Source organism: Nocardia sp. NPDC003726 (assembly GCF_053586955.1).
This window is the reverse complement of record NZ_JBSFNF010000015.1, coordinates 1-57,671: the sequence shown is the minus strand read 5'-3', so window position 1 is coordinate 57,671 and position 57,671 is coordinate 1. Positions and strand designations below refer to the sequence as shown.

General features: G+C 69.0%; 42 protein-coding genes (1 of these 42 running past the window's edge). 14 read left to right on the top strand and 28 right to left on the bottom strand.

Annotated features, from left to right (window positions below; genetic code table 11):
• The 3 genes from ACWDMM_RS20355 to ACWDMM_RS20345 all read right to left on the bottom strand — a co-directional run.
• Positions 1-10,005, bottom strand: the beginning of a protein-coding gene (locus ACWDMM_RS20355; RefSeq protein ID WP_449938858.1) for a sigma-70 family RNA polymerase sigma factor. The gene continues 15,597 nt to the left of window position 1, outside the view; 10,005 of the gene's 25,602 nt are visible here — the first part of the coding sequence; it begins with the start codon at positions 10,003-10,005; the stop codon falls past the left edge of the window.
• The gene (locus ACWDMM_RS20350) at positions 10,005-11,729 is read right to left on the bottom strand and encodes a WXG100 family type VII secretion target (protein ID WP_357106916.1); all 1,725 of its coding nucleotides are present in this window, start codon (positions 11,727-11,729) and stop codon (positions 10,005-10,007) included. Before ACWDMM_RS20350 ends, ACWDMM_RS20355 begins: the two co-directional genes overlap by 1 nt.
• A gap of 262 nt (positions 11,730-11,991) precedes the next feature.
• A complete protein-coding gene (locus tag ACWDMM_RS20345; protein WP_195079605.1) occupies positions 11,992-12,315 on the bottom strand; it encodes a hypothetical protein in 324 nt (107 codons plus the stop codon).
• Between the two features lie 653 nt (positions 12,316-12,968).
• Between ACWDMM_RS20345 and ACWDMM_RS20340 the strand changes: the two genes are divergently transcribed.
• Genes ACWDMM_RS20340 through ACWDMM_RS20325 form a run of 4 tightly spaced genes read left to right on the top strand, consistent with a single transcriptional unit; the run spans position 12,969 to position 17,220 of the window.
• Positions 12,969-14,018, top strand: coding sequence for a helix-turn-helix transcriptional regulator (locus ACWDMM_RS20340; protein WP_195079606.1), 1,050 nt, complete (start codon positions 12,969-12,971; stop codon positions 14,016-14,018).
• Positions 14,015-15,451: a pyridoxal phosphate-dependent aminotransferase gene (locus tag ACWDMM_RS20335; protein WP_357106920.1), complete on the top strand. Its 1,437-nt coding sequence runs from the start codon at positions 14,015-14,017 to the stop codon at positions 15,449-15,451. Before ACWDMM_RS20340 ends, ACWDMM_RS20335 begins: the two co-directional genes overlap by 4 nt.
• The gene (locus tag ACWDMM_RS20330) at positions 15,448-16,431 is read left to right on the top strand and encodes a Rossmann-fold NAD(P)-binding domain-containing protein (RefSeq protein ID WP_195079608.1); all 984 of its coding nucleotides are present in this window, start codon (positions 15,448-15,450) and stop codon (positions 16,429-16,431) included. The genes ACWDMM_RS20335 and ACWDMM_RS20330 overlap by 4 nt, the downstream gene beginning before the upstream one ends.
• Before the next feature lie 21 nt (positions 16,432-16,452).
• A complete protein-coding gene (locus ACWDMM_RS20325; protein WP_195079609.1) occupies positions 16,453-17,220 on the top strand; it encodes an SDR family NAD(P)-dependent oxidoreductase in 768 nt (255 codons plus the stop codon).
• Position 17,221: 1 nt separating this feature from the next.
• On the opposite strand, the gene ACWDMM_RS20320 is transcribed toward ACWDMM_RS20325, so the two are convergent.
• Entirely contained in the window at positions 17,222-17,860 is a 639-nt protein-coding gene (locus tag ACWDMM_RS20320) for a class I SAM-dependent methyltransferase (RefSeq protein ID WP_357106924.1), read from the bottom strand.
• Positions 17,861-17,969: 109 nt separating this feature from the next.
• On the opposite strand from ACWDMM_RS20320, the gene ACWDMM_RS20315 reads away from it, so the two are divergent.
• On the top strand, positions 17,970-19,385 hold the full coding sequence (locus tag ACWDMM_RS20315) for a hypothetical protein (protein WP_449938854.1): 1,416 nt from the start codon (positions 17,970-17,972) through the stop codon (positions 19,383-19,385).
• A 799-nt stretch (positions 19,386-20,184) separates the two neighbouring features.
• Here ACWDMM_RS20315 and ACWDMM_RS20310 read toward each other — a convergent pair.
• Positions 20,185-21,201, bottom strand: a complete 1,017-nt coding sequence (locus tag ACWDMM_RS20310; RefSeq protein ID WP_449938852.1) for a stage II sporulation protein M — start codon at positions 21,199-21,201, stop codon at positions 20,185-20,187.
• A gap of 43 nt (positions 21,202-21,244) precedes the next feature.
• Here ACWDMM_RS20310 and ACWDMM_RS20305 point away from each other — a divergent pair, with 43 nt between their 5' ends.
• A complete protein-coding gene (locus ACWDMM_RS20305) occupies positions 21,245-22,045 on the top strand; it encodes an RDD family protein (RefSeq protein WP_195079613.1) in 801 nt (266 codons plus the stop codon).
• On the opposite strand, the gene add is transcribed toward ACWDMM_RS20305, so the two are convergent.
• From add to ACWDMM_RS20275, 6 genes are all read right to left on the bottom strand, one after another.
• Entirely contained in the window at positions 22,024-23,043 is a 1,020-nt protein-coding gene (gene add / locus ACWDMM_RS20300; RefSeq protein WP_357106931.1) for an adenosine deaminase, read from the bottom strand. The genes ACWDMM_RS20305 and add overlap by 22 nt on opposite strands.
• 69 nt (positions 23,044-23,112) lie before the next feature.
• Positions 23,113-24,408 carry a DUF58 domain-containing protein gene (locus ACWDMM_RS20295; protein ID WP_195079615.1) on the bottom strand — a complete coding sequence of 432 codons (1,296 nt, stop codon included), beginning with the start codon at positions 24,406-24,408 and terminating at the stop codon, positions 23,113-23,115.
• A gap of 3 nt (positions 24,409-24,411) precedes the next feature.
• Positions 24,412-25,389, bottom strand: a complete 978-nt coding sequence (locus tag ACWDMM_RS20290; protein WP_195079616.1) for an AAA family ATPase — start codon at positions 25,387-25,389, stop codon at positions 24,412-24,414.
• Positions 25,390-25,456: 67 nt separating this feature from the next.
• Positions 25,457-26,542, bottom strand: a complete 1,086-nt coding sequence (locus ACWDMM_RS20285) for a DUF4129 domain-containing protein (RefSeq protein WP_449938848.1) — start codon at positions 26,540-26,542, stop codon at positions 25,457-25,459.
• Entirely contained in the window at positions 26,539-27,336 is a 798-nt protein-coding gene (locus ACWDMM_RS20280; RefSeq protein WP_357207617.1) for a hypothetical protein, read from the bottom strand. The genes ACWDMM_RS20285 and ACWDMM_RS20280 overlap by 4 nt, the downstream gene beginning before the upstream one ends.
• Before the next feature lie 91 nt (positions 27,337-27,427).
• Positions 27,428-27,967, bottom strand: coding sequence for a TetR/AcrR family transcriptional regulator (locus ACWDMM_RS20275; RefSeq protein WP_195079618.1), 540 nt, complete (start codon positions 27,965-27,967; stop codon positions 27,428-27,430).
• A gap of 85 nt (positions 27,968-28,052) precedes the next feature.
• Between ACWDMM_RS20275 and ACWDMM_RS20270 the strand changes: the two genes are divergently transcribed.
• Positions 28,053-29,591, top strand: a complete 1,539-nt coding sequence (locus ACWDMM_RS20270; protein ID WP_357106941.1) for an MFS transporter — start codon at positions 28,053-28,055, stop codon at positions 29,589-29,591.
• Between the two features lie 6 nt (positions 29,592-29,597).
• Here the strand turns inward: ACWDMM_RS20270 and ACWDMM_RS20265 are convergent, their stop codons facing one another.
• Positions 29,598-30,542 carry a LysR family transcriptional regulator gene (locus ACWDMM_RS20265; protein WP_449938845.1) on the bottom strand — a complete coding sequence of 315 codons (945 nt, stop codon included), beginning with the start codon at positions 30,540-30,542 and terminating at the stop codon, positions 29,598-29,600.
• A gap of 128 nt (positions 30,543-30,670) precedes the next feature.
• Between ACWDMM_RS20265 and ACWDMM_RS20260 the strand changes: the two genes are divergently transcribed.
• Positions 30,671-31,948: an MFS transporter gene (locus ACWDMM_RS20260; RefSeq protein WP_357106944.1), complete on the top strand. Its 1,278-nt coding sequence runs from the start codon at positions 30,671-30,673 to the stop codon at positions 31,946-31,948.
• Positions 31,949-31,994: 46 nt separating this feature from the next.
• Here the strand turns inward: ACWDMM_RS20260 and ACWDMM_RS20255 are convergent, their stop codons facing one another.
• Together ACWDMM_RS20255 and ACWDMM_RS20250 are read right to left on the bottom strand one after the other, a co-directional pair.
• On the bottom strand, positions 31,995-33,545 hold the full coding sequence (locus ACWDMM_RS20255; RefSeq protein WP_357207620.1) for an adenylate/guanylate cyclase domain-containing protein: 1,551 nt from the start codon (positions 33,543-33,545) through the stop codon (positions 31,995-31,997).
• Between the two features lie 415 nt (positions 33,546-33,960).
• Positions 33,961-35,643: a DUF4407 domain-containing protein gene (locus ACWDMM_RS20250; RefSeq protein WP_195079622.1), complete on the bottom strand. Its 1,683-nt coding sequence runs from the start codon at positions 35,641-35,643 to the stop codon at positions 33,961-33,963.
• A 223-nt stretch (positions 35,644-35,866) separates the two neighbouring features.
• Here ACWDMM_RS20250 and ACWDMM_RS20245 point away from each other — a divergent pair, with 223 nt between their 5' ends.
• The 4 genes from ACWDMM_RS20245 to ACWDMM_RS20230 all read left to right on the top strand — a co-directional run bounded on the left by ACWDMM_RS20245 (position 35,867) and on the right by ACWDMM_RS20230 (position 44,536).
• Positions 35,867-36,442, top strand: coding sequence for a chorismate mutase (locus tag ACWDMM_RS20245; RefSeq protein ID WP_195079623.1), 576 nt, complete (start codon positions 35,867-35,869; stop codon positions 36,440-36,442).
• 738 nt (positions 36,443-37,180) lie between these two features.
• Positions 37,181-41,833: a glutamate synthase large subunit gene (gene gltB, locus ACWDMM_RS20240; RefSeq protein WP_195079624.1), complete on the top strand. Its 4,653-nt coding sequence runs from the start codon at positions 37,181-37,183 to the stop codon at positions 41,831-41,833.
• The gene (locus ACWDMM_RS20235) at positions 41,826-43,295 is read left to right on the top strand and encodes a glutamate synthase subunit beta (RefSeq protein ID WP_195079625.1); all 1,470 of its coding nucleotides are present in this window, start codon (positions 41,826-41,828) and stop codon (positions 43,293-43,295) included. The genes gltB and ACWDMM_RS20235 overlap by 8 nt, the downstream gene beginning before the upstream one ends.
• Positions 43,296-43,636: 341 nt before the next feature.
• Entirely contained in the window at positions 43,637-44,536 is a 900-nt protein-coding gene (locus tag ACWDMM_RS20230) for a cutinase family protein (protein ID WP_195079879.1), read from the top strand.
• A gap of 65 nt (positions 44,537-44,601) precedes the next feature.
• Here ACWDMM_RS20230 and ACWDMM_RS20225 read toward each other — a convergent pair whose 3' ends face one another.
• The 3 genes from ACWDMM_RS20225 to ACWDMM_RS20215 all read right to left on the bottom strand — a co-directional run bounded on the left by ACWDMM_RS20225 (position 44,602) and on the right by ACWDMM_RS20215 (position 46,296).
• The gene (locus tag ACWDMM_RS20225; protein WP_449938841.1) at positions 44,602-44,907 is read right to left on the bottom strand and encodes a hypothetical protein; all 306 of its coding nucleotides are present in this window, start codon (positions 44,905-44,907) and stop codon (positions 44,602-44,604) included.
• A 301-nt stretch (positions 44,908-45,208) separates the two neighbouring features.
• Positions 45,209-45,568, bottom strand: coding sequence for a hypothetical protein (locus tag ACWDMM_RS20220; RefSeq protein WP_357106961.1), 360 nt, complete (start codon positions 45,566-45,568; stop codon positions 45,209-45,211).
• Positions 45,569-45,681: 113 nt separating this feature from the next.
• Positions 45,682-46,296: a histidine phosphatase family protein gene (locus tag ACWDMM_RS20215; RefSeq protein ID WP_195079628.1), complete on the bottom strand. Its 615-nt coding sequence runs from the start codon at positions 46,294-46,296 to the stop codon at positions 45,682-45,684.
• Between the two features lie 89 nt (positions 46,297-46,385).
• Here ACWDMM_RS20215 and ACWDMM_RS20210 point away from each other — a divergent pair, with 89 nt between their 5' ends.
• Entirely contained in the window at positions 46,386-46,964 is a 579-nt protein-coding gene (locus ACWDMM_RS20210) for a Uma2 family endonuclease (RefSeq protein WP_449938838.1), read from the top strand.
• Positions 46,965-47,148: 184 nt separating this feature from the next.
• Here ACWDMM_RS20210 and ACWDMM_RS20205 read toward each other — a convergent pair whose 3' ends face one another.
• Together ACWDMM_RS20205 and lysX are read right to left on the bottom strand one after the other, a co-directional pair.
• Positions 47,149-47,361 (bottom strand): hypothetical protein, encoded by a 213-nt coding sequence (locus ACWDMM_RS20205; RefSeq protein WP_039794184.1) that lies wholly within the window; start codon positions 47,359-47,361, stop codon positions 47,149-47,151.
• Positions 47,362-47,461: 100 nt separating this feature from the next.
• A complete protein-coding gene (gene lysX, locus ACWDMM_RS20200; protein ID WP_195079629.1) occupies positions 47,462-50,785 on the bottom strand; it encodes a bifunctional lysylphosphatidylglycerol synthetase/lysine--tRNA ligase LysX in 3,324 nt (1,107 codons plus the stop codon).
• Between the two features lie 303 nt (positions 50,786-51,088).
• Between lysX and ACWDMM_RS20195 the strand changes: the two genes are divergently transcribed.
• On the top strand, positions 51,089-51,307 hold the full coding sequence (locus ACWDMM_RS20195; RefSeq protein ID WP_039794186.1) for an RNA-binding S4 domain-containing protein: 219 nt from the start codon (positions 51,089-51,091) through the stop codon (positions 51,305-51,307).
• 35 nt (positions 51,308-51,342) lie between these two features.
• Here the strand turns inward: ACWDMM_RS20195 and rraA are convergent, their stop codons facing one another.
• From rraA to ACWDMM_RS20150, 9 genes are all read right to left on the bottom strand, one after another.
• On the bottom strand, positions 51,343-51,831 hold the full coding sequence (gene rraA / locus ACWDMM_RS20190) for a ribonuclease E activity regulator RraA (protein WP_195079630.1): 489 nt from the start codon (positions 51,829-51,831) through the stop codon (positions 51,343-51,345).
• 378 nt (positions 51,832-52,209) lie between these two features.
• Positions 52,210-52,575 carry a DUF5313 family protein gene (locus ACWDMM_RS20185; RefSeq protein ID WP_195043842.1) on the bottom strand — a complete coding sequence of 122 codons (366 nt, stop codon included), beginning with the start codon at positions 52,573-52,575 and terminating at the stop codon, positions 52,210-52,212.
• 50 nt (positions 52,576-52,625) lie between these two features.
• Positions 52,626-53,000 (bottom strand): DUF5313 family protein, encoded by a 375-nt coding sequence (locus ACWDMM_RS20180; RefSeq protein WP_195079631.1) that lies wholly within the window; start codon positions 52,998-53,000, stop codon positions 52,626-52,628.
• Between the two features lie 78 nt (positions 53,001-53,078).
• The gene (locus tag ACWDMM_RS20175) at positions 53,079-53,525 is read right to left on the bottom strand and encodes an SRPBCC family protein (protein WP_357207627.1); all 447 of its coding nucleotides are present in this window, start codon (positions 53,523-53,525) and stop codon (positions 53,079-53,081) included.
• An 80-nt stretch (positions 53,526-53,605) separates the two neighbouring features.
• Positions 53,606-54,514 (bottom strand): CopD family protein, encoded by a 909-nt coding sequence (locus ACWDMM_RS20170; protein ID WP_195079880.1) that lies wholly within the window; start codon positions 54,512-54,514, stop codon positions 53,606-53,608.
• 50 nt (positions 54,515-54,564) lie between these two features.
• The gene (locus tag ACWDMM_RS20165) at positions 54,565-55,104 is read right to left on the bottom strand and encodes a copper resistance CopC family protein (RefSeq protein WP_195079633.1); all 540 of its coding nucleotides are present in this window, start codon (positions 55,102-55,104) and stop codon (positions 54,565-54,567) included.
• The gene (locus ACWDMM_RS20160; RefSeq protein WP_195079634.1) at positions 55,101-55,757 is read right to left on the bottom strand and encodes a YcnI family copper-binding membrane protein; all 657 of its coding nucleotides are present in this window, start codon (positions 55,755-55,757) and stop codon (positions 55,101-55,103) included. The genes ACWDMM_RS20165 and ACWDMM_RS20160 overlap by 4 nt, the downstream gene beginning before the upstream one ends.
• A gap of 40 nt (positions 55,758-55,797) precedes the next feature.
• Complete coding sequence (locus ACWDMM_RS20155; RefSeq protein ID WP_357106974.1) at positions 55,798-56,334, bottom strand: hypothetical protein; 537 nt, start codon at positions 56,332-56,334, stop codon at positions 55,798-55,800.
• Positions 56,335-56,348: 14 nt separating this feature from the next.
• Positions 56,349-56,993 carry a DUF6474 family protein gene (locus ACWDMM_RS20150; protein ID WP_195079636.1) on the bottom strand — a complete coding sequence of 215 codons (645 nt, stop codon included), beginning with the start codon at positions 56,991-56,993 and terminating at the stop codon, positions 56,349-56,351.
• Positions 56,994-57,671 lie beyond the last annotated feature (678 nt).

The following is a 57,671-nucleotide window of genomic DNA, read 5'->3' as shown; positions in this document are numbered from 1 at the left end:
TTCGGCCGGGTCCGCCTCCTGGACGGTCCGCCATTGCTGCTGGCGCTCGGCACTCCGTCCACCCGCGACCACACCGAGTTCTCCGGCGACCACCTCGACCACGCGCTGCGCGGCCCTGCGCTCCAATTTCCGAACCGTTCGTGAGCCCCAAGAGGACGGCATCGATTCGGCGATCTGCGTCGCCGACTTGCCCTGCTCGAACCGCCAGACGAGGACCTTCCGATGGTCGGGCGGCAATTGGCGCACAGCACGCAGTACCGTCGCGCGATCGGCTTTCGCCAGCAGTCCGCCGCGCGGACCCGATGCGGTGTTTCGCGAGCCCACGTACGAGGCCCATATCCCGTCCCGCAGCCGTTCGTATCTTTGCTGCTCGACCAGAACATTCCGCGCGATGACTCCGAGCCACTGCTTGATGTCCTGTCCTTCACGCAGCTGCCCGATCCTCGCGGCAGCACGAGCGAATACCTCGTCGGTCAATCCCTCGGCCGCCGCTCGATCGCCATCCACTCTGGCCGCCATCCACTGGACGATCGGCTCCGCCAAGTCTGCCCGTAGCCGGTCGAACGCGACGCTGTCGCCATTCCGAGCCGCGCGTACCAGCGCAGGCGAGTCGGGCACTCGCCGGCCGGAGTCGTTCGGGGCCGTCGGCGATCCGGTGGTCCGAACGACTGTCCCGTCCGGCGTTCGATCCGGTTCGCCGCCCCGTCCCGGCTTCTTGAACGCCCACGCCTTCGGGTCCACCTTGTCACCGAAGGCGTTCATCATGCCGGGATCGGTCCGCCGCGCGCCGTTGCGATCCGGACGGTGGACATCGAGTGCGTCATCCGGCCGGACCGGACCGTTTGCGGGCGCAGCGGTGGGCGGCTGGGGAATACGGGCGCCGGGTGCCCTGGTCTGTTGCCAAGGTGTCGGGCCCGGTTTGCTCGTCGCACCGGATTCAGCGGCGCTCGGCGGGCGATCCGAGTTGTCCGATGGGCGCTGGCTCGACGGCCCGCGCGGGTTGCCGGAGTAATCGGAGGCCATCGACCAGGGGATGCCTGCCTCGGCCAGGGCTGTCTCCAGTCGGTCGTCCGGCGGCTCCCGATGGAAAACCACATGGTCGATGTCGGCGATCGTGACACCACCGTGGATCTGGGCTTCGATGTAACTGTTGCGAAGGAACCTTTCGCCCGCATAGTCGCGGTCGATGCCTTCGAGTCCGAAATAGGCGAGTTCGCCATGGTGGCTCGGCGTAGCAGCGAATGATTCGGGCTGGGGATCGGTGACGCTGCTCGGAATGGCCTTCACGCCCCATGGACTGCCGACGCTCGCCGTAGTCCTCGACGCGACAGCGGATTTCAGTACGACGTCCACGCCGCCGTACTCGTCTGCCACTTCGCCCTCGTGCTCCCACGAGCCACGGGTCGTACGGACGCGTGCGTACACCGGCCGCGATTCCGCCGCGAGATCGAGCGCGTATCCGAACAGTTCCCGTTCGAGCTCTGCCCTGCGCTCCAACTGCACTCGGCCGATCACGCTTCGGGCCGCGGTCTCGAAGACGGTCTTGAATCTCCGGCTGTCGATGACCTTGTGCAGCGTCATGGCTCTGACCCGAATGACGATGTCGCCACTGAACGCACGCCGCAGCTCCGCTGTCATCAGCGCGCGCAGCTCATCGGCCGTGATTCCCAACTCCTGGGCCAACGCCGCGGCCCTGCGCTCGTTGCCGACGTAACGCTCGGCGTAAGCACGCTCTCCGTCGTCGGGAATGAGTCGTTGCGCCTCGGCTCGCAGTTCCCGCGCCCGCGGATCGCCGGCTTGCTCGGCATCGAGAATCCGCTGCCACAGCTCCATCGCTTCGTCGCTCGGCCTGCGGAACTCCGGCACTCGACTGTCGACAGTCGGCCGGCCGTCCACATCGTGCGTGATTTCGGGCTGCTCGGTCGTCCCAGTCCCAACCCCTCGTGCCGTGACCGGGATAGGGGTGCCGTGGACCGCCCTGAGACCGGCCATGCTGAAATCCGGCCCCGATTCGTCGAACTCGAACCAGGTAGCGGTTTCACCGTCGGATTGCCCGTACCGGTGCGTCATCAGATGGAGTTTGCTCAGGGTGTATATCTTCGCGAAATCCGGGATTTGCACCGATGGTTCACCGTCCGAGCCGGTTATTTCTACGCGCATGATCCGGCGGCCCGGAGTCCCGGTCTTCGCGGCCGTGATTTCCGCACCGTCGGTCAACCCGGTATACATCGCTGCCAGGTCCAAGGTCAGCTTGATGAACGAACGAGCATGGTCGTCGTTGGCCCAGTCGTCCACGAAGGCTCGTACGTCACCCTCCAAGATCTGGCCGGACAACGCATTCCGCTGACTTCTGTGCGGTACGGTCAGGTGAATTTCGGTGGTCTCTTCGGCGTGTCCTTGCGGTGGCTCATGTGGTCTGTACTGCCAGTCGAACTCCGGCTCCGGGGCCGGGGTGAATTGTGCGATGTACGCATCTTGTTGTGACGCGGTCAGTCGTACCGCGGGGCCCCACCCGACGATCTCCCGATCGGCATCGGGCAGCCAGAAACTATCGGTGTTGCCGAGGTGAAGCAAGAAATCGGATCCCCACCGTGGGAACTTCCCGCCGGCACGCCGGAATTCCTGTAGATCAGCGATAAACGTTTGATCTTGGAGATCCAAACGCTCCACGATGCCGTTGATGGGACCGTCTTGGCCGGTGTCCCCACCCCAGATCGAGATGGATTTCGTCGTGAAACCGGCTTCCCTCAGGCGGGCATGTAACGGCATCCCGGATGTTCCGGTAGTTCGCTGCCATATTTCCTGGTCCTCGGTGATGTGATCCATCCCGATCTGGACCGCGATAATCGCATCGGGGTCTTCCGCCACGATCTGGGAAATTGTCTTGGTGATGTGCGACTCGCGAATATCCCGCAACGGCGATCCGTGTTCCGAACCGGGAATCCTGACGTCGAACGGTACGATTTTTATTCCTTGGGCCGACATCGCCCACACGAGACCGAGGTATCCGTCCCGGGCCGGACCGAGTTCGACGCCGGAAAGGTCCATCGGTATACCGGCGTTCACCGCATCGATGGCCGGATGTGGCGGCGCCTCGATGCCGAAGTGCGTGACACCGGCACGGCGCAGCGCTGCAGCCTGCCGCTCGAGGAACACTCGTCCGGATATGTTGCTGTGATCTTCACCGAGCAGGAGGATCTGCGTATCTCGCGTCAGCGCCTGCCAGTCCACCGGTTGCCTCTGCTGCACCGCATGCCCGAGAAGCCTCGACGCCTCGGGAAGATCCGCCAAGAGATCATCGATCGCTACGGGACCCGGTACATCGTCTCCGATCTCATCTCCCTGGTCCGCGAAGGGCAGCGATTCGGCGGATTGCGCGACCGACTCGGCGTCGCCGACCGGGCTATCAGGTTGCGTCCACCCGGGTTGAGCAGGTGGATCGGACGCATGCTCGTCCTCGGCCGCGCCCGGCGTCGGCGGTACGGCATGGCCGTAGGGACGGGCCAGCGGGTCGTTCTCGTCGTGGTGGAAGACGCGGGGGTCGGGGCCGGCTACGCGCCCGAACCGTCGGTTCCGGGCGGGCAGGCCGAACGGATCGACGTCCTGGAAGGAGACTGTCGGGCCTGGGGTCTGTTCGCTGCCACCAGACCGCTTGGGCTGGTCGGGAGCGTCGGCGCGGGAGGTGTTCTCGTCGTTGTTCGCGTCCTGCTCGGCCGCGGCCCGATCGGCGGCCACGGGAAGTGCCGTCCGCAGCCTTTCCATGGCCGCCGCCATGAGCTGCTGAGCCTTGGTCAGTGGGATGCCCAGACGTTCACTCACCTGAGCGAGCGACAATTCCGCGTCATCGAGAAACTGTAGTCGCAGTATTTCCTGTGCGAGATCTCCTTCGGGAAGTTCGGAGAGAGAATCCCATGCCTCCGTCAGTCTCTCGGTAGTGAAGGATAATTCAGCCGGTTCGGAGTCGGTGTCCTGTGCCGGTTCCTGCGCGGGGATCGCGACATCGTATTGATCGCTCTTCGAATCCGCTCGGGTCGGTGCGTCCAGTCGTGTCGGTCGCCCCGCCAGCGCTCGTGCGCTGGTGACTTCGGCCGTTGCTATCCCCAATACTTCCGCTACCTCGGAATCAGCAGGGTATCGCGCGGTTTCGCGGTACTGTTCGTCCCGGTATCTGTCTATCTTGCCGAGCAGGTTGCGGGTATCTCTGTCGGTGATGCCGGGATAGCGGTAGTCATAGAGCGTGTCCAGCATCGCGTGGCGCGCATGGGATGCGGCGAACGAAGCAAAATTCCCGGTGAGTGGAACGAAGTTCGTAACAGCTTGCAGAATGGCGATGTTGGCGATTTGAATGAGATCTTCGCGTTGCTGGTCCGGAATGCGCCAGTAACGTGTCGCTATCGGCGCGACCCAGGCGTAGCGTTCGATGATCCGATTTCGGACCGACTCCTCTTCTGCCGAGCCGACCGGGGTGGCTATCAGCTCCCAAAAAAGGGCCTCGTCGGTTTCGTCGATTGGCTCGACGCCCGGTCGAGCGTAATAGAGCCGCAGGGCCGAGACCAGCGTATCGTTCGGCATCTCCAACGTGTCCCTGAGCTCTCGAAGGAACCGCAGACCCGGTCTGCTCCTGCTCTCCGCGTAGACCAGACCTCGCTTACTCCTGCCGACCCGCTCCGCGAACTGCTCCTGGGTCATTCGCTGATGCAGTCGCAGCGCCTTCATCCACTCGTGCACCGTTCGGTAGTCGGCCGGATCGGGAAAGGTTTCGCCCGCGGGATTCATGCGGTAGCTGTATCCCCACGCTTCGGCCAAATCGTTCCACGGGCCCGCACGATGCAGCACACGGTCATAGGCGGCGAGCATTTCGAGTTCTTCGGAGCGTGCCGTCTCGCCGGCCTCGTGTGAGCGTATCGTTTCCGCCGTGTATCCGAGGATGCGCGCCGCGTCCGCAGGCTGAAGATTATTCAGGCTTCGGAAGATCTTCAGATACTCGCCGAATGACCTGGCGACCCCCGGATTCGGAAAGACCGGTGCTTCTCTGGGCAGGTACGAGAAGGTCTCGGTGATCTCGTCCACGGTAACGCCGTAGGTATATCGCAGCTTCTCCAGCATGGCGGTGATCATTTTCTTCGCGGGTGAGCGTGTGCCCCGCTCCCAGACTTCGACAGTGCTCTTGGACTTTCCGAGCAGCTGAGCCATCTGTGCTTGCGTCAAACCGTTCGACTCGCGAAGGAACCGAATATATTCGCCGATCCGCGCATAACCTTCCGGAAATATCTTCTTCCCCCAGCGCGACAGCAGACCCGGATAGTGCGCGGCCACGTCCGTGTAGATGGTGTGTCCCTCGGGAAGTATTCGGCGCAGCAACGCCCGGACGTGTGCTGTTTCCAGGTCCGTTTCGCCCAGCTCTGCCGCCTGCCACGTGCCCGGCGTCGCGCCGACGAGCTCATCGAGTTCTCCCGGCGACAAACCCGAATATCGGCGAACCGCGGACAGCCATGCCGTGGTGTCGGCACCTTCCGGCCGGGGGATCGGTACTGCCTGTGCCGACGCATCGTTGCTCGCCGGACGTTCGGCAGAGTCGGTAGTGCTCCGTACCTCGGGTGCGGGCACGTTCTCGCTCGCCTCGGCCGAGTGCACCGAGTTCTGCGGTTCGAACGCCTGCCGACGTTGCTCGAGTTCGGTGATGATCGCGTCGACGAATTCACCGAGTGGCAGCATCCGGTCGTTGCGCCCGGTCAGGTCCAGCTGACTCAGTCCACTGCGGAAATCCTGGTCCCAGAAAGGGTAGATATCGAGCTCGACCACAGAGTCGCCGGAACGGTACACAGTAGGCTCGGCCATGACGTTGCGAAGCGACGCGTGCAGCCGCCCGCGGTTGATTCGCGCCCGATGGCGCAATCCGCGGTCGATACCATCTTGTGCGACGTCCGCCGGGATACCGAGATGGTTGAGCGGAGCGAGGGCTCTGGCGATCTTGGGGATATCGCGATACCGCACCGCGATGGCCAGCTGGCCGGGAACGTTCAAGCGCAGGTGGCGGACCGGTTCTATGGCATCGGCCAGCCATTGCGGCAGCTCGTGAGCTTCCCGCACTTCGAAGCTGGAATCCCCGACCGTGACGCGTAGCAGGCGTTCACCGGGATCACCACTTTCCTCCAGCGCTACCCGGACAGAACCGTCGTCGCTGTTCTCCAGTGTGATCATCACATGCTCAGCGAGTTCCAGTCCCGCGTCATCGATCTTGTCGGCAGGCCAGTCGAACAGCTGGTCACTCAACTGATCCCAGGCTTGTGAGCCCGCGCGCATCCGCGCCGCCTCGGCCCTCGGGTCAGGCCCTTGCGCACGCACCACGAACTCGATCGCGGTGGGCTGGTCTCGGGTAGGCGTCGTGTCGACGGCTGACGCGGGAGTCTCCGCAATGCCCGCGGTCTCGGCATTGTCGGGTGATGGTGACGCCGGGTCGTCACCGCGCGGCCCATGCAGCTCGAACCAGGTCGATTTGCCGTTCTCGTGCACCGTGGCCCCGTGGGCGTCCGACAGCATGGCGACGAACTCGCCGCCGCGCCCGCGCTCGGCGTCCCAGTCCGGCATGCCGGTCCGCTCCGGGACGACTTCGCTGTCGTCGGTGACCGTGAATCGGGTTTTGCGGGTGTCGTCGGTATCGGTCGCCGTGGCTATGACCGCGACCTTGCCTTGGGTCCACCGCAGCGAATTCGCCACCACCTCGGAGAGCAGCAGTTCCGCGGTGTCGATCTGGTCTTCGCTGAGCCAGGGCAGCTTCTGTGGCAGCGACCGCACCCATCGCCGGGTTCCGGCGGCACCGCGGACCCGCTCACCTTCCTCGCCGATCGCGCCGATCGCTTCGCTGTCCTCGCGGACGACGAACTCCTCGCGCACCAGGGGTGCTGATGGCTGGGGCCGCTTGCGTGGCTTCGGCCGCGGGACCGGTTTCGGTGTCGGCGTCGGCACCGGGGGCTCCGGCGTCGGCTGTGGGGGCGGAGGCGGGGGCGGTTGTTGTTTGCGGGGGCGCTTGCGCTGTTCCGGTTCCTCTGGATCGGCACCCATTCGGGTGACCAGGCGCTTGGGCTCCGTCTTCTTCGGTGGTGGGGCGGGTAGCAGGGGTGGGACGCCGCCTATGGCCGGAAGGCGGCTGGGGTCCTCGCTGTATTCGAGGGAGTGTGGATTCAGTTGAGGGGCCGCGGGTTTTTGGGGAGCGCCGGGGGCATCGGGGCTCGGTTCGGTCGCGTACCGGCTCGGCATCGTGAGTGAGTCGGGCGTCTTTCCCAGTCCGGCGTCCAAGCCGGTTTCCGGTGCGGCGAGATGGCGATCCGACAGGGGATTGGTGATGTCCGGAGCGCGCGAAGAGGTGGGGCCAGAGGTGTTCTCCGGGTCGTCGGGGTTCTGGAAGGCGCGGCCCAAGTCGACGGAATCGTTGGGCAGGGGTGTCAGGGCGGGTGTGCGCGGTATGACAGGGATGGCGTCGGCGGGTGGTTCGTCCTCCAACGGGTAGGAGACGCCGGGGATGGTTATGTAATCTCCGGACGGCTTCTTCTGGACGTTGTGGTCCCGGGGGTCTTGTTGGACGCTGTACTCCCTGGGGTCTTTCTGGACGTTGTGTTCGCGGGGGTCGTCCACGACGGTTCCCGGTGGTGTGGGGAACTCCTCCGGATCGGCGGCGGGTTCGTCGTCGGCGTCCGGCTGCGCGGTCGCGGCGGTGGGGGTCGTCGGGGTCGCGGACGAAGTCGGTGTGCTCGCGTGGGCGGCGGGGCTGTGGGCGTCGGGTGCGGCGCCGGCCAGCGGTGCCGTGTGTGGGCCGGTGCTCCGCGAGCCGCTCGGCGGTGTGTGGCCAAGCGGTGGCCTCGGTTCGCCGGTGGGCGAGGCGCCGCTCGTAGTCGTCGGTGCGGCCGATTGCGGCGGGTTCGATGGGGCGACGGGGTTTCGCGGCCCCGGCGTCGCGTGTCCTGTCGCTGCGGGGTCGGTCCGTGGGCTCGGAGAACCCGCGTGTGCGACGGGGTTTGGCGGCTCCGGTGTGGCGGAGAAGGGCCCCGACGGTGCGGGGTCGGCCGTCGGGCTCGGCGCACCAGCCTGTGGGACGGCATCGTGCCCGTCGGTCCCGCTAGTTATGGGTGGCGCATCGGCAACCGATTGCGCGTGCCCGGCGACGTCGTCCGTTCCAGCGGGCGACGGTGTGGTGTCCGCCCCTTGAAGCGGCGCTTCCACCGATGACGCGGTGGCATCCGCACTCGACGGCGGGGTGTTCTGCGCCAGTTCCGCTTCCAGTCTGGCGATCTCCGCGTCGAAATCGATGTGGTGCAGCGGTTGTCCGTCTTGGGTGGTCGCCCCCTCCTCGAGCGTTCCACCGACCGGTCGGGGTCCCGCCGCGTCCTGGGCGGGATTGCCTGCCATCTGCTCCGGCGCGAGCAAGTACATCTCTCCGGCAGGTCCGTGTTCGATCATGAACGGACTCGTGTACGAACTGCTGCCGTCGTCGAAAAGGACTTCGGGGCCGAGCGCGGGAGTGTCCGGTTGGGTGAGGGTCCCATCGGCGATCAGATCGACCCGCTGGTCCGGACGTACCTGAGGATCGCTGATCTGGAACTGACGGCTCGGCATGGGCGTGACCGAACCGCCTTCGGGGTGGGCTGCCACGGCGACCGGAGTGCGCGCGATCGCGGTATCGCGCCACGCGGGCGGTGCGCCGCCGTGCCCGGACGACGACGGCGAAGAGGGCGACGACCCGCCAGAGGGGTGGTCGGGCGCGCTCCCGAATGTCGTTCCGCCGGTGCCGTCCGACAGGGGTCCGGGATCCTCGCCCGCCATGATCCGGGCGATGGCGTCATCGACCATATTGCGGACGATTTCGTCGCCCGCGGCCATCATCTCCGGCGACAGATCGTCGGGCGGGTCCATCGACCCGTCTCCGGACTCGGCGCGCCGCGCCGGCGGCGCGTCCACCTCGCTGGTGGTGGACGTTGGCTCGGGCGCCGCCGTACGAAGCTGCGGCGGCCGGCCATCCCCTGGCGCGGAAATCCTGGCCGGCGGCGCGGCGTCGGGCGGCAGGCTCGAATCGAGGGCGGGCACCGGTTCGCTCAGGTTCGTGTTCGCACCGGCCCGTCCGGCTCGCACGGACGCCCCGACCGACCCGACCAGGCCCGAACCGAACCCGGTCCACACCATGGTCGCCAAGTCCTTGCCGCGCAGTTCACCCCCCGTGAGACCCCAGGCGGTGAGCCCGCCCGCCAGGCCGCCGGCCATACCGCCGACGCCGCCTGCCGCCACGGTGCCGAGCACACGCCCGCCCGCTTTGATCGCGAAGGGCGCGACGCGACGACCGACCTCGACACCGACCAGACCGCCCGCGGCGCCTGCCGCCGCTCCGATCCCGACCTTCTGCCAATCGATCTTCTCTCGGTGGCCTTGGGCCATCTGGACACGTTGCGCCACATAGGGAACGCCGCCGCCGATCGCGGTTCCGAAGAACACGCCCTTGGTGGCCAGCATCAAACGCGGATGTTCGGCGACGAACCGCGCTGCCTTCCCCAGTATCGCCACCACCAGGTCGCGGCGGGCGAGTTCCATCCCCACCCTGGCCTCGGCGCGATCGGAGATCGCCTTGACGATGCTGCCGGGCGGCGGCATCGCCATATCGATGATCACCTGGGCCAGCAGCGCCGCGGCGATGCCGACGATGACGTACTGCTCGTACTCGATGGCCGTGGCGTTGTCGTACAACTGCCGGGCCATGGCGTTGTTGAACTCGATCTGCGCCTGGATCTGGTCGAGGACTTTGCGGTACTGCTTCTGCATCTCCGCGCCGGCCTCGCCCTCGACCGCCTTGTCCAACCGCTCCAACGCCGCCTGCAGCCGATGCCGCACCGGTGCCAGCGCGTTCGCCGCGTCCGACCACGCGTCGCCGTCGCGGCGCATCCCCTCCGGATCTCCCTCCGGAAAGTGCCCCAGCACCATGTCGGTCAGCCAGCCGGGGAAAGAGTCCGGAATCTGCACCATCAGGCGCTCGATTGTCCGCGGGCGTGCTCGATCGCCAATCGGTGCAGCACTTTCGCGGGCCCGCAGGCGCTCTCGCCGCGCAGTTCGACTTCGGTGAAGGCTTCGACCACGGCCGCGCGGGGATCGAAGCGGTCACCGGGGAAGCAGGCGCGGACCAGTTGGGCGCGCCACTCCCGATAACCGCGCACGATCGCAGCCAAAGTTTCGCCGCGGTCCCACGGGCCGCTGATGCGCCGGTACTCCATCAGCAACGATCGTTGCGCCGACTGCCGCACGTGGGCACCGGCCGCCACTTCCAGTATCCGGCCGAGGTCGCGCACGATCGTGGCATACATCGGCTGCTCCGCGGGCCCGGCCACACGTTCGCCCGACCGAACCGCGGCCTCGACCTTTTCCGCGAGCAGTGCCGGATTCCCCACCGCGACCCGGTCGAGCAGGATCCACCCACCGGTGACCGCATCAGCTGTGTCGTCGGACGCGCGACCCGGCGCCACGCGCGAGACCGTGCCGTCCCGCAGGTCGGTGATCTCGATACCGCCCAGCTTTATGAACGGATATTTGCCGAGGATTCCGTCGACGGCCGCGGCGATCTCATCGACCGTACGTCTCGACACGCCGGAGTCTTCGAATCCGGCGATCCGGAGGCCATGGCGTGCGGCCAGCGCGCGTGCGGCGGCCACGGCGTCGGGATCGGTCCGCACGTGGGAGCGTTTCGCCTCCGCCGGCGCGGGTTTCGGCTTGCCCGCCTTGTGGCTCTTGCCCGGCCCGACCGGTTTCCCCGCGTCGGGCCGAGGCTCCTTGCGGCGCGGCGGAAAGACTTGACCCGGTGCTCGACCGCCGTCGTTTCGCGACCAGGGCGTGCCGGGCGCGTTTCGCATCCACGGCGATTCGGTGGGTGGCCTCGTCCATCGGGTCTCCGGCGACCGCTGGACGGCCGCCGGTCCGGACGCGCCGGGTTTGGGTGCCGCCGCGGGCGACGGTTCGGTGGCGGTAGGCGTGGCGGTGGCCGGTGACGACGGGGTACGCCCGGTCGGCGCGGCGTCCCGGGCGGTCGGCGTGGCACGGTCCTGGACAGCAGGAGTCGAGCCGGGGTCGGCGGCCGGCTGTCCGGACGCGCCGGCCGGGCCGTAGTCACCCGGGTTCATCGAGCCGGGCCCGTACGGGTCGCCGGTCGGTTGATAGCCGGGTTGCGCGGTTCCCCGCGCGGTGGTGGGGTCACTCGCCGCAGCGCTGGGGTCGGCGGCCTGAGCGGTGGGCCTGGAGGGGACCGTCGGTTCGTCTGCGGAAGTTGGCGCGGTGGCGGCGGGAGCGGGATTCGGTCTGCCGGCTTCGGGTGTGGAGGGGGCTGGCGACGGCGCCGGATCTCGCGGCTGGTCGTACGGCGCGTTGCCGACCGGGGTGGAGTGGAACGGATCCTGTTTGCGGAGCTGGGAGCCGATGTTCCGGTCTTGGTCCAGCATGACCTCGCCGGTGTCGGCGACGCTGCTGCTCATCCCGTGCAGATTGTGGACCAGGTTCTCGAAGCCGGTGATGCCCTTGTCGGCGGCGGGCTCGTAGCTGTCGCCGAAGGCCCGGCCCGGCTCGTCGTCGCCCCAGCAGTTGCCCTCGGCGGCGAGTCTTTCCTTCAGGCGGGCGAGTTCCTCCTGCGCGGTGTCGGCGATGGCGGCGAGTTCCGGGGTCAGCGCTCGCAGCAGGTCGGTGTCCACCCGCAACGCTTGACCCATGTCCCGGCAAACCCTTCACCTGCGTCGACCACACCGAGAGAAGACATTGTCCCCTCGGAGCGCACCTACCCGGTGTTCTCTGTTCTCAGCATTGGGAACGGTCTTCGGCTGCACCGTGACGCACCGGGTGCCGCGCACCGCACGGCTGCGGGCCCGGCGACCGCCGCATGCCGATCGTTGGCCGCCCGTATGCCGGTCGCCTTGGACCGGCGATCGGGATCGTGTGGTGTCGCTGCGCCAACCGGCGACGCCCGTGTCGCGATCAGGCGACCAATGGCGGGCGAGCGCCGCAGGATGCCTCGTTGTCGCGTGCGGTGATGCGGGCATACAGTCGCAGCAGCACCTCACGCAAGGTGACGCCCAGGTCGGTGGCCCGAATGGCGGCGAGTTCGAGTGCGAGGTCGTTGGTGAGCGTGCCGGGATCGCTGAGCATTTCGTCGAGCACCATCCCGCTGACAGCCTGTTCGCGGGTCAGGGGGACCGTGGGCAGCCAGCTGAGTTCCCAGGCGGCGCCGAAGGAAAGCAGCCGTGCGGTTTCCGGGGTGACGTCGCTGGTGATGATCGAATCGGTGATGTCGAGTGCCATGATCCGCTCTCATTCACTCTCGTGCGGGTTGACGCGGAACGGCCGCCGGCGCGGAGGGCGGTGGCCGTGCTCGGCCACGGCCCGTACGCGGTGGCTTCGTCCGTGCCTTGATTACTCGGTGCCCGAATGTTTCGGGAGACCGGCGCGAGCGCGGTGGGCGGGGTGGTCACGCCTGGCGTATCCGAATCGGCTCGCGCGGTGACGAGGTATCCGTATCCGGCACCTCCTAGAGTTGTCGAGCCACCCGGCTCCGCAGGTGGGAAAAACCCTGCGGCGAGCTGGAATTGCGGTGGCTTCGAGAACAAGGCTAGGGAGTGACACCTCATGCTGTCAACGAAGCTTTAGCGCTTCGTGATGATATTTGATGAGCATTCGCGCTTCGCAAAAGTCCTTCGGCTCAAAACTTGTCGACGATGGGCTTTGATAACGGCCCTGGACCGCCAGAGGAACCGGTCGAAGCGTGTTGGAAAGCGAATGTGGCAACCTTCGATCGCGCGGCGTCCGGCGAATTGATCCTCCGGCCGCATTGCTTGTTGGCAACGAAATTCGCCGGACGCGATTCATCCGACACCGCTTGCCATTTGATGACTAAAATGTCGCATCGTGATACGCCATGAGCATGCGTACGCAAGGTGCAGGATGGGAGGCGCGGGATGGTTGACTCGGGCTCGGACGAGCAGGTCGGCAACCTGGTCCGCAGGCTACGACTGGAGCGCGGCTACACCCAGGCGTCGCTCGCCACCAGAGCGGGCTGCTCCCGCAGCCTCATTCAGCAGATCGAGAACGGTAGCCGGATTCCGCCACTCGCGCTGCGCGAACGCCTGAGTCTCGCGCTCGGCTCGGAGCTGCCGACCGACGGCAGCGCCGATCCGGCGACCGATCCGACCAGCAGCGCCTACTACGACCTGCGGATGCGGTTCAACGTCCTGCTCGGCAAGGACCCCGAATTGGTCTCCCGCGCACTGAGCATCGCGCAGAGCCTGATCGACGCCTCCGGAGCGCGGGCGGAGATCGAGCCGCTGCGCCTGATCGCCGACCGGCAGTTGGAACGCGCCGAGGAGATCCTCGCGCAGATTCCCTCGCGCAGCGCCACGGTGTGGGAATGGAACACCGTCACCGACTGGCTGACCATTCTGGAACAGGCCACCACGTCGGTGCGGGCGATCCACACCGCGGATCTGGGCACGATCGGCGGCGACGTCGGCGACGACTATCACGCGGCGATCCTGCGCCTGGCCGACAAGGCCCATCCACCGAAGATCGATGTGCGGCGGATGTATGTGCTGGACGACATCTCGGATGTCTGGCCCTATGACGACAAACTCTGGAAGCAGGCCCGATCGGGCGTGGAAAGCGTGCTGGTCAAGCGCGAGTACGCCCGTAACGCGCAGAGCATGCTCGTGGTCGACGATCGCTACGTCGCGGTGGGCGAGTACGACTACTCCCGCCAGGCCAGGGTGGCGACGCGCTTCTCCGCGCTGAAGCACGATGTCGCGTTCGCGGTCCGGCGTTTCGAGAAACTCTACGACCTCAGGCGCGCCGGTACGGCGATCGTGGTGGACCAGATCGTCGCGCAACCGCCGCTGGCGGAATTCGAACGACTCGCCGAGGGCAACTGCCGCAGCCTGTTCCGCGCCGCGCTCGAGGAGAGATGGAACACCATGCCCGCACCGGGAGACCCTTCAGAAGGCGAGGTTCCGTGACTCAGAGCCAGGTGCTCACCGATCCGCTCGCCGACCTGGCGACGCTGACCAATCGCTCGGAGGCCAGGAAACGTGAAGTGCGCGGCCAGGTTTCCCGGGACGCCTGGTTCGCCGGGACCGGTGGCCGCCGGTACTCGGGCGTCATCGACGCCTACCACGGCGAAACCGGCCTGGCCCCCGACGCGCACGCGATCGCGGCGCTGGACCGGGCCTGGCGCGAAAGCCTGCACATCGCACCCTCGGCGGAGTATCTCGACGGCAGGCTCTACGACAAGCGGCAGCCGCTGATCCTGCGCGAACTCGCGGCCCGCAAGCTGTTCGAGCGCCTGTCGCATCCGGTGGAGGGAGTGCCGGGCGTCCGGGTGCGCCCGGATGAGGTGATCGTCTGCCCGTACTCGAGCACGATGCTGCTCGAGGAGGCGGTGGCCACCCTGGCCAGGCCGGGCGGGGTGATCGTGTGCCCGGAGGGCTTCTACAAGAGCTCCAGCATCCACGTGGAGAAATTCGGCTTGCGCATCGTCTCCTGCCCGGTGGCTCCGGACGACGGGTTCAAGATCGATCCCGCCCGGCTGGCCCGCTGCCTCGCGGACTTGCGCGCGACGGGCGAGCTGTGCGGCGTGCTGCTCACGCTGCCGGGCAACCCCGTTGTCGCGGACTACACGGCGGCCGAGCTGGCCGAACTCGGACAGGTGCTGCTCGACTGCGGTGTTCCGGTCATCTGCGACATGGCCTTCGACCGGCTGGTGGCCTCGCACATCCCGATCGCGGCACTGCATGTGGAGACCAAGCACGGCATCCGGCGGCTGTACGACGTGGTGCTGACCCTCACGGGAAACTCCAAGGCCTACAACGCCTTCGGTCCGTGCAAGATGGGGGCGGCGTGCACCGGCGACAGCGCGTGGCTGGCCCGGATCCGGGAAAGGCTCACCATCTCGTTCCAGCGCGAGACCACCCATCTGGCGCGCGCGATCCTCGAACACACCGCCGACGATTACTTCGACCGCAATCACGCGCTGATGCGCGCGCAGATCGAGCGGGCGTGCGGCCACATCGCCGCGATCAACAGCAGGTTGGGGACCGACGTGCTGCGGCCGCTGGGCAACCCCGAGGGGATGTTCGTCTCGGTGGTGTTCGACCGCGCGCTGCTCGACCAGGCCGGTGTGCGCACGAGCGCGCAAGTGGAGGACATGCTGCTCGCCGTGGCCGGCGTGGACAGCGTCGCGCTGGACCGGACGGGTTCGCTGCGTCCGGGCGTGCGGTTGAACGTCCTCGCTCCGCGCAAAGCGCCCAGGCACGAGTCGCCCGATCTGATCGATGAACTCTTCGACCGGCTGGAGCAATTGATCCATGACATCCTCGGTGGGCTCACCTATCGCGACGCGCTCGCCGATCGCGGCCTGACCGCGCTGGCGGGGCCGGGTGCCGCGCGGTGATCGTCGGAGTGCCGCGCGAGACCGCGCCACGGGAGACGCGCGTTGCGCTCACCCCGGAGGGGGTGCGCACGCTGTCGGCGGCGGGCCTGCGCGTCCTCGTGCAGGAAGGCGCGGGGCGAGGCGCGGGTTTCCCGGACGAGGAGTACAGCGCGTCGGGTGCGGTCGTCGTCGAGGATCGCGCGGCGGTGTTCGAACGCGCCGGCATCGTCGTCTGGGTGAAACCGCCTGCCTTCGAACTCCACTCGATGCGGCTGCGGCCGGGGACCACGCTGCTCGGCTTCCAGGACCCGCTCCACCGTCGCGACGAGATCGACCGGTTGCGCCGTCGCGGCGTCGAGTCGGTGGCGTTCGACGCGGTGCCACGCGACGACTCGACCACCGAGTTCGACGCGCTGTCCACGATGAGCCGGATCGCGGGCGCGGTGGGTTACGCCGAAGGCAGGCGACTGCTCGCTCCGGCGCGGCGCACCCGCCCGGTCCGTGCCCTGGTGCTGGGGTGCGGGGCCGCCGGACTCGCCGCCATCGGGGCCGCGCGCACGTTCGGCGACGAGCGGCCGACGGCGGTCGGCAACCGCCCCGCACAGCGGACCGCCGCGGTCGAGGCGGGTGCGGGGGAGTTCCTGCCGAATCGGGACGACAACGCGGCGCTGCTGGACGCGCTCACCACGACGCCGCCCGACCTGGTCGTCTGCACGGCCGTGCACCGCGGCTCTCCGGCGCCTCGCCTGCTCGGGCGGGCGGCGCTGGACCTGCTCGGCTCAGGGACAGTGATCGTCGACCTGGTGGCCAAGGCGGGCGGCAACTGCGTCGCGACCGTGCCGGACCGGACGGTCACCCTGCCCAACGGCGTGGTCGTCACGCATCGCTCCAACTATCCAGCGGTCCGTCCGGCCGCGGCCAGCCGCGCCTACGGCGCGGCGGCGGCCGCCATGGTGCTGCGAATAGCCGAGCAGCGACGGAAGTCCCTTGACGCGGGATGAGAACGTGTTCTAATTCTTGGCATGCGCAGATATGACGGCCGCCGCGTGGTGGTGACGGGAGCGGGATCCGGCATCGGTCAGGGCATCGCCCTGCGGCTGCTGGACGAAGGGGCGCAGCTGGTCGCCGCCGACATCGACGCGGCGGGCCTCGCGGCCACCGCGGCGAAGGCGGGCGACGGCGCGGAACGGCTGCGGACGGTCGAGGTCGACACCGCCGACCCGGAGTCGGTGCGCACCGCGACCGCAACGGCGCTGGAATTCCTCGGCGGACTGGACGTGCTGGTCAACGCGGCGGGCATCCTGCGACCCGCACGCACCCACGAGATGCCGCTGGAGGTGTGGGACCGGGTGATCCGGGTGAATCTCACCGGCACCTTCCTGATGACCCAGGCCGCGCTGCCCGCGCTGCTGGACACCGGACGCGGCGTGGTGGTCAACATCTCCTCCACCGCGGCCTTCAGCGCGGCGCCCTACCTCGCCTCCTACGCGGCGTCCAAGGGCGGTGTGAACGCCTTCACGCACGCCATCGCGCTGGAGTACGCCAAGCAGGGTCTGCGCGCGGTGAACATCGTTCCGGCCGGTATCACCAGCGGCATCACGACGAAGTCCATCCTGGACCAGCCGGAGGGTTTCGACCCGCAGCTGTTCTCCCGGATGACCGGATGGCTCAACGGCGGCGCGCTCGGTTCTCCGGAGGACATCGCCGGAGTCGTCGCCATGGTCGCCTCCGACGACGGCAAATATATGACCGGCACCGAGATCAGGGTGGACGGCGGCGCGCTGATGTAGGTCAGCGGGGCGTCGCCACCAGCAGATGGTGCGGAATCGGCGCGCTGCCCAGCCGCCGGTGCTCGACCGCGCAGCCCGCCTGTTCCAGTGCCGCGATCACCTTCGGCACCGGGCGCAGGGTGAACCCGTACGACGTGAACGGAAGCTTCGCCATCGCGTCCGGATCACCGATGCCGATCACCAGACGCCCGCCCGGCCGGACCACCCTGGCGAGTTCGGCGCAGGCCGCCGCCAGGTCCGGCACGAAGTAGACGGTGTTGACGGTGATCGCGGCATCGAGACTGTCGTCAGGCAGCGGCAGCGCGGTGAGCGAGCCTTCCGCCAGCCGCAGGCGACCGGCGGCGATGTCGCTTCCGTGCTTCGAGCGGGCGCGAGCCAGCATGTCGGCGGAGATCTCGACACCGTGCACGACGCCACTCGCGCCGACTCGCTCGAGCAGCAGGGACAGGCCCGCTCCACCGCCGAACCCCACGTCGGCCGCGGCACCGCCCGGCGCGATGTCGGCGGCCTGCACCGCCCCGGCGATGGCGACCTTGTTGCCGCGGTTGAGCACGAAGGCGACGCCCTTGCCGAGCACGCCGTGCGGATTCCCGAGCTGACCGGCGAGGGTGGACAACAGACGGGCCCGGACCGAGTTCATGCGCATCATCGTAACGACCGCTGCCGGGCGGGTGGCGCGGCGAAGATCCGAATACTGTTGCCTCCGGTATCCGTTCGGGTACGGCTTCGCCCAGGGAAAGAGGATCGCGATGCGCCGGCCGATGACCCTCCTCGCCGCCTGCGTGCTGGCATTGCTGCCCACCCAGCCCGCTTCGGCGGCCGGACCGTGGGGTCCGCTCGCGCCGCCGAATCCTTTCCTCGGGCCGACCGGCGGCGCCACCATGCACGGCGACGCGGGGTCCTCGGACGCGACGCCGCTGGCCGGGCCGGACGCCCGCGCCGCCGCGGTCGGCGCGTACCCGCTGGCTTCGGCGTGTCCCACCCTGCTGGAGGGATCGGACCGGCTCGTGGTCGCCCTGTGCACCGCGATCGCGGGACAGACCCCGACGGTGCATCTGCTCGATCCGGCGGCGCCAGGCCCGCTGGCGCCCTCGCTCGCCGCGCTGCCGTTGGCCAAGGGCAGTCTGCTCGGGGGTGTGTACGCCTACCTGGATCAGGACGACCGTTTGGTGGTCGTGGACGGCACCGACCGGTTGCTCCTGGTGCGGCACGAACGGGACGCGGCGGGAACGTGGCGGCTGATCGGCGAAGCGTCCGCCGACCTCGGGCCGGTGATCCCACCGGGGGACAACGTGACGGGACTCGTCCCGGACTGGTCGGGCAACGTGTGGTTCGCGACCGGCCGCGGCGTCGTCGGATTCGTCACCCCGGCCGGGCGGGTCACCGCGTTGACGCTGCCGGCGGGGGAGCAGGTGGCCAACAGCATCTCGGCGGCGCCGCGCGGGCTGGTCGCCGTGGCGACGACGCATGCGCTGTACGAACTGCGGGTCGGCGCGTCCGGCGCTCCGGAGATCGCGTGGCGCGCGGCCTACGACCGGGGATCGGCGCGCAAGCCCGGACAACTCAGCTGGGGCACCGGATCGACTCCCACCTACTTCGGTCCCGAGACCGGCGCCGACTATCTGACCATCGTCGACAACGCCGACGGACAGGTGCACGTCTTGGTGTTCCGTTCCGGCTCCGGCGAATTGGTGTGCACGGCTGCGGCGCTCGGCGCGGGCGGGCCGGGAAGCGAGAATTCGCCGGTCGGGATCGGCCGCTCGATCTTCGTGGCGAGCACCTACGGCTACCCGTATCCGGCGCTGCCCGAGGGAGCGGGACCGGCGTCGCCGCCGGATGCTCCGTTCACCGGCGGGATGACGCGGGTCGATGTCGCCGGCGACGGATGTCATGTGGTGTGGGAGAACGGGATCCGCAGTGCGGCCGTTCCGCGGTTGTCCACCGCCGACAGCCGGCTCTACACGGTCGCTCGCGTCGGTCCCGACCGCACCACGCCTGTGGACGGGTACGAGTTCACCGTCGTCGATCCCGAGACCGGTGCGGTCATCGCCTCGCACCCGCTCCCCGGCACCATCGTCGACGATCCGCTGCAGACCGCACCGTTGATCACTCGGGACCGCCATCTGCTGCAAGGCACGGTCACCGGGATACTTCGCGTCGGTTGAGCCCCCTTACCACGGTGAAGGTGATTCAGGTCACTTCCAGGGAGTGATTCGAGCCCCGGGGTTGCTGTTGCGCCGCGAAGGCATGGACGCTCCGCGACTGTGACGCGCGTCTCTTCAACTCGGGTGCCACGGTGTCGATTTCGCGTCGCTCGACGCCTGGTAACGGCAGGTGAGGCGAAGATCACATCCCCCGTTATGGTTGCGGCTCCGGTGCTGCACCGAGCGTTCGGACCGGGTGAACCAGATCCTTTTCACTCATTGGTTAATGCGGAGCCTGTCGGGGAACTGCCCGGTCTTTCCAGTGCGCCGCTATGTCTATACCCGGTTTATTACCGCGTAAACAAACTTGTGGTCTCTTTCTATTGACGGGTGCTCAGCAATCGATCTTTCGTGCAAATGAACGTGCAGGTGGGGAGGGGTGTCGGGCACCATGGAGAGGTCTATCCAACTGCTCGGCTAACGCCCGCGGCGAGCGCCGATTCATTGCCGGGAAGCAATCTTGGCGACTTTTCGCTCCGTTTCGCCGGAGCGCTGTCCGCTCGCCGAAACCGCGGTCGCGCGGGTCGCATGCGGTTAGCTGGCACCGGGCTGAAAGGTGCTGCCGCCAGGGTTTGCTGAAGCGCTGCTTAATACGCTTGACCTCGGCAGGGAGGGTTGCGTAGGGGTAACGATTGTGTAGAGTTGACGGTAACGCTGGCCGCAGCTAGAGCAGCGACTCGCTGCGGCCAGCGGAACTCAAATGGGGGACTTCCGAACCGATCTGGCGTCGCTTAGCTGCCGATTGTCCCAGTCACTTCACTCAGCGTGTGCTGAATGTTGGCTGCGTCACAGCCACCGGCTGACTGCTCGATGCCCCGGCTCCTGGATTCGCCCGCTGTGTGGCCGCGCGGCGTCCCACTCCGAACACATACACCAGGAACAACGCCTCGGTGGTGAACCCGATCGCGATGCGAAGCGGCGCGGGCAACGGGCTCGGCGTCACGAATCCTTCGATGCAGCCGCACACCAGCAGCACTCCGACCAGGCCGAGCGCGACGGTCGCGGTCGCCCGTCCCTGCCTGGCCACCGCCTCCACCCGGCTGAGCCGTCCCGGATCGATCAGCGTCCAACCGAGTTTCAGGCCGACGCCGCCCGCGACGAACACCGCGGTCAGCTCCAGAGTGCCGTGCGGAAGGATGAAGCCGAAGAACGAATCCAGCCGCCCCGCCTCGGCCATCAGCCCGGCGCTGACGCCCAGATTGAGCGCGTTCATGAACAGCAGATAGACCGCGGGCAGGATCAAGACGCCGGTGAACAAGGCGATCGCCGTCACCCACGCGTTGTTGGTCCACACCTGCGCGGCGAAGGCCCCCTGCGGATGCTCCGAGTAGTACGTCTCGAACGCGCCGCCAGGTGCGGTGAGACTGCCTGTGTCATCGGGGATGCCGAGCGCATCCCGGGCGGAATCGAACCGATCCACCCAGACGGCCAACCCGGCCGACACCGACAGGAACGCCGCGGCCACGCCGGCCCACCAGGGCCACGACCGGTAGAGCGCCGCGGGGAAGCGATGGCTGAAGAACCGCCCGATCTCCTGCCAGGTGTCGGCTCGCGTCCCGAGCACCCGGCCACGCGCACGCGCCAGCAGAGCGCTCAGCCCGGCGATCAGCTCCGGGTCGGGGCTGTGCGACTGCAACCGCGCCAGCTGCTGGGAGGTGCGGCGGTAGAGCACGACGAGTTCGTCCGCCTCCGCGCCGGTCAGCTTGCTCCGTTTGGACAGATAGTCGAGCCGGTCCCACGCCCTGCGGTGCGCCAGGCTGTATGCGTCCACGTCCATTCGGTTGCCTCCCACTCCCGCCGGTCGCAAGAATGCTATCGACATGGCTGAGTTCACCACCGGCGAAGCAGTGGCCTTGGAACTGCCGATCGCCCGGATCCCCACCAGGGCCACCGCGTTCCTGATCGACGTGCTGGCCCAGTGCGCGCTCGGGTTCGTGCTGTTGTTCGCGATCGTCACGCTGCTGCTGCCCGCGGGCGTCGACTCGGCGTGGCTGGACGTGGTCGTCCTGGTGACCATCGTGACGGTGCTGGTCGGCTACCCGGTGGCCTGCGAGACCGCTTGGCGCGGGCGGACGCTGGGAAAGCTGATGCTCGGGCTGCGGGTGGTGCGCCAAGACGGCGGGCCGATCGACTTCCGGCACGCGCTCACCCGCGGCCTCGCCGGCGCGATCGTCGATTTCTGGATGCTCGGCGGGTTCGGCGCCATCGCGGTGCTCACCTCGATGTGCTCGCCGCAGGCGCGGCGGATCGGTGACGTGCTCGCGGGCACCGTGGTCGTGCACGCGCAACACCCGCTGCCGCCGCCCGCGCTGGCGATCGCGCCGCCGTGGCTGACCGGCTGGAGCGCGCAGCTCGACCTGTCCGGGCTACCGGAAGACCTCGCGCTCGCGGCGCGGCAGTACCTGACGCGCTTGCGCACGCTGACGCCCGCGGCGCAACACCAACTGGGCACGGCGCTCGTGACCGAGGTGTGCGACCGGTTGCGCGTCGCGCCACCGGCCGGGTATCCGCCGTCGCAGGTGCTCGGCGCGGTCATCGCCGAACGGCAGCGCCGAGTGCTGCCGCGGCCGCTGTTCCCGGTGTTCCCGCCGCCCGCCGGTCAGCCGTTCGCCGCCAGGTAGTCGTCGATCTCGCGCAGATAGGCGTCCTGCCGGGCCGGGGTGATCCAGGAGGCGCGGAACGAGTTGCGGGCCAACTCGGTCAGCTGATCCACCCCAAGACCGCCCTCATCGGCGAGCGCGAGGTAGTTGTCGGCCACGTACGCGCCGAAGTACGCGGGGTCGTCGCTGTTGACCGTCACCGTCAGCCCGCGGTTCAGCAGGCCGACGATCTCTTCGGCTTTCATCCGCGCCGTGACGAAGGAGTTCGACACCGGGCAGCAGGTCAGGGCGATCCCTTTGGACGCGGCCAGTTCGACCAGACGGTCGTCCTCCACGATGTTGGTGCCGTGGTCGATGCGGTCGACGGCGATGTCCTCCAGCGCCTGGCGGATGTGCTCGATCGAAGCCGGCTGGTCGATGTCGCAGTGTGCCGTCAGCAGGAAGCCTTCCGCGCGGGCGCGCTCGAAGACGGCGGCGAACTTGCTCGGCGGGTTGCCCCGCTCGTCGGAATCGAGCCCGACGCCGAGAATCCAGCTCTTGTACGGCAGCGCTTCCAGCAGCGTCGCCATGGCGTATTCCGCGGAGTGGTCGCGCAGGAAACACAGGATCAGTTCGGCGGACATCCCCAGTTCCCGCCGCGCCCGAGCGATCGCCGACCGGTATCCGCTGATCACCGTGGGGAACGGGATGCCGCGTCCGGTGTGGGCCTGCGGATCGAAGAAGAGTTCGGCATGACGCACGCCTTGGCCGTGCGCCCGGCGCAGATAGTCGAAAGCGAGGTCGTGGAAGTCCTCCGGGCGCTGCAAAACGCGCATCGCGGGGTAGTAGACCTGGAGGAACGACGTCAGGTCGTGGAACCGATAGGTCTGCTTGACCTCCTCCACGCTCTTCTCCGGCAGTTCGATGCCGTTGCGCCGGGCGAGGCGGAACTTCAGCTCCGGCTCCAGCGTCCCTTCCAGATGCAGGTGCAGTTCCGCTTTGGGCAATCCGCGGACGAAGGCGGCGAGATCTGAGGCCATGGGGTCATGATCCTCCTCGGCGGGCGCGCGAGGACGCTCTTCGACGAGTCCGCGGCCCGACGGGAAGACTCAGAGGGCTCCGGATTGCTTCAGTTCCAGGTATTCGTCCGCCAGAGCCTCCGGCAGGCGTTCCGGGGACGCCGCGACGACCGCGATCCCGCTGCGGCGCAGCGATTCCTGAACCAGTGCGCGTTCGGCGAGCACGGATTCGGCGGCGGCCGCGGCGTAGAGGTCGTTCAGGTCTTCGCGCCGGGCGGCCGCCGCGGCGACATCCGGATCGGTCACCGAGACGATGAGCACCCGGTGCCGCTGCGCCAGGACCGGCAGCACGGGCAACAGGTTCTCCTCCACCGCGGCGCCGTCGAGGCTGGTGAACCAGACCACCAGGCTGCGCCTGCGGGCGCGCTGAACGGCCGCTCGCACCAGTCCGGCGCTGTCGGTGTCGACGAGAGCGGGAGCGATTCCGGCCATGGCGTGCAGCAGCTTCGCCTGCAGACCTCTTCCGCCTGCACCGCGCACCTCGGCGCGCGCTCGGCGGTCGTAGGCGAGCAGATCGACCGAATCGCCCGCGGCGACCGCCAGACCGCCGAGCAGCAGGGCCGCCTCGATGCTCGCGTCCAAGCGCGTTCCGTCCCCGACCCGTCCCGCGCTGACCCGGCCGGTGTCCAGCAGCATCAGCACGTGCCGGTTGCGCTCCGGACGCCAGGTGCGGACCAGGACGTCGGTGGCGCGGGCGGTGGCGCGCCAGTCGATGGCGCGCACGTCGTCGCCGGCGACGTACTCGCGGAAGGAGTCGAATTCGGTGCCCTGACCGCGCAGGTTGGCCAGATTGCGGCCGTCGAGATGCTGCAATCGCTTGACTTTCGACCGCAGCAGCCGCTCAGCGCGGAACGCGGGCAGCGCCCGCACCCGGGCGGGCACGTCCCGTCTCGTCTGCCTGCCCGCCAGTCCGAGCGGGCCGAGCAGTCGCACCGTGACCTGGCCGGCCACCCGGTCGCCGCGGTAGGCGGGCGTGAGCGTGGTGCGGAGACGGACTTTGGTGCCAGGGGGGAGATCCAGGCCGTGCGTGCGGTTCTCGGCGCGTGCGCTGCCGGGCCAGTCGTCCCAGACCGTGCCGCGCAGTCGGCGCGCTCCGGTGTTGACCGCGACGAGTTCCACTTCGACGGAGCGCCCGAGCCGCACCGTGGTCAGTGCCTCGCGGGAAAGCGTCAGGTCCCGCGCGCGCCCCACCGCGGCGAGATCGATGAGCAGCCCGGCGGCCAGGACGCAGGTCACCACGACCACGCCGAGCACGGACGGCAGGACCAGGGTGACGAACAGGGCCGCAACGCCTGCCGCGGCGGCCAGCCGACCGGTGACGACCATCGGCTACACCGGGACCGGAACCGAAAGCAGCAGCGACGACAGCACGCCCTCGGTGGTCACGCCGTCCAGTTCGGCTTCTGGACGCAGGTGCAGGCGGTGCCGCAGCACGGCGACGGCGACGGCCTTCACATCGTCCGGTGTGACGAAGCCGCGTCCGTTGAGCCAGGCGAACGCGCGGGCGGCCGCCATCAGCGCGGTCGCGCCACGGGTCGACGCGCCGTGCCGCACAGCGGGCGAGGTGCGGGTGGCCCGGCACACGTCGACGGTGTAGGCGAGCACCTCGGGGCTGATCGTGGTCTGCGCGATCGCGGCGCGCGCGGCGGCGATGTGCGCCGGGCCCGCGACCGGGCGCAGCCCGGCGGCGGTGAGGTCGCGCGGATCGAAGCCCGCGGCATGGCGTTGCAGGATGCGGAACTCGTCGTCGCGGCCGGGGAGGTGGATGTCCACCTTGAACAGGAACCGGTCCAGCTGCGCCTCCGGCAGCGGATAGGTGCCCTCCTGCTCGATCGGGTTCTGAGTAGCGACGACGACGAACGGATCGGGCAGCGGCTGCGGCTTCCCGTCCACCGAGACCTGGCGCTCCTCCATCGACTCCAGCAGGGCCGACTGGGTCTTCGGCGGCGTGCGGTTGATCTCGTCGGCGAGCAGCAGGTTGGTGAACACCGGACCCTGCCGGAAGGTGAACTCGGCGGAGTGCGGATCGTAGATCTGCGACCCGGTGACGTCGCCCGGCATCAGGTCGGGGGTGAACTGCACCCGCGCGTGCTCCAGGTCGAGCGCCGTGGCCAGCGCCCGCACCAGCAGTGTCTTGGCCACCCCCGGCACGCCTTCGAGCAGTACGTGGCCGCGGCACAGCAGGGCGAGTACCAGGTACATGACCGCGTTGTCGTTGCCGACCACCGCTTTGCCGATCTCGGCGCGCAGGGCGTGGAACGCGGCGCCCGCTTGCTCGGCCGTCGGGGTGGTTTCGGTGCTGGTCATTGCGTCTCCTGTGGTTCGCGGGCGTTCCCGCAGGCCATGAGCCGGACAAGCGGTGCGCGACGGCGTCTCATCCGACCTCCGATTCGATCCGTTCGAGCTGAGCGGCGACCATCCGGAGGGTCTCCGGATCGGGCACCCGGCCGAACAGCGCGGCGCCGATCCGGGCGGGGTCGGCGCCGATGCGCGCCGCGATCACGGCGACGATCCGGTCCGGCGGGGTGTCGGCCGTGATGCCGAGCGGGGTGCGAACGCGGCGCAGCGTGGCCGCCCGCAGCTTCCCCGCGACGTGATCGTGGTCCTTCGCGCGGCGGTACAGCGCCGCCTGGCCCGCGAGCAGTTCGTTCGCGGCCACCTCGACCGGCCGCGGCTCGCGCACCAGAGCACCCCGTCTGCGGGCACGCCACCACACCACCACCGCGGCGGCGATGAGGAACTGCACGCCGCCGTAGAAGACCGGCGCGGGCAGCCGGTCCCAGATCGCGTCCTCGCCCGTCCCGAAGCGGGGGCGGTCCGGCGGCGGGACATCGGGCAGATCCGGGGGCGGTTGCGGTGGCGGGGCGGTCGGCGCGACCGGCGCGCCGCAGGACTGCAGAGCGCCGTAGACCAGCAGCAACACCGCGGCCGTCACGGCGAGCACCGCCCAGAACCGGGGGTCGCGCAGCACCTTCGGCAGCGGCGGCAGTGTGCGCCCGGTGCGCGGAGCCCGCTCAACCGCCTCGATCTCCACCGGTTCCGGTGCGGGCGGGGGAGCGGATGCGGAGAACCGGTCGGCGTACTCCAGCCTGCGGTACTCGTCCTCGGTCGCGCGGCGTCCGCCGTAGACCACCTCGTCGAAACTTTGTGCGGCCGGCTGGATCTCGGTGGCGGTCTCGAGCGGCAGCGCGGTCGTCACGTCGTCGGCGGTCTCCCGCGCGGTGCGCGACCGCCGGACCTCGAGCACACCGCCTTGCTCCAGGCCGCGCAGCACGGCGCGGAAACGTTCCCGCAGGGCACGGTCGAAATCCCGCTGCCGAGCGGCGGATTCGGCGGCGGCGCGATGTTCGGCGGCGGCGCCGAGTCGTGGGGTGCCCGGCGCCGGGTCGTTCGTGGTGTGCCGACCTTTCGACAACACGACCTCGGCCGGTCGCTGCCCCGGCGGGGCGGGATCGCTCATCGCGCCTGCCTCCGGGGAATGCGGATGTCCAATCCCTCTCTGCGACAGCGCCGATCGACGTAGCACACCACGCGCGACGAAGCCTCGACCACTTCGCCGAATGCCGTCAGCAGCAGAACCGCCGACGTGACCAGCACGAGCACCGGCCAGCGGTGGGTGCCGGAGAAATCCGAGACGAACAGCGGAATGGCCAGCAGCGGGACCGCGAGCAGCGTGAACAGCGCCCGCTGGACGATCCAGAGCCCGGTGGTCGGCCACTCCGCGCCCTCCGCGAGCAGTTTCGCGCGTGCGACGCCGTCGCGATGCGAAGTGCGCTCGACGAACAACACCGGCACCGTCACCCAGCGGCGGGCGCGCAGCCAGCCCAGCCAGATCCCGGCGAGCGGCAGCGTGACGATCGGCAGGCCGCTCACCGCGAGCACGCCGACCCCGACCACGGTGAACAACAGTTGGAACACCAGCAGCGGGCCGAGCGTCGCGCCGAATCGGCGGAGCGCCGTCCCCTGGCCGATCGGCGCGCCGCCGACAGTCGCGAGCCCGAGGGCCACGGTCGTGCCGCGTAACGCGAACCGCAGCAGCCACGCGCAGGCCGCGGTGGCCAGGATCGCCGACCACGCGGTGCCGGTGTCGGAGCCGCCGGTGAGCGCGGAGCCGCCCGCGGTCACCGCGACGACCACGGCCTCGGCGAGTAGGAATCCCGGCACGCTCACCCAGGCCAGGGCGCGGATGTTCGCCTGGATCAGCGCGAACGGCACATCGAGCAGTTCACGGAAACTCAGCGGTCGGATCGGCACCGTCGTTCCAGGAGACCCCGGTACCGGATCTGTTCCCGCCCCGACGGCGCCGGCCGGTTCGGCGGCTGGCAGCACGGGCCGAGTCTAACCGTCAGCGTCGCAGTAAGCGGTCCACCACGTGCCGGTAGCGAACCGGATCGATGGGCGGGAGGCCGAGCAGCGCGCGCAGGTAGACGCCGTCGCCGACCAGCCGGATGAGGTCGGCCCGCACCGGGTCGTCGACCTCCTCGTCCAGACCGTCCGACCAGGAAGTCATCATGTCGGCCAGCGCCCGCTGCACCTCGCCCGGCTCCGGGGTGGCGTCGATGGTGCGCATGGTCGCGAGCATCGACCGGTAGAGCTCGAGTTCTACCGCTTCCGCCTCGTCGGCCGGGTTCGGCGTCTGCAGGTACCACTCGGCAACCGAGCCGCCTTTGGCGACCGCGCTGTCCAGCTGCTGGCCCGCACGGTCGGCCAGTCTGCGGACCAAGCCCGCTAGCAGGGCGTCTTTGCTCTTGAAGTGATAGAGCAAGCCGCCTTTGGAGACGCCCGCGGTGGCCGCGACGTTCTCCAACGTCACGTGCGCCATGCCTTTTTCCAGGAGCAAGGTCTCGAGCGCGTCCAGGATGCGGTCGCGGGTGTCAGCCGTCACCAGGATGACTATACCGTCCGGACGGTTAGGTGAGTACTATACCGTCTGGACGGTAAGAAACCAGACGACGGAAGTCGAGAAAGTCATGACCCCCCAGACCACCCCGGCCACCGAACTATCGACCAACGCCCCGCCCCGCGCGGGGGCACGCGAGTGGGTGGGGTTGTCCGTGCTGGCGCTGGCCCTCCTGCTGCTGGCCGTCGACGCGACGGTGCTCGATCTGGCCGTGCCCGCGATCAGCGCCGATCTCGCGCCCACCACGCCGCAACTGCTGTGGATCATCGACGTCTACTCGTTCGTGCTCGCCGGACTGCTCGTCGTCATGGGCAATCTGGGCGACCGGATCGGGCGGCGCAAACTGCTGTTGCTCGGCGCGGCCGGATTCGGCGCGGCCTCTGTGCTGGCGGCGTGGGCCCTCACTCCGGAGATGCTCATCGCGGCACGCGTGCTGCAGGGTGTCGCCGGCGCGACGTTGATGCCCGCCACGCTGGCGTTGATCCGGTCGATGTTCCTCGATCCGCGGCAGCGAACCGTCGCGATCGCGGTGTGGAGCGCGATGGCGGGCGGTGGCGCCGCGGCGGGACCGCTGTTGGGCGGCTGGCTGCTCGAGCACTACTGGTGGGGTTCGGTCTTCCTGGTGAACCTGCCGGTCATGCTGGTGCTGATCGGACTGGGTCCGGTGCTGATCCCGGAGTCGCGTGATCCGCGACCCGGTCGCTTCGACCTGCTCAGCGCCGTGCTGTCGATGCTCGCGCTGGTGCCGGTGGTGTACGCGGTGAAGGAATGCGCCGCGCACGGTCCGAGCGTGCGGGTCGCGGTGGTCGGCGTGCTCGGCCTGCTGGCCGGCGCGTGGTTCGTGCGCAGGCAGCGACGGCTGGCGCAACCGATGCTGGATCTGGCGCTGTTCGCGCTGCCGAAGTTCCGTACGGCGGTGCTGACCAATCTGCTCGCGGTGTTCGCGCTGGCCGGTGTGCTGTTCTTCGGCTCGCAGTATCTCCAGCTGGTGCTGGGGCGCTCCCCGCTGCAGGCCGGTTTGCTGCTGCTGCCCGGTCTGACGGCCGGGATGATCGCCTCGCTCGCCGCGGCCTGGTTGGTGCGGCGACTGCGGCCGGGCACGGTGCTCGGCGGCGCGCTGATCACGGCGGCGGCGGGCGCGGCGCTGTTCGGCTTGCTCCGCCCCGACGCGGCCACCAGTACGACGCCGTTCGTGCTCGGTTTCCTGCTCATCGGGGCGGGAGTCGGTGTCGCGCTGACCGTGTCGTCGGATCTGGTGGTCGGCTCCGCGCCGCCGGAACGCGCGGGTGCGGCCGCCGCGGTCTCCGAGACCGCGTACGAGACGGGCGTCGCGCTGGGCGTCGCGATACTCGGCAGCGTGGTCATGGCGATCTTCCGCAACGGCATCGACCCGACCCACGTGCCCGGAGACCGGATGGCGGCCGCGTCCGAATCGCTGGGCGCCGCCACGGCTTTCGCCCGTGAACTGCCGGAGGCCGCCGGGCGCTCGTTCCTCGCCTCGGTGCACGAGTCCTTCGTCTCCGGCATTCACTTCGCGGCCGTCGGCACCACCTCGATTCTGTTGATCGCGGCGGTGGTGGCGTTCCGGTTGCGCCGAGTGCGTGGATGATTTCTGTCAGGTGGGCGGCACGCGCTGCGCCCATGTCGGTACCCAAACGTCTGCGGCGGGTGCGTGCGCTCGCCTCGCGTCGAGGTAGTCGCGAAGTTCGACGAGGGCGGGATGGGGATTGTCACCGCGCCAGATCATCGACATCGGGTAGACCGGCGTCGGCTGACGCACCGGAATTCGCCGCAGGTCGTAGCGGTCCGGCCACAGATACCGCGACCCTTCGCCGATCAGGGTCGCCAGGTCCGACGCCTCCGCGATCTCGTCCAGCAGAGCCTCTTTCGCGAAGACCGGGCCGAGAATGTCGATGGTGAACCCGAAGGTGGTCGCGAATTCGGCGTAGTAGTCGGCCACCTCGCCACGGACAGGCAGGCCCGGCATCCAGATCCGGTGCCCGGCAAGCTGCCAGGGCGTGACGGCGCGGGCGGTGGCGAGGGGGTGGCGGGGGCCGACCAGCAACTGGTGCGGCTCGTCGATCACTCGGGCAGTGCTGATCGCATCGGGGAGACGCTGCCGCGGGGGGACGGCGTGAAAGGTGGCATCGATTGTTCCGGCTTCCACGGCGGCGATCGCCGCGTCGAGGTCGGCGTCGAGGGTGACGACGTCCAAATCGATGCCGGGATGCTTGCGGTGGAAATCCTGGAGCAGCACTCCGGTCACGATTCGCCGGGCGACGATGTCGACACGGAGCACGCGCCGGCCAGGGCGCACCGAGGCGTCGGCGCGCTCGGCGACCCGGAGCAATTCACGGGCGTGCGGCAGGAAGGCCTGACCGTCGATGGTGAGTTGAGCGCCGCGTGCGGTGCGGGCGAACAAGCGCACGCCGAGGTCTTTCTCCAGCGACGCGATGCGCTTGGAGACCGCCTGCTGAGTGATCGCGAGTTCCGCGGCGGCTTCTTGGAATTGGCCGGCGTCCGCGGCGGCGACGAAGGTGCGCACGGCGTTGAGATCCACGCGGAAACCCTAGCCACACAACGAATCGTTGTGGCTCGCCGCCCGATCGGTTGTTTGATTCGGCGTCATCGGTCTTGCTTTGATCACGGCGATCAACAGCGAGTTGTCCGAAGCGGGAGGTGCGCAGCTTGGCGACCGGACGATCCCTGGGGCGGCCGTTCGGTTGGCTGTGGACGGCCTACGCGGTCAGCGCCTACGGCTCCGGGCTCGGATTCGGCGCCTTGCCGCTGATCGCCGTCCTGGTGTTGCACGCGGGACCCGCGCAGGTGTCCGCGCTGTCGGCGGTGGGGCCTGCGGTGGGCGCGCTGATCGCGTTGCCGCTCGGGCCGTGGGTGGAGTTCCGCCGCAAGCGGCCGGTGCTGATCGCGATGGACCTGATCCGGTTCGCGGTCATGATGACGATCCCGCTCGCCTACGCCTTCGGCCGGCTCGGTTTCGTCCAATTGCTGGCGGTCTCCGCGGTGGTCGCGGCGGCCAAGATCGCTTTCAACGCGGCGAGCGGCGCGTATCTCAAAGCCATCGTGCGGCCGCAGGACCTACTCGTGGCCAACGCGCGGTTCGAATCGACCACGTGGAGCTCCATAGCCGTCGGGCCGCCGCTGGGCGGGGCGGCGATCGGCCTGTTCGGACCGGTCACCACCGTGGTTGCCGATGCGCTGAGCTACCTGTGCTCCGCGCTGGCGGTCACGGCGATTCGCGGCCGGGAGGACACCCCGCGGCGAACCGGCGAGCGCAGGATGCGGGCCGCTGAGTTGCTCGACGGCTGGCGGCACATTCTGGGTCATCCTGGCCTGCGGGCGCTCTACTTCAACCAATTGCTGGTCGGCGGGTTGATCATGGCCACCGAGCCGTTGCTGGCCGTACTGCTGCTCGGTGAGCTCGGCTTCCCACCCTGGCAGTACTGCCTGGCGTTCGCCGCCCCTTGCGTCGGCGGGCTGATCGGCGCACGCCTCGCCGGTCGTGTCGTACGGCGGTACGGCCGGCACCCGGTCCTGCGTACCGTCGGCACGCTGCGCGCGATCTGGCTGATCGGCCTCGCGTTCGTCCAGCCAGGTGTCGCGGGCCTGGCGACGGTGATCGCTGTCGAGCTCGCGATCATCGTCAGCATGAGCCTGTACAACCCGGTACTGGCCACCTATCGGCTCGAGCACACACCGGAGGACCGCGTCGCCCGCGCCTTGTCGGCCTGGTCGATCAGCAGCAGCGCCGCCATCGCCGCGCTCAGCGCGCTCGGCGGACTGCTCGCCGACGCCACCAGCCCACGCACGGCGATCACAGTCGCGGGACTGCTGATTCTCGCCAGCCCGTTGCTGCTACCCCGCCGCGAGGATTCCGCTCCCGACCAGGCGACAGCCGATGCCCGGCCACCGGCAGCGAGCGTTTCCCGCCGCACGACCGGTCGCTGAGACCGTCGAAAATGCTCGCCGGAACATCTGCACGGTGAAGACGTCGTCAGGCCGGGCGGGCGAGCCGGGTCGGCGCCAGGCGGCCGCGAAGGGTGACGGAGTCGCCGAGCTGCCAATGCCGCGCCTCCGGCTCGGCAGCCGCCGCGACGGTCGTGCCGGAGGCGAGCAGCAAGCCCTCTTGCTTGGCGAGTTCGCACAGGCGGGCCGCTTCGTTGACCGCGTCGCCGATGACGGTGAACTCGTAGCGCTGATGCGCGCCGACATTGCCCGCGACCACCCGGCCCGCGGCCACGCCGATGGCGGCGACGAAATCGGCCGCGTCGCTGTCGAGCCTGGCCCGGATCGCGCGGGCGGTGGCCAGCGCCGCGCCCGGTGCGTCGGCCAGCGGCGCGGGCGTGCCGAAGACGGCGAGGGCCGCGTCGCCCTCGAATTTGTTCACCAGCCCGCCGTGGCGCTCCACCTCGTCGACGACGATGCCGAAGAACCGATTGAGGATGGCGACCATCTCCGGCGCGGGGATGCTCGCGGCCATCGTCGTCGAGCCGACGATGTCGATGAACAGGGCGGCGGCATCGGTCTCCACACCGCCGAGCGTCGGGTCGCCCGCCAGTGCGGCCGCGGCGACCTCGCGCCCGACATGCCTGCCGAACAGGTCCCTGATCTGCTCGCGCTCGCGCAGCCCTTCCACCATATGGTTGAAACCGCTCTGCAGCTCACCGAGTTCGGTGCCGTCGTAGACGGCCAGCGCCACATCGAAATCGCCGTCCTCCACCTGACGCATCGCCCGGCGCACGCCGCGGATGGGAGCGACGGTCGCGGCCAAGGTCTGCGTCATCAGCAGCAGACCGAAGACCAGCGTCGCACCGCCGAGCGACAGCACGCAGACCGCCAGCCGCGCCTTGGTGACGTCCTGCATCGTGAGCGCCAGCACCGCGAGCACCATCATCCCGGCCACCGGCAGGCCGGAGCCGACCATCCAGACGATGAGCGAGCGCCCGAAGACGCCGATGTCGCGGCGCCGGCCGGAATCCGCCGCTTCCAGCACCCTGGCGGTGACCGGCCGCAGCGCGAACTCGATGATCAGATAGCTGTTGGCGCACACCACGATGGCGCTGAACGCGATGCCGAAGGCCACTTTCGGGATCAACCGCGGTTCGGCGAGGCCGTACAGCGTGGTCAGCAGCACGAGTCCGCCGCACCACAGCAGCGCTTGATCGCGCACCAGCTTGCGGGGCACCGCCGCGGCCGCGGCTTGCTCGTCCTCGGTCGGCACGTGCTCGGGGTCGGTGGCCCAGCGCAGAACGCGCAACCCGCGGCTGGTGCCCCACCACAGCCCGAGCAACAGCGCGCAGGCCGCGTACAGCGGCGCGGCGAGCGCGTCGAGCAGCAAGAGATCCTGGGTGAACACCGATGGACCCGGCAGGACGAAGCCGACCAGGACGATCGACACGACCATGCCGGTGAGATTGCCCAGCAGCGTGGGCACCGTGAGCAACAACTGAACGCGGATACGGCGCACCCCCGACGACTCCTCGGCGGACCCGAGCAATCGCGACCCCCACGGCGCCGCGGCGAGCGTCACCTCCCTGTGCTGCATGGGTGCAGCGTATGCCGAGCAGCGCCGCGGCGTGGCGGACGCGACCCGGCGACCCGGTCCGCGAATCGTTTCTGCCGTACGCGCCGAAGGCAGGTTCCAGGCGAGGACTCGTCGAGGCCGCAGAAAGGGCCGATCGGTACATGCGCGGACGTCTTGTGGCGTAGTCGAAATCCGAATCGGGTCCCGAAGGGCGCGGCGCGGTCGTTACTCGCGCTGTGCCGTCGCGCAAGGCCCGATCCGGCGGGGAGGCCCCGGCTGCGCCGATCCGCGGGCAGTGTGCCTGTACAGGGCCGATCCGCAGTGGCGGAGCATCCCTCCGCAGGTCTTCCGGCGCGACAGACCGGCGGTGCCGTCAGTGTCCGGCGGCAGGTCGCACCTCCGCAGGCCCGTCCGGCGCGGCAGACCTGCGGTGCCGTCAGTGGCCCGGTGGCAGCTCGCGGCGATTGGGCTCGGGAAGTTCGGGACGGTGGTGGCCCGGCAGTTCGTCCCTGCGGGCGCCGGTGGGCAGGCCGTAGCCGGCGGCGCCGGTGGGTGGAAGCGAGGAATAGCGCGGCGCGGGGTAGGCGGCGTCGACAACGGTCGAAGCGATGTGCTGGGCGTGCGCGATCTCGGGCGCGCCGGGCTGCAGCTGGTAGCCGACGGCCTGCGGGTGCGAGGTCTGGCCGTCGACGGTGACCTTGCGGGTGCGCCGCAGCGTGAAGGTGATCTCCTCGACCTCCTCGAACGCCTGCCGCGCGGTGCGCAACGGATGCGTCGCCGTGTCGATCGCGTTGGCGACGAACGACGGAACCAGCGGCCGGATGAAACGCGCCGCGGTGTCGGTGAACGGGATCGCGCCGATCAGCGGCAGCTCGAGACCGCCGCTCGGCGCCGGCGCCACGGCGGGCGCCTGCGGGTGCGCGCCGGTGGGAGCGGGTAGGTTCGGCGTCGCCTCGTCGGGCATGGCGCTGTCCTTTCGGTCGTCCGCCGCGGCGGCGGGAAGTTCGGGGCGGCGCGGCGGCTCGGTGATGCCGATCTCGATGCCGCCGATGGCCGCGATGATGCGGGTGCGCTGCCGTTCCCGGTCGATGGCCGTGTCCGCCTCGACGGCGAGGCGGGCGGCGGTGAGCTGCTGCTCGGCGCGCATGGCCTCCGCCTCGGCGCGCACTTCGGCCTGCTTGACCGCGATCGCCGTGTCGGCTTCCCGCTCGGCGCGGTCGAGCACGGTGCGCGCCGCGTTGTGCCGGTCGAACGAGGTCTCGCCACGCCACCAGCGCAGTGCCAGCGGCAGCAGGGCGAGCGCGACGAACGCCACGATGGTGAGGACGCGCAGCGGCAGCGCGTGGTGCACGGTGTAGTCGTTCATCGCCTGCCAGCGCGCGCCGAGCCCGCGGTCGGCGTCGTCGAAGGCGGCGGTCCGTGCGGCCGTCAGGGCGGCCTGGCCCGCGTCGATCCTGCGGTCCGCCGCGTCGACCCGGTCCCGCGCGGTGGCGAGCTGCTTACGCGCGTCGTCGAGCATGGCGTCGGCGGTCCGTGCCTCCGGTCCGCGGCCCGGCACGCCGGTGATCCTGGTCCGAGGGCACTCGGGGGTCGGGTTGAACTCACAGCGCGCGATCACCAAGGCGTGATCGATATCGTTCTGCGCCATGGCGATCGCCTGTTCGAGCGCGGCGCGGTCGGCCCGCGCCCGGTCCAGTTCCGCCTGCGCCGCGACGACCCGCGGCGCCGAATCGAGCGAGCGCTGCGCCTGCTGCTCGAGCACCCGGTCGACGGACCCGCTGAACAAGACGATCGCGGCCAGTTCCGCGAGCAATCCACCGGCCAGCACGGCGACCGCGCCGCGCGCGATCGACCCGAGCCGATCCGGTCCGCCACTCGGCCGCGCCGTCGCCAGCGCACGGGCGAGCGCGCCGATCAGCGCGGCGAGCACGATGCCGCAGACCACGGCGGCCCACCAGGGCCACGCGGAGGCGGCGGCGAGGGCGGCGACCACACCGGAGATCGTGGCGAACAGCAGCACGACAGCACCGGTGACGGCGTATCCGGCGCGCTCGTGGCGATCCTCGACGGCGCTGGTCCGGCCGCCGCCGAGCCAGGTGAACAAGCCGGTGACGGTCATCGGAATGCACATCCTTCACGTCCCAGGCGCATCACGGGCGCGACGAAACTGTCACGGATTCGTTGTGACAGCGTGACAGGCTCGCCCGCTGCGCAGCGAGCAGGAACGGCTCGATGTGGCCAGGCTCACAGCTCATTCCGCGTAGGGCGCGGCGCGGCCGGTTCGTTCGCCTACGCTGGCGCGGTGATTCGTATCGGGGTGGGCGATTGCGGGAGGTCACGACGTGCGCGGACTCGGGTTGACGCTGCTGGCGGCGGCGCTGCTGATGTGGCCGGTTAGCGCGGGCGCCGGCCCGGCCGAGCCATCGCTCGACCGGCTGGTCGCGCTGGTGGCCGAGCGCTTGGACACCGCCGACGCGGTGGCGGCGGCGAAGTGGGTCGCCGCGGGCGAGCGCGGCATCGAGCCCGCCATCGACGATCCGGTCCGGGAGGCGGAGGTCTACAACACCATGGCCAGGCTCGGCCACGATCGTGAGCTGCCGGAAGGCTGGGTGCGGCAGGTCTTCTTCGGGCAGATCGAGGCCAACAAGACGGTGCAGCGCGGGCTGATGGCGCGGTGGCGCTTCGACCCGGCGGCGGCGCCGAGCGTGCCGGTGGGGCTCGATTCGGTGCGCCCGGTCATCGACCGGGTGAATGTCGAGATCCTCGATCAGCTCGCCAGGCACCGGGCCGAGCTGACCGCGCCGGACTGCGCGGAACAGTTGGCGCGCAGCGTCTTCGGCGTGTTCGCCACCGACCGTTCCGACGCGCTGCACCGAGCGGCGCTGGTGCGCGCCGCCGTGTCGCTGTGCCCGGCGTAGGCCGCGCGGAAGCCCCGCTGGGCGCCCCATTTCCGAAGATGTGTCCAACGCCACTGCCCGATATTTGCTGGATATGTGCTGAAGCCCACAGTGGACAAAAGAGGCCGGACGGTCGGATCATATTCACTGCTTGTCACGCAGCTGTCGGAAATCTCTCACCGGTGCGATCGCCGAGTTAGCCGCCGCCACTTGGTTTGCCGGGCGTCCCACGGGGGAAATCCATTTCGACGCAGGTGAGGGCGGTTTCGCGACCTTGTGAGGAAGGTCTCGGGTCGGTGTCGCGCGCCGGTTTTCCCAGCTGGCACCGGGTGCCAAGGGGATCGATCGCATGGCACTCGCTGCTTTACACTGGACGACGCGCACACGTGGAGGACCCGATGCAGAAGCCCAGCTAAACCTGGTTATTAGCACTACCTAAGTTGGTTGGGCCCTGGACCTGACTTATCGTTTGCTCTTACGCCGAACACAGAACGTTCGGCTACCTCGCCCGCTCGGGCAGCCCTAGCCAGGTGCTCAGCGTAGCGGGCGAGCACCCGCTCGGAGGTAAGGATCTTGTTAGGGATCCGTTACCGAAGGGCACCCACTACGTCACAGAAGCGGGTGGACAACTGCACACCTGATCGCACGCCGAAGACCATCAGCGCGGCTGGCTTCGGAACGTATGGGCGCAGTCTTGTACGGAGGCGTTCGACGAAAGGCCGTTTTTCTTCGAAGGCCGACTTTCTTGAAGGCAGAGGCATGACGCAACTTCCTGGCCACCGGTCACCTGGACCCATCGGGCTCTACGACCCGGCGAACGAGCACGACGCCTGCGGCGTCGCATTCGTCGTCGACATGCACGGCCGCCGCAGCCGCGACATCGTCGACAAGGCTATTACGGCTCTGTTGAACCTGGAGCACCGTGGCGCCGCCGGCGCCGAGCCCAACAGCGGCGACGGTGCGGGCATCCTGATCCAGGTCCCGGACCGCTTCTTCCGCGCCATCGTGGACTTCGAGTTGCCGCCGGAGGGCTCCTACGCCACCGGCATCGCCTTCCTGCCGCAGGCCCGCCGCGAAGCCGCGCGCGCCGCCTACGGCGTGGAGAAGATCGTCAAGGAAGAGGGCCTCGAGGTCCTCGGCTGGCGCGAGGTGCCGATCGACGAGTCGTCGCTGGGCGCGCTGGCGCGCGACGCCATGCCGAGCTTCCGGCAGATCTTCATCGCATCGCCGAAGGGCGCCTCCGATCCGCTGTCGGACATGGATCTGGAGCGTCGCGCCTACGTGGTGCGCAAGCGCGTCGAGCGCGAACTGGGGTCGGCCGGAGCCGGTGAGGGTGCGGTCGGCAGGGAGTCGGTCTACTTCCCGAGCCTGTCGGGGCAGACCTTCGTCTACAAGGGCATGTTCACCACGCCGCAGTTGCGCGCGTTCTACCTGGATCTGCAGGACTCCCGGGTGGAGAGCGCCCTCGGCATCGTGCACTCCCGGTTCTCCACCAACACCTTCCCGTCCTGGCCGCTGGCGCACCCGTTCCGCCGGGTGGCGCACAACGGTGAGATCAACACCGTCACCGGCAACGAGAACTGGATGCGCGCCCGCGAGGCGCTGCTGCGCAGCGACGTCTTCGGCGTCGACTCGGCGGGCAAGAACCGGCTGGAGAAGATCTTCCCCGTGTGTACCCCGGGGGCGAGCGACACCGCCCGGTTCGACGAGGTGCTGGAACTGCTGCACCTCGGCGGCCGCAGCTTGCCCCACGCCGTGCTGATGATGATTCCCGAGGCATGGGAACGCAACGAGACCATGGACCCGCAGCGGCGGGCCTTCTACGAGTACCACTCGATGCTGATGGAGCCGTGGGACGGCCCCGCGTCGGTGTGCTTCACCGACGGCACCGTCGTCGGCGCCGTGCTCGACCGCAACGGCCTGCGGCCGAGCCGCATCTGGGTGACCGAGGACGGCCTGGTCGTGATGGCCTCCGAGGTCGGCGTGCTGGACATCGACCCGTCCAAGGTGGTCAAGAAGGCGCGCCTGCAGCCGGGCCGCATGTTCCTGGTCGACACCGCCCAGGGCCGCATCGTCGGCGACGAAGAGGTCAAGTCCCAGCTCGCCGCCGAGCACCCGTACCAGGAGTGGCTGGACGCGGGCGTCTCCCGCCTCGCCGACCTGCCCGACCGCCCGCACGTGCACATGTCGCACGACCGCGTGCTGATCCGTCAGCAGATCTTCGGATACACCACCGAGGAGCTCAACCTGCTGATCTCGCCGATGGCCAAGACCGGCGGCGAAGCGCTCGGCTCGATGGGCACCGACACCCCGATCGCGGTGCTCTCGGCCCGTCCGCGCCTGCTGTTCGACTACTTCTCCCAGCTGTTCGCGCAGGTCACGAACCCGCCGCTGGACGCGATCCGGGAAGAGGTGGTCACCAGCCTCAAGCGCAACATCGGCCCGGAGGCCGACCTGCTGCACCCGGGGCCGGAGTCCTGCAACATGATCGCGCTGGAGCAGCCGATCCTGGACAACGACGAGCTGGCCAAGCTCGTGCACATCAACGACGACGGATCGCACCCCGAGCTGCGCTCGGTGGTCGTGCGCGGCCTGTACCCGGTGAAGAAGGGCGGCAAGGGCCTGCGCAAGGCGCTGGAGGCGATCAACACCCAGGTGTCGGCCGCCATCGACGGCGGGGCGCGGATCATCGTGCTCTCCGACCGCGAGTCCAACGAGAAGCTGGCGCCGATCCCGTCGCTGCTGCTGACCTCCTCGGTGCACCACCACTTGGTGCGCGAGCGCACCCGCACCATGGTCGGCCTCGTCGTCGAAGCCGGTGACGCCCGCGAGGTGCACCACATGGCCACCCTGGTCGGCTTCGGCGCCGCCGCGATCAACCCCTACATGGCCTTCGAGACCATCGAGGACATGCTCGAGCGCGGCGCGCTGGAGATGCCGGGCAGCACCGGCGACCTGGCCGCCGACTACCGCAAGGCGGTCGCGAACTACAACAAGGCCGCGGGCAAGGGCGTGCTGAAGGTGATGTCCAAGATGGGCATCTCCACGCTGGCCTCCTACAACGGCGCCCAGCTGTTCCAGGTGATCGGCCTGTCGCAGGAGCTGGTGGACGAGTACTTCACCGGCCTGCGCTCGCACCTGGACGGCATCGGCCTCGACGAGATCGCCGAGGACGTCGCCCAGCGGCACCGCATCGCGTTCCTGGAGAACCGCAACGAGCGCGCGCACCGCGAGCTCGAGGTCGGCGGTGAGTACCAGTGGCGGCGCGAGGGCGAATACCACCTGTTCAACCCGGACACGGTGTTCAAGCTGCAGCACGCGACCCGGTCCGGCCAGTACTCGATCTTCAAGGAGTACACCAAGCTGGTCGACGACCAGTCCGAGCGGCTGGCGTCGCTGCGCGGCCTGTTCAAGTTCAAGCACAAGGCGCGCAACCCGATTCCGATCGAGGAGGTCGAGCCGGCCTCGGAGATCGTGAAGCGGTTCTCCACCGGCGCGATGAGCTACGGCTCCATCTCGGCGGAGGCGCACGAGACCCTGGCGATCGCGATGAACCGTCTCGGCGGCCGGTCGAACTCGGGTGAGGGCGGCGAGTCGCCCGCGCGCTTCGAGCCGGAGGAGAACGGCGACTGGCGGCGCAGCGCGATCAAGCAGGTGGCCTCCGGCCGCTTCGGCGTGACCGCGCACTACCTGACCAACTGCACCGACATCCAGATCAAGATGGCGCAGGGCGCCAAGCCCGGTGAGGGCGGCCAGCTTCCGGCGCACAAGGTGTACCCGTGGGTCGCCGAGGTGCGGCACTCGACGCCGGGCGTCGGCCTGATCTCGCCGCCGCCGCACCACGACATCTACTCGATCGAGGATCTGGCGCAGCTGATCCACGACCTGAAGAACGCCAACCCGCAGGCGCGCATCCACGTGAAGCTGGTCGCCGAGCCGGGCGTCGGCACCGTCGCGGCGGGTGTCTCCAAGGCGCACGCCGACGTCGTGCTGATCTCCGGCCACGACGGCGGCACCGGCGCTTCGCCGTTGACCTCGCTGAAGCACGCGGGCGGCCCCTGGGAGCTCGGCTTGGCCGAGACCCAGCAGACGCTGCTGCTCAACGGGTTGCGCGACCGCATCGTGGTGCAGGTCGACGGTCAGATGAAGACGGGCCGCGACGTGATGATCGCCGCGCTGCTCGGCGCCGAGGAGTACGGCTTCGCCACCGCTCCGCTGGTGGTCTCCGGCTGCATCATGATGCGCGTCTGCCACCTGGACACCTGCCCGGTCGGCGTCGCGACGCAGAACCCCGTGCTGCGCGAGCGGTTCACCGGCAAGCCGGAGTTCGTCGAGAACTTCTTCCTGTTCATCGCCGAGGAGGTCAGGGAGCTGCTGGCGCAGCTGGGCTTCCGCACGCTGGACGAGGCCATCGGCCGGGTCGACCTGCTCGACACCTCGCGGGCCAAGCAGCACTGGAAGGCCAGCAAGCTGGACCTCTCGCCGATCCTGGACGACGTCGAGACGGCGTTCATGTACCAGGACCGCCGCTGCACCAAGGCGCAGGACCACGGCCTGGACAAGGCGCTGGACCAGCAGCTGATCGCGCAGAGCCGGGACGCGCTCGAGCGCGGCCAGGCGGTGAAGTTCGAGACCAAGATCACGAACGTGAACCGCACCGTCGGCACCATGCTCGGCCACGAGGTGACCAAGCTCTACGGCGGCGCTGGCCTGCCCGACGACACCATCGACATCACCTTCACCGGTTCGGCGGGCAACAGCTTCGGCGCCTTCGTGCCCGCTGGCATCACGCTGCGCGTGCAGGGTGACGCGAACGACTATGTCGGCAAGGGTCTTTCCGGCGGCCGCCTGGTGGTGCGCCCGTCGCTGAACGCGCCCGGCGAGTTCGCCGCCGAGCAGAACATCATCGCGGGCAACGTGATCCTGTTCGGCGCGACCAGCGGTCAGGTGTTCCTCAGCGGTGTGGTCGGCGAGCGGTTCGCCGTGCGCAACTCCGGCGCCACCGCGGTGGTCGAGGGCGTCGGCGACCACGCTTGCGAGTACATGACCGGCGGCCGGGTGGTCATCCTGGGTGAGACCGGACGCAACTTCGGCGCCGGTATGTCCGGCGGCGTGGCGTTCGTCTTCGACCCGGAGGGCACCTTCGCGTCGAGGCTCAATCCCGAGCAGGCCGACGCCGTCGAGCAGTTGGCCGGCGACGACTTCACCTGGCTGCACGACATCATCACCCAGCACCGCGACCAGACCGGTTCCCCGGTCGCCGAGCGCATTCTGAGCGACTGGTCGCAGCAGGTGAACCACTTCGTGAAGCTCATGCCGCGCGAATACAAGAAAGTTTTGCTCGCCATCTCCGAAGCTGAGAAGAGCGGCAAGGACGTGGACGAGGCGATTATGGAGGCCGCACGTGGCTGACCCCCAGGGTTTTCTGAAGCACACCACACGGGAACTGCCCAAGCGGCGCCCGGTGCCGCTGCGCCTGATGGACTGGAAAGAGGTCTACGAGGAGAACTTCTCCCACGAGACCTTGCGGACCCAGGCCAGCCGGTGCATGGACTGCGGTATCCCGTTCTGCCACAACGGTTGCCCGCTGGGGAACCTGATCCCCGAGTGGAACGACCTGGTCTACAAGGACCGCTGGCGGGAAGGCATCGACCGGCTGCACGCGACCAACAACTTCCCGGAGTTCACCGGGCGGTTGTGCCCCGCGCCGTGCGAGGCGTCCTGCGTGCTCGGCATCAACCAGGATCCGGTCACGATCAAGCAGGTCGAGGTCGAGATCATCGAGAACGCCTTCGACGAGGGCTGGGTGACCCCGGTCTACCCGACCCGCCTCACCGGCAAGAAGGTCGCCGTCGTCGGTTCCGGTCCGGCCGGTTTGGCCGCGGCGCAGCAGCTGACCCGCGCAGGCCACACCGTGACCGTGTTCGAGCGGGCCGACCGCATCGGCGGTCTGCTGCGCTACGGCATTCCGGAATTCAAGATGGAGAAGCGCTTCATCGATCGCCGTCTGGCGCAGATGGAGGCCGAGGGCACCATCTTCAAGACCGGCGTGAACGTCGGCGTCGACATCACCGCCGAGCAGCTGCGCGAGCAGTTCGACGCGATCGTGCTGGCCGGTGGCGCCACGCTGGCGCGTGACCTGCCGATCCCCGGCCGCGACCTGGACGGCATCCACCAGGCCATGGAGTTCCTGCCCTGGGCCAACCGGGTGCAGCTCGGCGACGACGTCACCGACGAAGAGGGGCTGCCGCCCATCCACGCGAAGGGCAAGAAGGTCGTCATCATCGGCGGTGGCGACACCGGCGCCGACTGCCTCGGCACCTCGCACCGCCAGGGCGCGGCCAGCGTGCACCAGTTCGAGATCATGCCGCGTCCACCGGAGGAGCGCGCCGCGTCCACCCCGTGGCCGACCTACCCGCTGATGTACCGGGTGTCATCGGCGCACGAGGAGGGCGGCGAGCGGGTGTTCTCGGTGAACACCGAGCGCTTCGTCGGCGCGGACGGCAAGGTGACCGGCCTGCAGGCGCACGAGGTCAAGATGGTCAACGGCCGCTTCGAGAAGGTCGAGGGCACCGACTTCACCCTCGAGGCCGACCTGGTGCTGCTGGCCATGGGCTTCGTCGGTCCCGAGAAGCCGGGCCTGCTCACCGATCTCGGCGTCGGCTACGACCAGCGCGGCAACGTGCAGCGCGACAAGAACTGGGCGACCAACGTGCCCGGCGTCTTCGTCGCCGGTGACATGGGCCGCGGCCAGTCGCTCATCGTCTGGGCCATCGCCGAGGGCCGCGCCGCGGCCGCGGGCGTGGACCGGTACCTGGAAGGCGAGACCGCCCTTCCGGCGCCGATCACCCCCACCATGGTGGCTCAGCGCTAGGTCCCCTCTCTTACCGGAGCGGAAACGAAGGCGCCTGTGGACAACTCGTCCACAGGCGCCTTTTTCGTGCCCGAATCGGACCATTCATCCCTCGATTTCCCGGCTTCGAGTCGCCCCGGCGACGGAAATCCGACACACTACGGGGTTCGAATGGCATTGCGGCGGGCGTGGCCTTATTGTGATCTCCGGCGTGCTGCTGATCTTGGGATGCGGTTGTGAGTGCACGTCATCCGGTCGGGTGACTTGTGTTCACCCGGCGTGCACTGGAACGACATCCAGTGAGTTCAGCATTGACGCGGCAACTCGGCGGGAAGTTCGACGAGGGCGAGGTTTGGAGCGGTATGCAGTGGAAGAAGGTCGTCGCGGCTCTGGGCGCGTCCGCGACCGTGATGTCCGGCTTGGTTTTCGGTAGCGGTTCGGCGATCGCCGCGCCCGGTTGCCCGAGCCTGTACGTGGTGGCGATCCCGGGCACCTGGGAGACCGGGCACGAGAAGAACCCGCAGCCGGGCATGCTGGCCGGCGTCACCCGTGGCCTCCCGTCCTCAGCGGAGGTCGACTACGTGACCTACGCCGCGACCGCTTTCCCTTGGGAGGGCGAGATCTACGGCAACTCCAAGAAGGAAGCGGTCGACAACGCGCGCGGCCTGATCGCGAACATGGCCCAGCGGTGCGGCGCGACCAAGATCGCGCTGGTCGGCTACAGCCAGGGCGCGGACGCCGCCGGTGATCTCGCCGCCGAGATCGGCACCGGTCTCGGTGTGGTGCCGCCCGATCGCGTCGCCGGTGTCGGCCTGATCTCCGATCCGCGCCGTTCGCCCACCGACATCCAGGTCGGCCCGGTCGCGCCGGGCGCGGGCGCCGGTGGTCCCCGCGTCGGCGGCTTCGGCTGGGTCAGCGATCGCACCCGCACCATCTGCGCGCTCGACGACCTCTACTGCGCCACCGCGACCGAGGACTTCGTCACGCGGTTCGCCGGATTCCTCGCCCAGGCCTCGGACGCCAACCCGGCCAATATGTGGCGCTACCAGATCGAGGCGGGCAACATCCTCGGCGACCTGATGAACTCGGGCGGCGTCCCCGTCCTGCAGGCGCAGCTGACCGACTCGGCCAACGAGCAGCGGGTCAAGGACCTGGAGCGTTTCTACAAGTCCCAGGCGCACACCCTGTACGGCAGCTACCCCGTCGGTGGCGGCCAGACGGCGATCTCCTGGATGCACAACTGGATCGCTGGCATGGCCTGAGCGAGCAACGAAACCGAGGGCCCACCTCCGAATTCGGAGGTGGGCCCTTTTCGATGTGGTGGGGACTAGCTGGATCCGGTCGGCGGAAGCACATGGAAGAAGTGCCGCTGCCGCGGGCCATCCGGCCACGGGCCGCCGTCCGGCCCGCGGTCCGGGCCGTCGTGCCGTTCGAAACGTTCGAAATGACGCGGGCCGCCGTCGATGTCGGCGCCCTGCTGCGGTGCGTCGACCAGCTGGATCTGGCCCTGATCGGCGGGAGTTTCGGCGGACGCGGTCGCGGCGAGTGCCGCGAGCGGGACGGTGACGAGCGCGCCTGCGGCGGCTATTCCGGCCAGCCGCCGCAGCGGCGTAACGGTTTTGGAGAGCGACACGGAATTCCTTTCTCTCGAACCGTGAGCCGCTGTTCGGCAGCGGCTCACCGGTCTTATCGAAGATTCCGTCACTGGGACATCGGTGCGATGGACCTGGCAATCGGCTGTGAATTCTCGCCGCGTAGTGATAATGCCGCGCAAGGGATCCCAGACCTGCCATTCTCATTGGGGGCCGCGCTTCGACGGCGATCTCCTGGATGCCCAGCGGGATCGCAGGAATGGCCGGGACAGGCGCCGAAACCCGCAGGGCCCGCCTCCGAACGAGGAGACGGGCCCTGCGGTTGCGATGTGACCGGCCGGGTCAGCTCGACCCGGTCGGCGGCAGGAACTGCTGCGGCGCCGGGCCATCCTGCCTCGGGCCGTCGTTCGGTCCACGGCCGGGTCCGTTGTCCGGGCCACGACCCGGGCCGTTGTCGGGACCGTGCCCTGGGCCGTTGTCCGGTCCACGACCCTGATCGTCGTGCCGTCCGTCCCGGTCGAAATCGCGGTCGTGGTCGGCGACCTGCTGCGGTGCGTCCACGACCTGCACCACGCCCGGCGCTGCCGGGGTTTCGGCGGACGCGGTCGTCGCCAGAGCGGCCAGGGGGACGGCGATCAGCGCACCGGCGACGGCCACACGGGCCAGACGCCGCAGTGGCGTGGCAGTTTTGAGAAGCGACACGGAATTCCTTTCGTTGGGACCGTGGGCCGCCGATCGGAGCGGCTCACGTGTCCTATCTCAGATTCCGTGACTGGGACACCGGTTCGATACGCCTGGTAATCGGCTGTGAGTGCTCAGCGCGCGGCGATATTGCGCGGCAGCAGATCCCAGACGTGCCCGTTCTCGTTGACGGTCGCGGCCGTGCGACGCCCGGTGCGGGAGAACAGGACGCGGGTGATCGAGCAGTAGTCGATGGGGAAGGTCAGCGGCCGTTCCAGCCCGAGGACCTCTTGCAGCAGCACGTTGATCACACCGCCGTGCGCGAACACGACCACCGTGTCGGCCGGATCGGTGGCCGCGACGATGCCGGTGACCGCGGCGTGCACCCTGGCCTTGAACGCCGCACCGTCCACCTGCGCCGGAAGATGCCCGGCCTTGATCCGGTCATAGGCGTCGCGGAACTCGACCTTGGCGTCTTCGATGGGGATGTAGGCCGGGAGATCGCGATCGTATTCGGCGAGGTCGTCGACGACCTCGACGCCGAGCCCCAGTTTCGCCGCGGTCGGCGCGGCCGTCTCCCGAGCCCGGCGCTGCGGGCTGCTCACCACCCGGGAAATCCGGTGATGACCGAGCGCGGCAGGCACCCGCTCGGCCTGCTCCAGTCCCACCGGGGCCAACTCCGGATCGGCGGGCCCACCCGTGCTGAGCATCCGGACCGGCTGGGCATGGCGAACGAGAATCAACTGCACCCGCCCCACTCTGCCGGATGCCCGTGGCCCATTCGATCCGGCCCCGTCAACCCTTCGTCCGACCCATCAGGGGGTGACATACTCGAACCATGACCGTCGAGCCGTTTCCGCAGTGGCTGCGCCCGCCGCCGGGCGGGTTCGCCGCCGAGGATCTCGATCGCCTGCCAGACCTTCCCCCGCACACCGAGCTGATCGACGGGAGTCTCGTCTTCGCGAGTCCGCAGGCGCAGTTCCATATGTTGGTCATTACATTGCTCGACTCCGCTCTGCGCCGCCTCGCCCCTCCGCAACTGCGCGTGCGACGGGAAATGACTGTGACTCTCGGGCGGGATCAGCGGCCGGAACCGGACATTGTCGTGATCCACGCCGAAAGCGTCGGCGGCCCCGAACTGACTACCTACCGCGCCGATGATGTCGTGTTGGCAGCCGAGGTGGTGTCCGCCGAATCGCGTACTCGTGATCGGGAGCGCAAACCGCAGCTTTATGCTCGCGCAGGCATCGCTCACTTCTGGCGAGTCGAGAACGTAGATGGCCGCCCGGTCGTCTACGTCTACGAACTCGATCCAGCCACGAAGACGTACGCGCTTACCGGAATTCACCACGATCGCCTGAAGCTCACCGTGCCGTTCGATCTGGATATCGATCTCACCGAGATCGATCGGCTTTAGAAACGATCGGTTCGGCTTCGGGCGAGCGCGCTAGGGCATTCATTCGGGCGAACCACGGGCGCCCGCACGGACGGGTCGCGCTGCTGCGGAGACGGCGTACGAGCGTGCTTCAGACCACAGCAACGGTGGTGCGAATCGACGCCCCGGTTCGCATGGGCCGAGCCAGGGCCGTCGAAGTCTGCCGTCAGTTGTTCTTCCTGCGCTTGGTCAGCAGGTAGATGCCGCCGATGATGAGCGCGACCACCAGCAGGCAGCAGAGCGCGCCGATGATCAGGCCGCCGCCGCCCCTGCTCTTCTTCTTTTTGGCGGCCAGCTCGAGCGCGGAGTTCCACGTGTCGGGGCTGGCCCACACGGAATGGTCCAGCAGACTCGCGTTTGTCAGCAGGTCAAGGTACATATCGGAACCCCTTTGGTGTAGCGGCCTCCTCCCGGGGCCGAAACTCCTAGGGTAGCGGTCCGATTCGATCGATGAGAACCCTTCCGGGCCGAAGGCTCGATCAGCGTGGTTTCACCAAGGGGAACGGCAGTGTCTCGCGAATGCTGCGTCCGGTGATCAGCATGACGACGCGGTCGACGCCCATGCCGAGCCCGCCGGTCGGCGGCATCGCGTGCTCGAGCGCCTGCAGGAAGTCCTCGTCCAGCTCCATCGCCTCCGGATCACCGTTGGCCGCGAGCAGCGACTGCTCGGTGAGCCTGCGGCGCTGCTCGACGGGGTCGGTGAGTTCGCTGTAGGCGGTGCCGAGTTCGACGCCCCAGGCGACCAGGTCCCAGCGCTCGGTCACGCCGGGAATGCTGCGGTGCTGCCTGGTCAAGGGGGACACCGAGGTAGGGAAGTCGATGTAGAAAGTCGGTTCCTCGGTGCGGGATTCGACCAGGTGCTCGTACATTTCCAGCACCACCTGACCGGCGTCCCAGCCGTGCTGACAGGGCACCTCGGCCTTTTCGCACAGCGCGCGCAACTCCTCGACATCGGTCTCGGGGGTGATCTCCGCGCCGACCGCGTCCGACACCGCGCCGTGCACCGTCCGCACCCGCCAGTCGCCGGAGATGTCCACCTCTTCGAAGGTGCCGTCGCCCTTGGGCCGCAGGGCCACCATGGCGCCGTTGGCCGCGATCGCGGCGTTCTGGATCAGCCTCCGGCAGGTGTGCATCATGCGCTCGTAGTCGCTGTGCGCCTCGTAGGCCTCGAGAATGGTGAACTCCGGATTGTGGCTGAAGTCGACGCCCTCGTTGCGGAAGGTGCGCCCGATCTCGAACACCTTCTCCATGCCGCCGACACACAGCCGCTTCAGATACAGCTCGGGAGCGATGCGCAGGTACAGGTCGAGATCGTAGGCGTTGATGTGGGTGAGGAACGGAGTGGCGTTGGCGCCGCCGTGCACCTGTTGCAGGATCGGCGTCTCCACTTCCAGGTAGCCGAGGGAGTTCAGCGAGTCACGCAGCGAGCGCACCACCGCGCTGCGCTTGGCCAGCACTTCGCGGATCTCGGTGTTGATCGCCATGTCCACGTAGCGCTGCCGCACCCTGGCCTCGGGGTCGGCCAGCCCTTTCCACTTGTCCGGCAAGGGGTGCAGGCATTTGCCCAGCATCCGCCAGTCCGCCGCGAGCAGCGACAGCTCACCGCGCCTGCTGGCCCCGATCTGACCGCTCACCTCGATCAGGTCGCCCAGGTCGAAGAACTCGCCGAACTCGGCGCTGCGTGCGGCCCCGACCCGGTCGCGATCGATGACCAGCTGGATGTCGTCGGTCCAGTCCCGGACCACCGCGAAGATCACGCCGCCGTAGTCGCGGATGCGCAGCAGCCTGCCGCAGACGCGGACCGTGGTGCCGCGCGGGGAACGTCGCGCGTCGGCGACGGTATGTGTCGGCGGGTAGGCGACCGGGTAAGGATCGATGCCGGATTCCGCCAGCCGAGCCAGTTTGTCCATGCGAACGCGGACCTGTTCCGGCCTGCGCGGCAACTGTTCGGCGTCCTCGATTTCGGGCAGGTCCGGCGGGCTGCCGTCGGCGTGCAGACCCGTCACGGTCGCGGGCACAGCGACATGCTCACCGGTGTGTATCGCGGTGTCCGGCTCCTTGCCGAACCGAGGCAGGAAGCCTTCGGCCAGCGCGCTGGCCACCGCGACGCGCGGGAGCTGTCTGCGCTCTTCGAACAGGAAGAACCGGGGCACCCAGTGCGGCTGGTACTTCACGTTCGAGCGATACAGCGCCTCCAGCTGCCACCAGCGGGAGAAGAACAGCAGCACGCCGCGCCACAAGCGCAGCACGGGACCGGCCCCGATCCGGCCGCCCTCCTCGAACACCGAGCGGAACACCGCGAAGTTCAGCGACACCTTGGTGATGCCGTACAGCTCCGAGTTCAGCGCGAGCTGCGAGATCATCAGCTCCATCACGCCGTTGGGACCCCCTGGATCGCGGCGCATCAGCTCCAGCGAGACGCCGGTGCGGCCCCACGGCACCAGCGACAGCATGCCGAGCACCCGGTCCTGCGGATTGACCGCCTCCACCAGCAGGCAGTCGCCGTCCAGCGGGTCGCCCAGTCTGCCCAGCGCCATGGAGAACCCGCGTTCGGTCTCGGTGTCGCGCCAGGCGTCGGCGCGGGCGATGATCCGGGGGAACTCCTCGGCGGGGATATCGCGATGCCTGCGGATGCGAACCACGACACCGTGTTTGCGCAGCCGGTTCGCGGCCTGGCGGACCGGCTTCATCTCGGGTCCCGCCAGCGAGAAGTTCCTGGTGTCCAGAATCGCCTCGTCGCCGAGACGCAGCGCGGAAAGGCCCGCGCGCCGGTACGCCGTCGCACCGAGTTCGCTGGCGCCCATCACCGCGGGCGCCCAGCCGAATTGATCGGCCTGGCGCAGCCAGGCATCGATGGCCTGCGGCCACGCCTCGCGGATGCCGATCGGGTCGCCACTGGCCAAGGAGACGCCCAGTTCCACCCGATAGGTCACCGCCGCCTTGCCGCTGGGGGCGAACACCACCGCCTTGTCCCGGCGGGTGGCGAAGTAGCCGAGCGAATCCTCCACGTCCGAGCGCTCCAGCAGCCCGCGCAGCGCCGACTCGTCGGTGCCGGTCATCGCGTTCGCCGCGCGTTGGGAGCGCAGCAGGATGATCACCGCCGCCAGCAGCGCGACAGCGCCGAACAGGCCGAGCAGGAAGTTGACGAACGGTCGCGGATGTCCGTCGAAGCGCTCGTTCTCCGCCAGCACCGCCGCGGTCACCCGGTAGACCGCCCATCCCGGCCGCTGCAGGCCCGGCGGAAGACTGCCTGGGAACAGCTCCACCAGCCCCCAGCCCAGTAGCGCGCCGATCGCCAGTCCACCGACCAGCACGCCGAGCGCCTTCCACCCGGCGCCGCGGCGCACCTTGGTGTAGAACTCCGGCCACGCCGCGATGAGCACGCCGATCACGGCCGAGTGCAGCACCATCGCCACCAGCGCGTGAATGCTGCCGCGCTCGGCGAAGGCGATGGCGTTGACCACCGTGTAGAGCGTCAGATAACCGATCAGCAACCACCAGGCGATCCGTTTGCGGCTGGCGATCGCACCGGCTGTCAGCCCGACCACCAGCGCCCACATCAAGTTCGTGTCCGGCGCGTCGAAGTAATAGGCATCGATATAGCGGCGCGGCACCTGGGTCAGGAAACGCAACGCGGGGGAGAGGCTCCAGAGGAAGCACAGCACCGCGAATACACCGAGCGTCAATCCCGCGATATGCGGCACTTCCGAAAGGCGTCCGTGACCACGGTGTGGAACCGGCGGAGTCGGTTTATCCGCGGGTGGCGCGGTGTCGAGGTGTTGCTGGGCTTGCGTGGAGGTCACGGAACCAGTGTGTACGTGAGTGTGTCGGATTTGCCAAGCCTGCGGCGCGCGTGTTTGTTCGGTGTTCGCGCGGTCCGGAGTCCGGCGCGGTACGTTTCCCGCCGGGACGGCTCGACGAAGAAGTTTCGTGATTCCGCGCCGACCTGGGCGGAGCGGCCGGCCAAATCGGCGTGAATTCGGTGCATACGGTGGAGACGGTCCGATTTCTGCGCGGAGCGCGAGTGCGGCATAAGTTGCCCGGAGATCGCTGGGAAGCTGGGGCGGTGTTCGGCGAGTTCGGATGGGGGAGTAAGTATTCAACCCATGTCGGAACCAGTCGAAGTACCGATCGATGACGACGTTATTCGGCTCGGCCAGTTTCTGAAGCTGGCCAACCTGATCGATTCTGGTTCGGAGGCGAAGACGGTGATCGCCGCCGGATTGGTGCGGGTGAACGACGAGGTGGAACTGCGGCGCGGCAGGCAACTGCACATCGGTGACGTGGTCGCGCTCGCCGGTCACAAGGCGATCGTGTCCGCCTGAGCGGCCGGACAGACCCGGCCGCGCCGCCGGCCGGCTCAGTCCTCGGCGCGCACCACGATGCCGTCGTGATCGCTGTAGAGCATGTCGCCGGGGACGAAGGTCACCCCGCCGAACTCCACCGCGACGTCGCGCTCGCCGCTACCGGTCTGCGTGCTCTTGCGCGGGTTGGTGCCCAGCGCCTTGATGCCGATGTCCAGGGTGCGCAGGATGGCGGAGTCGCGCACGGCCCCGTTGACGATCACGCCCGCCCAGCCGTTCTCGACACCGCGCCCGGCGATGATGTCGCCGACCAGCGCCGTGTGTACGCTCGCGCCGCCGTCGACAACCAGCACCTTGCCCTCGCCCGGCTCGCCGAGCGTCTGCTTGACCAGCAGATTGTCCTGGAAGCAACGGATCGTGGTGATGCGTCCGGAGAACGCGGCACGCCCGCCGAACTGGATGAACTGCGTGTCGCAGCTGCGGATCTCCGGGCCGATCTCGTCGGCCAGGTCGGCGGTGGCGATTACATTCTGCGATTCGGGCATGGGGTTATTCTCCAGCGCCCGCGCAGTCGAGCGTTCGCGGGGCTGTGTTTGTTTTTCCAGCGCCTGCGGCGCCGCGAACGGCGGATGCTCGGTCTCGCTTCGCTCGGAACCGGTGGTGGGGGTGCGCTGGGCGCGTAGGTGTCCCAGGTCCGGACTCGGTGTGCGCGGATGAGGGTGGTGCTGTCAGGGCGGTCAGCGGAGATCGCCCGGCGCTGACCTGGCGGTCGTTCGGATGGGAGCCGTGCGGTGATCGGGATGCTGTGATCGGCCGGGAATGGCTTCGATGCTGCGACGGCGAACGGGTCTGCGAGGGATTCGGACCGTGAGAGATCTTCGCGCGTGGCTCTCGACGCGCGTACTTCTCATCGATCGGCGGCGTTATCTGTGGCCGTAGCGCAGTTCGTACAGGTCGCGGTCGTGTTCGGTGCACTTGCCGTGGTCGACCAGTTCGGGGTCGAGTCCGTGCTGGAACAGGCGGAAGCGGCGCCAGACGTAGCTCAGCGCGACCGTGAAGACGACCAGCGGGACGATCATCATCACGATCAAGCCGATCTTCAGGGGCATCGGCCCGGGGAACAGCAGCACCAGGGCGAGGAACGGGAGGATCGGCCCGATGAAACGGACGAGATAGCGCTCCATGGCCCCGTGTCCGACGAGGTCGTGAATGACCCACTCGTGCAGCTCCTCGGGGAGCTCGCGGCCCAGGTCGTAGGCGACCCGTTGCCTGAAGGTGGGGGTTTTCATACCTCTAGGCTATGCCTGTGATATAAGCCACCGCCAGGTCTCGATACGGCTCAACCGCGTCCGTGTCTGCGCTCGTAGTCCAAGCGTTCGCGCTCGCCACGCCGGCGGGCGTCGGCGTCCGCGAGCGCGGGGTCGAGACCGTGCTTGATCAGCCGATGACGCCGGTAGACGTACAGCAGCGCCACCGTGAAGTAGATCAGCGGGATGTACAGCAGCGCCATCATCGCCAGACCCATCCACAACGGACCCGGCAGCAACAGGAACAGCATCAGCGGCGGAAGCACCGGCACCAGGAATCGCAGCAGGTAACGCCGCGTGGCGCCCGGCCCGACCAGATCCTCCCGCACCCAATCGGACATCGATGCGGGCAGGGTGCGGCCGAAGATATAACCGATCCGCTGGCCGAACGAGGGTGTAGCGCTCACGCCTCCAGCATCCCGATCCGGCCGTCAGCCGCGCAACCGGAGCACTGTTCGAACACCCAGCGCCGTAGGCGCTGGAAATCAGACACCGAAGGCGGCTATCTGGGAGACCAGATTGTTCGTCGTGTGCTGCACGGCGATCTTGACGAAGGGCTCGATGGTCTTGCCGAGCGCTCGCCCGGCCAGACCACCGGGCACCCGGTAGTCCACGATCGCGTCGACGGTGCACAAGCCGTCGCCCTTCGGGTGGAACAAGAACGTGGACTCGACGTCGAAACCTTTGATGGACTCGACGCCGATGGCGAAGTCCTTCTCCCAGCGCACCACGCGGATCCGCGACTTCAGCGAGGCGGGCCCCAGCTTCATGTGCCCGTCGAACGTGGCGCCGACGCCCTCGGTCTGCTCGCCGACCGGAGTGAAGGACTGGATACCGTGCAGGAACCGCGACAGGTTCCGGTAGTCGTTCACGTAGGCGAACGCGGACTCCGCCGGGGCGGCGCAATCCGCGACGATCTTCACTTCGGTCATGCGCAGACCATAACGGTGCGGCCGGACGTGGTCCGTCCTCAGCCTCGCGCATGGCCGGAGCCGCACCACGGCGGCGCGGCTCAGGCCGTCACCGCGAGGGCCGCGGCGAGGCCGAAGGCCAGCGCCATCACGACCACCTCGGCTACCGCGCGGCGCAGCGAGTCCTTCGCGTCCATCCGGTGGTCGGCCGCCTTCGGCACCCAACTGCGCCGCCACCACCAGCCGAGCGCCAGCAACCCGAGCAGCACCACGGTCTTGGCGAGCAGGATCCGGCCGTAGCCGGTGCTGACGAACGGAGCGAGCCCTCCGACCCGGATCAGCCCGTTGAGCAGCCCCGTCGCCGCCACGACCGCCACCAGCGGCAGCGCCACCGCCGAGTACCTCGGCAGCACGACCGCCCACTCGCCGCGGGTCCGCACGACCAGCGCCAGCGCGATCAGCAACCCGAACCAGGCGCCCGCCGCCAACGCGTGCACCGCGGCGAGCACCGACCCGAACGCCTGCTGCGACATGTGCCCGGTGATCGGCCGCAACGCCAGCGCGACCGCCGCGAACACCAGCACCAGGTCGGCGGAGGCGGACTCGGGCCGCCGGAAGGCCAGCGCCGACCCACCGGCCACCGTCGCGACGCCGGCCAGGATCGCGAGCCCGACCTGTCCGCCGCTGACGTCGACCAGATAGGTGCCGAACTCGCCTGCGCCGAGTTCACCTACCGGAACGCCAACCACATCGGCCGCCTCGAAGATCAACACGGCGAATTCCGCGACCGCCCAGATCCCGGCGAGCACCGCAAGCAGCCGCCAGGGTGTCCGCAAGCGCGGCGCGACCCTCGGCAGCGCGGCCAATCCCAGCGAAGTGGCCCCCACGCCGTCGGCCACCACTCGGACCACGGCCTCGCCGGGCAGCGGGCCCGGCAGGATCAGGACCCAGGCGAGTGCGACGCCGAGCAGCCCGGCCGGGAAGGTCAGCAGCACCGCGGGCCATGGCATCCGGCCGGGCGCGCGCCGCGCGCCGTCCCGGCCGCCGGTCTTCACGTTGCTCACCGCTTCTGGCCGCGGCTCCTGCCGCCGAACAACGCGAACGCGAGCCCGCCACCGAACAGCACGACCGCGCCGACGACGAACACCCACAGCGGAATCCCGTCCGAGCCGTCCGAACTGTCGTTCGCCTTCGCGTTCGGTTTGGGTCCCGGCGTGCCGTTGCCCGGCTTGCCGAGCGTGAAGTGCCGCTTGCCGCTGACCGGGTGCCCGTCGGCGGAGGTCACCCGATAGGCGATGGTGTATTCGCCCACCGGGCCGAGCTCGCCCAGGGCGACGCTGACCGTCTTGCCCTCGACCACCGGATCACCCTTCGACCACAGATTGCCGTCCGGCCCGACGACGGTGAGTGACGGGAAGCTGGGCTGTAGTTCCTCGTTGAACGTGACGCTGGCGCGGTCGGGACCCGCGTCCACGGTCGCGTTGTCCTCCGGGACGCTGCCGGTGGCCGCGGAGTGCGCGGCGGCGACACCGGTCGCGGCGATGCCGAATGCGAGCAGGAACAGGCCGGCCACGAGGGCGGCCAGGAGCCGGCGGATCATGCGCGCCGCCCGCGGATCACGTTGCCGAGGCCGAGGGCGACACCGAGCAGGCCGAGCGCGAGACCGATTCCGCCGAGCCAGCGGGCGGTCTCGTCTTCGTGCTCATCCTCCTCGTCCGCGGCCTCGCTGCTCACTTTGTGCCCGTCCCCGTCGTCCTTCGCGGCGGCCAGGGTGATCGACGGGGCCGGATGTTCGGGTTCGTCGCCGCCCTTCTGGACCGGCTGATCCCAGCTGACCACCTTGCCGTCGGAGTAGGTCTGCTCGGCGGGGAAGCTGACCGAATCCAGCGCGGGCAGCGGGCCGACGGAGACCGCGAAACGCTGGAACTGGCCGGGCGGGATGCCAGGCGCGCCGGGATCGGCGGTCCAGGTGATCGCGGTGATCTCCTTCTTGTCGTTGCGTTCGACCTTGGCCGACCAGCCGGGAACAGGTTCGGTCCGAGCGGATTTCAGGTTGGGCACGGTGACGGTGAGCGCGGTGGTGCTCGCGGTGTCCGATTCGGTGGGCACCCGGAAGGTGGCGACGGCGTATCCGCCTTGTGCCGCGCCGGGCGCGTCCACTGTGACGTGCGCTTCGGCGGCGCCGCCTGCGAGCAGGACCAGTGCGGTTGTGGCGACCGTCGTCGTGACGGCGCGCGAAATCGAGGTGGGCATGCTGAGGTCTCCTGTGCGTACGGGAAGGGGTGTCGGCAGATCAGACCGGCACCGGCGGCGCACGAGGACCGCACGCACCCAGCGGCGCGCAGCGATAGGGGGGAAGGCCGGGAGCGGCCGCGAGCGACGCGCCCGCGATTCGCGCCCGCCGCGGCGGAGCCAATATCACGCGAAGCGCACCGGAGGCGGCGGTGAAAAGCCGTTCGGCCAGGACGATGAGAGCCGCGCAAGCGACCGTCGCGACAGTGTGCGCGAGCAGCATCCATCCCGTGGGCAGTGGGATACCCGTTGCCCCGCCGACGGTTCCGGAATGATCGTGGCCGACCAGCACCGACAGCGCCGCGTGGCTCAGCAGCTGGCCCGCGCCGAGCAGCCCGGCCACGACGGACGGGCGCGAGCACGCCCGCGCGGTCGCCGCGGCCGAGCCGACTCCGGCGGCGATCAGCAACAGCAGCGTCAGCTCGGTGGAGCCGGGGGCACCGCCGCCCGCCGCGCCGTGTGCGGCCACGGCCAGCACGCCGACGAGCACGCCGACCAGGCCGCCACGCAGGTGGCCGGTGATCGGGTGCGCGGACATCGGGACAGGGAAGCTCAGCGCACGCCGAGCCGGGCGAGGATGTCCGACTCGATCCCGGACAGCTCGTGGGAGATCGACGCGTGCACCGAACGGCGGCGATTGGCCGGCATCTGTTCGGAGGTGTGCACGGCGGCCGTCAGGCTGCCGAGGCGGTCCTTGGTGGCGGCGACGAACTTCTGGGCCTCGCCCTTGTCCTTGCCGTTCTGCGAGCCGATCTTCGCCAGCGCCGCTTCGGCATTCGTGATCCGGGCTTGCAGTTTGGCGCCGTGCCCGGTGAAGTCGCCGAGCTGGTCGATGCCGACGCCGAGCTGCTGGGCGCGGCGGGTGTCGAGCTGCCCGCGCAGGAAGGTCGCGCCCCGGTAGGCGAGCGGAGCGAGCACCGGGATGAGCACCCGGGCCACGCCGAGATATTTCTTCACCTGACCGGCGCTGAACGGATCGCGCTCGGCCTTGGCCGCCACCTTCAGCGCGGCCTTCTCCTCCGCCTGGAACGCCGCGATCTGCGCCTTGGCGACCTTGCGCTGGGTGCGGGCCTCGGCGCGGCGCGCCTTGCGGTCGTTCTTCGCGACGAGCTTGGCCTCCATCGCGGCCTTGTGCTTGAGGGCTTTCGCCTCGGCCCTGCGGCTCGGCCGCCGCTTGCGCTTCGTGAACAACCCCATCGAAGGCCCTCCGTCATGCTGGTTCACCATGGCAGTACGACGCCGGGGAAGCCCGTCCGCCCATGTCACACGCTTTGCCGACACCCTATCGGTTCCCGGCCGTCAGCTGCGAGGGTAGTGCGGCCAGCGCGCTGGCGGTTCCCAGCGCCGCCGAGCGATCGCTCCGCCGGACCCCCGTCTCCCCACGACGGCGTGCCGACCGGCGCCCATCGGTCACGCCGCACCGGCCGCATATCGTCCACAAACAGCAGCGATGCCGGAACCACGTAGCCGGAACCACGTAGCCGGAACCACGTAGCCGGAACCACGCAGCCGGGGCAGCGAGTTGGCTGGAAGCGAAATGGCTCTGTGGGGGTGGGATCGACGCAACTGGCGCGTGGCCTACGGTGCTGCGGCCTTGCCGCGATACACCCCCACCCCAGCCTGGCTACGTCTTGCGAGCGAAGAAGACCGAGAACCACCCCAGTTCCAAGTAGGTGACTTCATCACGCGCGGCCCGACGCGATGGGCAATGGGCGATGGGCGATGGCCGAGCGGCGAATATCAAGGTTGCCGCCCTACGCGCTCAGCGCACCGCAACCCAGTCTTTCGAGCGAAGCGAGACCGAGCATCCGCCGTTCGCGGCCCGGCTCGCGTCCGAGCGGCCGCCGCGTCCGCGACGCAGTCGCCAGCGGCGGT

Coding starts and splice junctions, on each gene's coding strand:
- ACWDMM_RS20345 (WP_195079605.1), bottom strand. CDS start 12,315: ATGGCACTCGACATCACCGATTCGATCATCACCAGCGACGTCACCCCG.
- ACWDMM_RS20305 (WP_195079613.1), top strand. CDS start 21,245: ATGGCTGAGTTCACCACCGGCGAAGCAGTGGCCTTGGAACTGCCGATC.
- ACWDMM_RS20250 (WP_195079622.1), bottom strand. CDS start 35,643: ATGACCGTCACCGGCTTGTTCACCTGGCTCGGCGGCGGCCGGACCAGC.
- gltB (WP_195079624.1), top strand. CDS start 37,181: ATGACGCAACTTCCTGGCCACCGGTCACCTGGACCCATCGGGCTCTAC.
- ACWDMM_RS20230 (WP_195079879.1), top strand. CDS start 43,637: ATGCAGTGGAAGAAGGTCGTCGCGGCTCTGGGCGCGTCCGCGACCGTG.
- ACWDMM_RS20175 (WP_357207627.1), bottom strand. CDS start 53,525: ATGACCGAAGTGAAGATCGTCGCGGATTGCGCCGCCCCGGCGGAGTCC.
- ACWDMM_RS20195 (WP_039794186.1), top strand. CDS start 51,089: ATGTCGGAACCAGTCGAAGTACCGATCGATGACGACGTTATTCGGCTC.
- ACWDMM_RS20295 (WP_195079615.1), bottom strand. CDS start 24,408: ATGGTCGTCACCGGTCGGCTGGCCGCCGCGGCAGGCGTTGCGGCCCTG.
- ACWDMM_RS20185 (WP_195043842.1), bottom strand. CDS start 52,575: ATGAAAACCCCCACCTTCAGGCAACGGGTCGCCTACGACCTGGGCCGC.
- ACWDMM_RS20340 (WP_195079606.1), top strand. CDS start 12,969: ATGGTTGACTCGGGCTCGGACGAGCAGGTCGGCAACCTGGTCCGCAGG.
- add (WP_357106931.1), bottom strand. CDS start 23,043: ATGGCCTCAGATCTCGCCGCCTTCGTCCGCGGATTGCCCAAAGCGGAA.
- ACWDMM_RS20210 (WP_449938838.1), top strand. CDS start 46,386: ATGACCGTCGAGCCGTTTCCGCAGTGGCTGCGCCCGCCGCCGGGCGGG.
- ACWDMM_RS20320 (WP_357106924.1), bottom strand. CDS start 17,860: ATGAACTCGGTCCGGGCCCGTCTGTTGTCCACCCTCGCCGGTCAGCTC.
- ACWDMM_RS20155 (WP_357106974.1), bottom strand. CDS start 56,334: ATGTCCGCGCACCCGATCACCGGCCACCTGCGTGGCGGCCTGGTCGGC.
- ACWDMM_RS20255 (WP_357207620.1), bottom strand. CDS start 33,545: ATGCAGCACAGGGAGGTGACGCTCGCCGCGGCGCCGTGGGGGTCGCGA.
- ACWDMM_RS20285 (WP_449938848.1), bottom strand. CDS start 26,542: ATGAGCGATCCCGCCCCGCCGGGGCAGCGACCGGCCGAGGTCGTGTTG.
- ACWDMM_RS20205 (WP_039794184.1), bottom strand. CDS start 47,361: ATGTACCTTGACCTGCTGACAAACGCGAGTCTGCTGGACCATTCCGTG.
- ACWDMM_RS20170 (WP_195079880.1), bottom strand. CDS start 54,514: ATGCCATGGCCCGCGGTGCTGCTGACCTTCCCGGCCGGGCTGCTCGGC.
- rraA (WP_195079630.1), bottom strand. CDS start 51,831: ATGCCCGAATCGCAGAATGTAATCGCCACCGCCGACCTGGCCGACGAG.
- ACWDMM_RS20160 (WP_195079634.1), bottom strand. CDS start 55,757: ATGCCCACCTCGATTTCGCGCGCCGTCACGACGACGGTCGCCACAACC.
- ACWDMM_RS20150 (WP_195079636.1), bottom strand. CDS start 56,993: ATGGGGTTGTTCACGAAGCGCAAGCGGCGGCCGAGCCGCAGGGCCGAG.
- ACWDMM_RS20325 (WP_195079609.1), top strand. CDS start 16,453: ATGCGCAGATATGACGGCCGCCGCGTGGTGGTGACGGGAGCGGGATCC.
- ACWDMM_RS20350 (WP_357106916.1), bottom strand. CDS start 11,729: ATGGGTCAAGCGTTGCGGGTGGACACCGACCTGCTGCGAGCGCTGACC.
- ACWDMM_RS20310 (WP_449938852.1), bottom strand. CDS start 21,201: ATGGACGTGGACGCATACAGCCTGGCGCACCGCAGGGCGTGGGACCGG.
- ACWDMM_RS20315 (WP_449938854.1), top strand. CDS start 17,970: ATGCGCCGGCCGATGACCCTCCTCGCCGCCTGCGTGCTGGCATTGCTG.
- ACWDMM_RS20270 (WP_357106941.1), top strand. CDS start 28,053: ATGACCCCCCAGACCACCCCGGCCACCGAACTATCGACCAACGCCCCG.
- ACWDMM_RS20290 (WP_195079616.1), bottom strand. CDS start 25,389: ATGACCAGCACCGAAACCACCCCGACGGCCGAGCAAGCGGGCGCCGCG.
- ACWDMM_RS20165 (WP_195079633.1), bottom strand. CDS start 55,104: ATGATCCGCCGGCTCCTGGCCGCCCTCGTGGCCGGCCTGTTCCTGCTC.